The organism is Methylobacterium sp. E-025 (assembly GCF_022829705.1).
Classification (GTDB): Bacteria; Pseudomonadota; Alphaproteobacteria; order Rhizobiales; family Beijerinckiaceae; genus Methylobacterium.
This window is the reverse complement of record NZ_JAKSYR010000177.1, coordinates 1-44,511: the sequence shown is the minus strand read 5'-3', so window position 1 is coordinate 44,511 and position 44,511 is coordinate 1. Positions and strand designations below refer to the sequence as shown.

Here is a 44,511-nt window from a genome sequence, read left to right as displayed (position 1 = left end):
GCCACCTGGAGGTTCTTGACGTTGCCCGCGTTGATCTGGTCGAGCTTCGAATAGCGCGTGTTGGCGTAGTCGACCGTCTGCAGCACCTGCTCGGCCGGGTTCGCCAGATGCTTCATCAGATCGTCGTTCGCGATCGCCGGGGCGGCAACCGCAAGGCTCGCGCCAAGCGCGAGAAGATGAACCGCTCTCATGTGTGTTCCTCCGACAAGTCTTGATGCCTTCCGGACACGACGCAGACCGCGTCGAGAAGACCTGACCTGACTCTTTGCGACAGGGATCGATTTGCTTCGGTAGCGGGCAGGAAATCGACGACTTTGGGTCGCCGAGCCAGAGGCCGCCATCCCTGAGGCGGCCCCCTCGAAACCGAAGCTTGAACGAACTCTAAGAGATTTTTGAGCCTCGTCAACTCGGTTCGGGCGCCTCCGATAGGGTTGTGCGCAAGTCGCCGCACCTTCGCGGGAAGACCAGGGTCGTTGACGCGCCGCAAAAACTTATTGTGCATCGCACAAAAAGAGGTCGTGCCCAGGTGTTGTGCTTCGGCGTGAGCGGCAAACACATGCGCCGTTTGCAGCTTGAGCTTCGGCATTCGCGTTTTTCATGCGCTCGGTGCACGGTGCGCTGCCGCTTCGCGCGGCATGACACGGCATCGCCTTGGCAATGGGCAGATGCGCTGCAAAATGCGGTCGCGACAGCACCGCGGATGCTTCGCGGTCAAGCTTCGGTAATTTCCTGCCGCTTCTGCGCGCTCTGGTCGCATGAAACCGCCGTCGGCGACCCAGAACAGCATTTTCCTGCGCCGAGCGATGTCGAGAATCGCCGTCTCAACGGTGGTCATCCGGGAAGGAGGATTGCCTCGCAGGCCGGCCGCGACGATCTCAGGCGAGGGTCCCGACGGCGCCGGTGCTCTCGAACTCGGCGGCGTCGCCGACGAGGTCGGTGAGCGAGATCGCGAGGGGCCGGCCGGTCTTCAGGCGCAGGGTGGAGTCCGGGATCAGCCAGATCGGGCGCAGGCCGGCATGGCTTCCGTGAAGGCTGCCATGGGCCGTAACGACGGATGCCCGCCGTTCCACGATCACCCGGTAGCGGACCCGGACGGTTCCGCAGCCCTCCGCCGAGACGGTGCCCCGCCCGGTCAGCGTCTGGAGGACTTCGTTGGGTTCGTGCATCGGATGCGACGTGGGGCCCTGGGACGTTTCGGCAATCGCATTGCCATTTAGTCCCGGTCCGTCCCCGTGTCACGGGTTCGCCTGCGATGGTCTCGCGTCGATGACCGGATGCCGGCCGATCGCCGGTTCAGGCCAGCGACCGCACTACGATGCGCCCGCCCTCGGCGGAGAGCGCGAGGCGACCGTGCTTCAGATCGAGCGCCTTGCTGCCGAAGAGCTCGCGGCGCCAGCCCTGGAGAAGCGGCACGTCGGCCGCGTCGTCGTCGGCCACCGCTTCGAGATCGTCCACCGTGGCGATGATCTTCGGCGCGACGCCCTCGGTCTCGCACACCGCCTTCAGAAGCACCTTGAGCAACTCGACCAGCGCCCCGTTGCCGCCGCTGCGGCCGCGACCGCGCTCGGGCAGCGCGATCTCGCCGACGTCGCGGGCGAACCCGCGCTCGACGGCGGCGAGGATGTCGGTACCGGTGCGCGAGCGCTCGAAGCCCGCCGGGATCGAGCGCAAGCGGCCGAGCGCCTCGACGTTGCGCGGCGCCGAGGTCGCGACGTCGATCACCGCCTCGTCCTTCAGGATGCGCCCGCGCGGCACGTTGCGCGTCTGCGCCTCGCGCTCGCGCCAGGCCGCGACCTCCATCAGCACCGCGATCTCGCGCGGCTTGCGCATCCGCCCCGACAGGCGGCGCCAGGCCTGAGCCGGGTCGGCGCGATAGGTGTCGGGCGAGGTCAGCACCGCCATCTCCTCGTCGAGCCACTGCCCGCGGTCGTCGCGCACGAGGTCGGCGACCAGCTTCTCGTACACGGTCACCAGATGGGTGACGTCCGACAGGGCGTAGGAGAGCTGCGCGTCCGAGAGCGGGCGCCGCGACCAGTCGGTGAAGCGCGAGGACTTGTCGATCTTCGCCTTGGCCACGTCGTTGACCAGCTGCTCGTAGGACACGGAGTCGCCGTAGCCGCAGACCATCGCCGCGACCTGGGTGTCGAAGAACGGCTGCGGCAGCAGCCCGCCCATCAGCCAGATGATCTCGAGGTCCTGGCGGGCGGAATGGAACACCTTCACCACGCCCTCGTCCGCCATCAGGTCGACGAAGGGCTGGAGGTCGATGCCGTCCGCCAGCGGATCGACCAGCACGCCGGTCCCGTCCGGCGCCGCCATCTGGATCAGGCAGAGCTTGGGGTAATAGGTCGTCTCGCGCATGAACTCCGTGTCCACGGTGACGAAGCTCTGCGCGGCGAGGCGGTCGCAGGCGTCGCGGAGCGCCTGCGTCGTACTGATCAGATCCATGCCCCCGGCTATATCGGAGGTTTCTTGTAAAGGGGAGCCGGATGCGCCGGCATCCCCATCGATCCTCAGGTTCGACGTCCCCGAGGACCTGCGCCGTCTTCGCTGGGCCCGCGGTTCCGCCGGGCCTCCGCGACGGCGAGGCTCGGCACCCGGCCGCCCGGTCCCGCGGCGCGCCTTGACTTCGCCCCCCTCGCGTGAATGGTGCCGCGCTTCCATTCCAAGGTTTTGCGATGCACCGTTACCGGACCCATACCTGCGGGGCGCTGCGCCCATCCGATGTCGGCGCATCCGTCCGCCTCTCCGGCTGGTGCCACCGCATCCGCGACCATGGCGGCGTGCTCTTCATCGACCTGCGTGACCATTACGGGCTGACGCAGTGCGTGGTCGATTCGGATTCGCCGGCCTTCAAGGCGGCCAACACCGTGCGCTCGGAATGGGTCGTGCGCCTCGACGGGCGCGTCCGCACCCGGCCGGCCGGGACCGAGAACGCCGAGCTGCCGACCGGCGCGGTCGAGGTCTACATCGACGAGCTCGAGGTGCTGGGCGCGGCCGCCGAGCTGCCGCTGCCGGTCTTCGGCGACCTCGAGTACCCCGAGGAGACCCGCCTGCGGTACCGCTTCCTCGACCTGCGCCGCGAGAAGCTGCACGCTAACATCATGAAGCGCGGCGCGATCGTCGACTCGCTGCGTCGGCGTATGCGCGAGGGCGGGTTCTTCGAGTTTCAGACGCCGATCCTCACGGCATCGAGCCCCGAGGGCGCACGCGACTACCTCGTCCCCTCCCGCGTCCATCCCGGGAAATTCTACGCGCTGCCGCAGGCACCGCAGCAGTTCAAGCAGCTGACGATGATCGCCGGCTTCGACCGCTACTTCCAGATCGCGCCCTGCTTCCGCGACGAGGATGCGCGCGCCGACCGCTCGCCGGGCGAGTTCTACCAGCTCGACATCGAGATGAGCTTCGTCACCCAGGAGGACGTGTTCCAGGCGGTCGAGCCGGTTCTGCACGGGGTGTTCAAGGAGTTCGCCGGCGACAAGCGCGTCACCGACGTGTTTCCGCGCATCACCTACGCCGACGCGATGCTGAAGTACGGCGTCGACAAGCCCGACCTGCGCAACCCGCTGCTCATCGCCGACGTCACGGCCGAGTTCGCCGAAGACGCGGTCGAGTTCAAGGCGTTCAAGGGCGTGATCAAGTCCGGCGGCGTGGTCCGCGCGATCCCGGCGACGGGCGCGGCGACGCAGCCGCGCTCGTTCTTCGACAAGCTCAACGACTTCGCCCGCGCCGAGGGCGCGCCCGGGCTCGGCTACGTGGTGTTCGAGGAGGTCGACGGCGCCCTCACGGGCAAGGGCCCGATCGCCAAGTTCATCCCCGCGCCGATCCTGGCGCGGATCGCCGAGAAGACCGGGACGAAGGCGGGCGACGCGGTCTTCTTTTCCGCCGGCACCGAGGCGAAGGCCGCGGCGCTCGCCGGCAAGGCGCGCATCCGCATCGGCGACGACCTCGGCCTGTCCGACAAGGACCAGTTCGCGTTCTGCTGGATCACCGACTTCCCGATGTTCGAGTGGAACGAGGACGAGAAGCACATCGACTTCTCGCACAATCCGTTCTCGATGCCGAACTTCGACCACGACGCCTTCCTGGCCCTCGGCGAGGGCGACGACGCCAAGATCCTCGACATCAAGGCGTTCCAGTACGACATCGTCTGCAACGGCATCGAGCTGTCGTCGGGCGCGATCCGGAACCACAAGCCCGAGATCATGGAGAAGGCGTTCGCGATCGCGGGCTACGGGCGCGACGTGCTTGAAGCCAAGTTCGGCGGCATGCTCAACGCGCTGCGCCTCGGCGCCCCGCCGCACGGCGGCATCGCGCCGGGTGTCGACCGCATCGTGATGCTGCTCTGCGAGGAGCCGAACATCCGCGAGGTGGTGCTGTTCCCGATGAACCAGCGCGCCGAGGACCTGATGATGGGCGCGCCGTCCGAGGCGACCCCGAAGCAGCTTCGCGAGCTGCACATCCGCCTGAACCTGCCTGAGAAGAAGGCGTGACCCCACACGTCCTTCCCTCCCCCCGCAGAGGGGGGAGGGAAAAGCGGTCGCCCCGGGGAGTCGGTTAAGTGCCCAGCCTCGTCGCCGTCGTCGTCGCGCATGACAGCGCCGAAGCTCTGCCGGCCTGCCTGTCGGCGCTCGGGGCCGAGCATGTGCCGGCGATCGTCGTCGACAATGCGAGCCGCGACCGATCGGCGGAGATCGCGGAGGCGGCCGGCGCGCAGGTGGTCCGCAACGCTCGGAACGAGGGCTACGGCCGCGCCAACACCCTCGGCGTCCGCGTTGCCGCGCAGGCCCGCTACGTGCTGATCCTCAACCCCGACGTGATCCTGCGGCCGGGCGCGGCCGACGCCCTGCTCGCCGCCGCCGAGCGCTGGCCGGAGGCCGGATTGTTCGCGCCGCGCATCGTCGAGCCGGACGGCCGGTTCTTCTACCAGCCGCGCTCCCTGCTGGCGCCGTACCTCACCAACCCGCGCGGGCGCCGCGACCTGCCCGCGGGCGATGCCTGCGCGCCGTTCCTGTCCGGCGCGTGCGTGATGATCGAGCGGACGTTCTTCCTGGCGCTCGGCGGCTTCGACGAGCGGATCTTCCTGTTCTACGAGGACGACGACCTCTGTCGCCGCATCGCCGATGCGGGCCGCGCCCTCGTCCACGTGCACGGCGCCGAGGTCCTGCACGGGCGCGGGCGCTCCTCGGCGCCGGAGCGCGGCCGGATGTTCCGCACCCGCTGGCACCAGGCGTGGTCGCGCGCCTACGTCGCCCGCAAGTACGGGCTCGCCGACCCCATCCTGCCGGGGCTCGCGGCCAACGCGCTCAAGGCCTGCCTGTCCCTGCTGGTCCTGCGGCGTGTCGGCGTCGAGCGCTACGGCGGCTCGGCCGCGGGCGCCTGGGCCGCGCTGCGGGGCCGGTCCGCGCTGGCCCGCGAGGGCCTCGAATGACCCGCGCCGCGACGGTGGCGGACGCGCTGGCCCGCCCGCACAACGGCTTCTCCGGCCTTCGCCTGGCGCTCGCGCTGGCGGTGGTGGTCTCGCATGCCTTCAGCGTCACCAACGGCAACGCCCTCGACGAGCCGCTGGCGCGGGCGACCGGCTTCACTCTCGGCGAGCACGCGGTGAACGGCTTCTTCGCGGTGTCGGGCTTCCTCGTGACGATGAGCTTCGACCGGCGCGGCCTCGTCGACTACCTCATCGCCCGGACCCTGCGCATCCTGCCGGGGCTCGTCGCCGCGACGCTGCTGGTCGCCCTCGTCCTCGGCGCCGCGATGAGCACGCTGCCGCTCGGCGAGTATCTGCGCGAATGCGGCGTCTGGCGCTTCGTGCGTGGCACGCTGACCACCTTCAAGAGCAACGCGTCGCTGCCGGGCGTCTTTCCCGACAACCCGTATCGCAGCCCGCTCGGCACGGTCTGGACCCTGAAATACGAGACCCTGTGCTATCTGGGCGTCGTCGCTGCCGGCCTCGTCGGCGCGTTGCGGGCGCGCTGGACGGTGCCGCTGATCGCCGCCGGCTTTGCGATCGCGCTCCTGATCGCGGATGCGAAGCATCCCGACCTGCCGAAGGGCCTCGAGACGGCGTTGCGGCTGCCGCTGATCTTCGCGATCGGCGCGGCGCTCTACGCCGGAAGGGCATCCGTGCGCCTCTCGGCCGTCCCGCTCGCGATCCTGGCGCTGGCCTGCCTCCTGGCGCGCCACACCCCGCTCTACCGCACGCTGCTGTTCACGGCGGAAGGCTACGGCGCAATCTGGCTCGGGCTGTCGCCCTGGCTGGCGCGCAAGGCCTTCGACCCGGCCGCGGACCTCTCCTACGGGATCTATCTCTACGGCTGGCCGGTGCAGCAGAGCCTGCATGCTTCGTGGCCCGGTGCTTCCCCGGCGCTGCTGCTGATCCCGGCGCTCGCGCTCACGATCCCGGTGGCCGCGGCCTCGTGGTACGCCATCGAGCGGCCGGCGCTGCGGCTGAAGACGCGGACCCTGGGACGCCGCGCCCTCGGCACCATCGAGCCGGCCGGTCCGTGACCGGCTCGGGCGCACGCGCCCTGCCCCCGGCCGCGGCGCTCGCGCACGCGGCACGGCTTCTCGCCGAGCACGGTTTCCGGGTGACCGCGCGCAACGAGCGCGGTGACAGCCTGTACCTCCAACGCGCGGGATGCGGCTTCGCCCTACGGCTCTCGAACCACGCCCGGACGGCCAAGCAGCGGCAACGCCGCACCGACGTGCTGGCGAGCCTCGTGGTCCGGGATGCGCGCAGCCCGGAGCAGGTCGCGGCCCTGGTCGCGGGTACCCTGCGCGATTTCGACCTGGCTCGCGGCCGGCGCGAGGCTCAGGCCTCGGGTGCGGCGTCGCGGAAGTAGGGCTCGACCGTGCCCTTGAGCTTCACCGTCATCGGGTTGCCGGCGCGGTCCAGGGTCTTGCCGGCGCTGAGGCGGACCCAGCCCTCGCTGACGCAATATTCCTCGACGTTGGTCTTCTCGACCCCCTTGAAGCGGATGCCGATGCCGCGTTCCAGAATGGTTTCGTCGTAGAACGGGCTGTTCGGGTTCACGGCGAGGCGGTCGGGGGGCGTCTGGGACATCGGTCGGACCTTCGGGCGGGCGCTCAAGTGCGATCGGCCCGCGGGTAAGGGATTCAGGCAGGCGGTGCAACGGCGCGGGCGGCGGCGATCAGCTCGGGGATGCGCCCGCTCTGCAGCAGCGGCACCAGCGTCGACACCGCCGCATGCGGCAGGTCCCACCAGGCGCAGGCGACGAGGTCCGCCACCGTCGCCGCGTCGAAGCGGGTACGCACGACCCGGGCCGGGTTGCCGGCGACGATTGCGTAGGGCGGCACGTCGCGCGTGACCACGGCGTGCGCCGCCACCACCGCGCCGTGCCCGACCGTGACCCCGGACAGGATCAGGCAGCCCGAGCCGAGCCAGACGTCGTGCCCGATCGACACGTCCCCGCGCGAGGCGTGGTACCCGGCCGGCGCGTCCGCCTCCGGCCACAGCCCGCGCATCGCGGCGAAGGGATAGGTCGAGGCCCAGTCGAGGCGATGGTCGCCGCCGAGCAGGATCTCGACCTTGTCGGCGATGGAACAATAGCGGCCGATCGTCAGCCTCCGCCCGGATTCGGCGAATCGCACCTTCGGGCGGCCGTACGAATAGGCACCGATGGAGAATCCGTGGGCGCGCACCAGCTTTTCCAGGTGGATCCGCGTCTCGTTGTTCGGGTTGCGCCCGCTGCGCAGCCGGTGCAACAGGGCCTTCATGCGAGGGCGTTCGGCGCCACACGACGTACGCGCCTGATCGAGGGAGAATGGGCCATGGGCGACAACATGTCCGAGGATCTCAAGTCAGGGGCTCTCGTCTATCACCGCCTCCCGCGCCCCGGAAAGCTCGAGATCCAGGCGACCAAGCCGCTCGGCAACCAGCGCGACCTGGCGCTGGCCTACTCGCCCGGCGTCGCCGCCGCCTGCGAGGCGATCGCGGCCGACCCGCAGGAGGCCGCGACCCTCACCATCCGCCAGAACCTCGTCGCCGTGCTCACCAACGGTACCGCCGTGCTCGGCCTCGGCAACATCGGCCCGCTCGCCTCGAAGCCGGTGATGGAGGGCAAGGCGGTCCTGTTCAAGAAGTTCGCCGGCATCGACGTGTTCGACATCGAGGTCGACCAGCTCGACGTCGCCAAGCTCGTCGACGTGGTGTGCTCGCTGGAGCCGACCTTCGGCGGCATCAACCTGGAGGACATCAAGGCGCCGGAATGCTTCGAGGTCGAGGAGCAGTGCCGCGCCCGGATGAACATCCCGGTCTTCCACGACGACCAGCACGGCACCGCGATCATCGTGGCGGCGGCCGTGCTCAACGCGCTCGAGCTCGCCGGCAAGCAGCTGTCGGACGTCCGCATCGTCACCTCGGGCGCCGGGGCGGCGGCCCTGGCCTGCCTCAACCTGCTGGTCTCGCTCGGCGCGACCCGCGAGAACATCACGGTCACCGACATCAAGGGCGTGGTCTACAAGGGCCGCACCGAGCTGATGGACCGGTGGAAGGACGTCTACGCCCAGGAGACCGAGGCGCGGACGCTGGCCGAGGTCATCCCCGGCGCCGACGTGTTCATCGGCCTCTCGGCCGGCGGCGTGCTCAAGCCCGAATACCTCGAGAAGATGGCCGAGAAGCCGCTGATCATGGCGCTGGCCAACCCCTATCCCGAGATCATGCCCGACCTGGCGCAGGAGAAGCGCCCCGACGCGATGATCTGCACCGGGCGCTCGGACTTCCCGAACCAGGTCAACAACGTCCTGTGTTTCCCCTACATCTTCCGCGGCGCGCTCGACGTCGGCGCGCGCAGCATCAACGAGGAGATGAAGAAGGCGGCGGTGAAGGCCATCGCCGCGCTCGCCCGCGAGACCCCCTCCGACGTGGTGGCCCGCGCCTATGGCGGCGAGGCCCGACCGTTCGGGCCGCGCTCGCTGATCCCGAGCCCGTTCGACCCGCGGCTGATCCTGCGCATCGCGCCGGCCGTCGCCCAGGCAGCGATGGATTCCGGCGTCGCCGGCCGCCCGGTCGAGAACATCGCGGCCTACGCCGAATCCCTCGATCGGTTCGTCCACCGCTCCGGCTTCATCATGAAGCCGCTGTTCTCCAAGGCGAAGGAGAATCCCAAGCGCGTGATCTACGCCGAGGGCGAGGACGAGCGCGTGCTGCGCGCGGTCCAGGCCATCGTCGAGGACGGCGTCGCCAAGCCGATCCTCGTCGGCCGCCCGCGGGTGGTCGAGACCCGGCTCAAGCGCTTCGGCCTTTCGATCCAGGAGGGCCGGGACTTCGAGCTGATCGATCCCGAGGACGATCCGCGCTACCGCTCCTACGTCCAGACCTACCTCGACATCGCCGGGCGCCGCGGCATCACGCCGGATGCGGCCCGCACGCTGGTGCGCACCAACACCACGATCATCGGCGCCATCGCCGTGCGCCGCGGCGAGGCCGATGCGCTGATCTGCGGGCTCGAAGGCCGGTTCGAGACGCGCCTGCGCATCATCCGCGACATCATCGGGCTGTCGCCCGGCGTGACGCAATGCGCCGCGATGAGCCTGATCGTCACGAAGAAGGGCGCCTACTTCCTCGCCGACACGCATGTGCGCCAGGATCCGAGCGCGGAGGAGATCGCCGAGCTCGCCGTCGCCTGCGCCGGGCACGTCACGCGCTTCGGCATCACCCCGAAGATCGCGCTGCTCAGCCATTCCGACTTCGGCCAGTCCGACACGCCCTCGGCGATGAAGATGCGGGCGGCTCTGGGCCTCATCAACGACCGTGCGCCCGAGCTTCAGGTCGACGGCGAGATGCAGGCCGATTCCGCGCTCTCCGAGATCGTCCGCGACCGGGTGCTGCCGGGCTCGCGCCTGAAGGGCGCGGCCAACGTGCTGATCTTCCCGAACCTGGACGCGGCCAACATCGCCTACCAGTTCGCCAAGGTGCTCGCCGACGCCCTCCCGGTCGGCCCGCTGCTGATCGGCCCGGCCAAGCCCGCCCACATCCTGACGCCGTCGGTCACGGCGCGCGGCATCGTCAACGTGACGACCGCGGCGGTGGTCGAGGCCCAGGCGGGCGGCGGCCAGATGCTCGACTCGGCCGAGCCCGGCGCGGGCATGCTGTCGGAGTAGCGGCCCCGGACTCTGGCCGTGTCCTTGCATTTCCCGATCCGAGTGGGATGCCGGGGGTCGAGACGATGTGCCAGGGCGACGATCCGAACTGCGCGGCGTTCGCGGAGCACCGCCGCCGCTTCCTCGGCGATCTCGCGCCCGAGCGACGCGCCTTCCTGAAGAGTGGCTTCGTCGCCACAGGCGGCGCTGCCGCGCTCGCGGCCGGCGGCTTGTCCCTGGTCACGCCCGCCCTCGCCCAGACCAGCGCGGCGCGCGGACCGCGGCAGGCGACGCACCAGATGCTGCCAGCCAACGCCGACACGGTGCACTGGGGCTACTTCAGCAAGAACCTGAAGCCGCAGGTCGAGATCGCGTCGGGCGACTTCGTCACGATCGAGACCCTCACGCACCAGGCCAGCGACGATGCCGAGCGGATGATCCAGGGCGATCCGGGTGCCGAGAGCGTCTATCTGTGGACCAAGGACAAGAAGGGCGTCGCGCGGCGCGGGGCGGGCCCGGAGGATGCCAAGCTCGGGCCGGGCGGCGGTCTCGGCGTCCACATCTGCACCGGCCCGGTGGCGATCCGCGGAGCCGAGCCGGGCGACGTGCTGGAGGTCCGCATCCTCGACGTCGCGCCGCGGCCCTGTGCCAACCCGAAGTTCAAGGGCCTGGCGTTCGGAAGCAACGCCGCCGCCTGGTGGGGCTACCACTACAAGGACCTCATCACCGGCGACCGGCCGCGCGAGGTGGTGACGATCTACGAGGTCGACGCCACCGGCACGCGCGACTGGGCGAAGGCGGTCTACAGCTTCCGCTGGCCCGGCGTGACCGACCCGAACGGGATCGCGCACCCGACGATCGACTATCCGGGGCTGCTGGTCGATCACACCAAGACCGAGCGCAACTTCGACGTCCTGAAGGGCATCCGCGTGCCGATCCGCCCCCATTTCGGCACGATGGGCTTGGCGCCGGCCGAAGCCGACATGGTGAACTCGATCCCGCCGAGCTACACCGGCGGCAACATCGACAACTGGCGCATCGGCAAGGGGGCGACGATGTACTATCCGGTCGCCGTGCCGGGTGCGCTGTTCTCGGTCGGCGATCCGCATGCCAGCCAGGGCGATTCGGAACTCTGCGGCACCGCGATCGAGTGCTCGCTCACCGGCACGTTCCAGTTCGTGCTGCACAAGAAGCAGGACCTGCCCGGCACCGCGCTCGAGAGCCTCGACTTCCCGATGATCGAGACGCGCGACGAGTGGGTCCTCTCGGGCTTCAGCTATCCGAACTACCTCAAGGACCTCGGGCCGGCCGCGCAGGACGCGATCTTCCAGAAGTCCTCGATCGACCTCGCGATGCGCGACGCCTTCCGCAAGATGCGGCAGTTCCTGATGCACGCGAAGGGACTGACCGAGGACGAGGCGATCTCGCTGATGTCGATCGCGGTCGATTTCGGCATCACGCAGGTGGTCGACGGCAACTGGGGCGTCCACGCCATCGTGAAGAAGGCGATCTTCGCCGAGCGAGCGGCTTGAGCCCCGACCGGAGCGCCACGCTCCGGTCCCGTACCCGGATTGTCACCCGACGCGGACGCGCCCTTCCAGGCCGACGATGCGGGCGAGGCCGCGGACGCGGTTGAGCAGGCGGTCGCCGTTCAGCGCGTCCCATTCGGGCGGCAGGCTCAGGACGACGCGGCCGTCCTCGATGGTGAGCGGCATGCGGCGGAGCGCGCCTTCCATGCCGGCGGTCATCGGGAAGGTGACGCGCAGCAGCGCGCCGATGAGGCGGGCGCGCTCGAACAGGCGCGGGCCCGCGAGCGCCCGCAGCATCGGGTTCGCCTTCTCCGGGGCGACGCCCTCGTGGCGGAAGTAGATCGCCAGGGCGAGGAAGCCGCGGCCAGGATGGTCGATGCCGACGAAGGCCGCGTTCTGGATAATCGCGATGCTCTGCTCGCCGCGGTAGTCGGGATGCGCCCGCCAGCCGATGTCGGACAGGAGGCAGGCGGCGTGGCGAAGCCGGCGCTCGTCGGCGGTCTCCGGCCCGTCCAGCGCCGCCACGAACCGGTCGGTCCAGGCGATCAGCTCGTCGGCGTGGCGCGGCGAGCGCGCGCGCAGCTGGTTCAGCTCGGCGCAGGAGGCGAGCAGCGGGTCGAGCGCCCGGGTCTCGCGGTCGACCTGCTCGTAGAGCAGGCCCTCGCGCACGCCGGAGGCCGAGATCGCGACCTCCCGTGGGCGGCCGACGCGGATGATCTCCTCCAGCACCACCGCGCCGTAGGCCAGGAGCGGTCGACGCGCCTCGGAGATCGCCTCGACGTCCTGCAGCGTCGCGGCGTCGGATTGCTCGACGACCTGGAGGAAGCTCAGCTCGTCCGTCGGCTCGACGCTGTAGCCGTGCATCACGTGGACGGGATATTGCCGCGCGGCCTGGTGCAGGCGGGCGAGCGCCCGCCAGGTGCCGCCGACCGCGTAGAAGGTGCGGCCGCGCAGGGTCTCGAGCTGCGGCGCGGCCTTCTTCATGTGCTCGCGCACGATCTTGCCGGCCTTCTTCAGCGAGCCGCCGGAGAGGTCCTGCAGCGCGAGGCCGCCGAGCGGCATCGTCACGCCCTGCCCGACCACGGCGCCGCGCACGTCGACGAGCTCCAGCGAGCCGCCGCCGAGGTCGCCGACCACGCCGTCCGGCGCATGGAAGCCCGAGACCACGCCGAGCGCCGACAGCTCGGCCTCGCGCCGCCCCGACAGCAGCTCGATGCGCGTGCCGCAGGCCGCCTCGGCGGCCTCGAGGAAGGCGGGCCCGTTGGAGGCGTCGCGGGCGGCGGCGGTGGCGAGGACGAACAGCCGCGAAACCCGCATGGTCTCGCACAGCACCCGGAAGCGGGCGAGCGCGGCGAGCGCCCGCCGCACCGCCTCGTCGTTGAGGCGGCCGGTGGTGAGGACGTTGCGGCCGAGCCCGCACAGGACCTTCTCGTTGTAGAGCGGCGTCGGGGCCCGGCTCAGGCCGTCATAGGCGACGAGGCGGACCGAGTTCGAACCGATGTCGATGATCGCGACGGGCGCGTTGACCAAGGCCGGCTCCCGGTCGGCGGAATGAGCGAGCGTGAGGTTGGCGCGATGGGGACCCAAGCAACGACCTCGCTGTATGATACCGATCTGCTCGTCGAACGCACGTCTGGATGACCCGGCGGCGCGATCCGCACCGCCCGATCCGTGTATCCGGCCGGGGGCCGGACGATCAGCCCCGCTGCGCGCGACGGCTGAGAGCCCGCGGGCTCGACTTCTTCGACGACTTGCCGCGGCCGGACAGGCTCGGGTTCGTCATGAAGTACTTGTGCGCGTTGAACGGTTCCTCGCCCTCGGCGGGGTGGATGCGCTCGGCGCCGCCCGATGCCAGTACACGCCAGCTCTGGCGGTTGTCGAGAAGGTTGGCCAGCATGATCTGGTCGAGAACCTGTTGATGGACCGTCGGGTTGCTGATCGGCAGCAGCGACTCGACGCGGCGGTCCAGGTTGCGGCTCATCAGGTCGGCCGAGGAGATGTAGACCGTCGCCTTCGGGTGCGGCAGCCCGACGCCGTTGCCGAAGGCGTAGATGCGCCCGTGCTCGAGGAAGCGCCCGACGATCGACTTCACGCGGATCGTCTCGGACAGGCCCGGCACGCCCGGCCGCAGGCAGCAGATGCCGCGGACCACGCAGTCGATCTGCACGCCCTCCTGCGAGGCATCGTAGAGCGCGTCGATGATCTGCGCGTCGACCAGCGAGTTGCACTTGATCCAGATCGCGGCCGGCCGGCCCGCCCTGGCGTGGGCCGCCTCCGCCTCGATGTCGGCCAGCAGCCGCGCCTTGGCGGTCAGCGGCGAGACCGACATCCGCTCCAGCTGCGCCGGCTCGGCGTAGCCGGTGATGAAGTTGAAGATCCGCGAGACGTCGCGCGCCACCGCCGGGTCGGCGGTGAAGAACGAAAGGTCGGTGTAGATGCGGGCGGTGATCGGGTGATAGTTGCCGGTGCCGACGTGGCAGTAGGTCACAAGCTTGTCGCCCTCGCGCCGCACCACCATCGACAGCTTGGCGTGGGTCTTCAGCTCGACGAAGCCGAACACCACCTGCGCGCCGGCCTTCTCGAGGTTGCGCGCCCAGCGGATGTTGGCCTCCTCGTCGAAGCGCGCCTTCAGCTCGACCAGCGCGGTGACCGACTTGCCGAGCTCGGCGGCCTCGGCGAGCGCCGCGACGATCGGCGAGTTCGACGAGGTGCGGTAGAGCGTCTGCTTGATCGCGACGACGTTCGGGTCGCGCGCGGCCTGGGCCAGGAACTGCACCACCGAATCGAACGATTCGTAGGGGTGGTGGACGCAGAAATCCTTCTGGCGGATCGCCGCGAACACGTCGCCGCCGCTCTCGCGGATGCGCTCGGGGAAGCGCGGATTGTACGGCTTGAACTTGAGGTCGGGCCGGTCGATCCCGACGATCTGCGACAGCTCGTTGAGCGCCAGCATGCCCTCGACGATGAACACCGCGTCCGCGCCGATCTCGAGCTCGTCGCAGACGAAGCTGCGCAGGTCCTCCGGCATGCCGGACTCGACCTCGAGGCGGATGACGATGCCGCGGCGGCGCTGCTTCAGCGCGGTCTCGAAATGCAGGACGAGGTCCTCGGCCTCCTCCTCGATCTCGAGGTCCGAGTCCCGGATCACCCGGAAGGCGCCCTGCCCCTTCACCAGGTAGCCCGGGAACAGGCGCCCGGTGAACAGCACGATCACCTGCTCGATGGCGATGAAGCGCGCGACCGTGTCGTCCTCGATCGCCGGAAGCCGCACGAAGCGGTCGAGCACGCCCGGCATGCGGATCAACGCGCGCAGCACGCGGCCGTCGCGCGGACGCATCAGCATCAGCGCGATGGTGGTGCCGAGGTTCGGGATGAACGGGAACGGGTGGGCCGGGTCGATCGCCAGCGGCGTCAGCACCGGGAAGACGTGGTTGAGGAAGTACTCCTCCAGCCACGCGGCGTGCTCCGGGCGCAGGGCGTCGGGCTCGACCAGGGCGACGACGCCGTCGAGCTCCTCGCGCAGCTCGCGCCAGCGCGCCTGCTGGTCCTCCGCGAGCTTCGACACGCCGGTGCCGATGCGCGCGAGCTGCTCGGACGGCGACAGCCCGTCCTGCGACGGCAGCGTCAGCCCGGCGCGGACCTGATCGTGCAGGCCGGCGACGCGGACCATGAAGAACTCGTCGAGGTTGTTGGCCGAGATCGAGAGGAAGCGCAGCTTCTCCAGCAGCGGATGCGACGGGTTCGCGGCCTCTTCGAGGACGCGCCGGTTGAACTGCAGCCACGACAGCTCGCGGTTGACGAAGCGCTCCGGCGAAAGCCGCAGGGCGCGGCCGGCCTCGAGGATCGTCTCGCGCGCGGCCTTGTCGTCGTCGGCCGCCGGCGGCTCGGGGATCTCGGCGGTGGTCGGCCACTCGTCGCCGGCTGCCTCGGATGCTGAGGGACGGCGCGAGGTCCGTGCGGATGCCGGCGCCCGGCGCGGCGCGCGCTTCGGCGCCGCGTCGTCTCCGGCTTCGGTGACGTCGTCCGCACGATCGAGGGCGTCCACGTTCGATTCGATGTCCGACAACCCTGCCACTCCTCACCTGCCGCCTGTCGCGGCGTCCCTAACATGGGTGCTCTGCCGGAATGCGACACTGCCGTGACGGTCGGCGACGGGCGAGCCCGTTCCTCGGCGATGGCCGGCGGCGTCCGACCGATCGCGATCAGTCGTCCTCGTCGTCGCCGCCATCCGCGATCCCGAGGCGTTCGAGGACCGCGAGCGCCAGCGGCCGCGTGATGCGGCGGCCGCGGCCGAGGGCGTCGCGGTCGAGCTCGGTCACCACCTCGCGGGCGCGCCCGAGGGAGCGGTCGATGCGCAGGGCGACGGCGTCGATCACCCGGAGATCGACCACGAGCTGCCGATCGACGAACAGCTTGACGATGACCGCGCGCAGCAGCGCGTCGTCGGGCTCGCGGATCGCGACGCCCGGCGCCAGCCTCAGGCGCGAGCGCAGGTCGGCCACCGTCAGGCCGATCTGGTCGATCGCCGCGCCGCTGGTCAGCAGCACCGGGCATTTTCGCTCGCGGGCGAGGTTGAGCAGGTGGAACAGGGCGGCCTCGTCGCGGCCCGGGCGGTCGATGTCCTCGATCACCAGGGCGCCGTTCGAGATGCAGTGGGTCACGGTCTCCGCCGTGACCTCGGCCGCCGGCACGGTCCAGGCATGGGCCCGCGTCGCCCAGATCGAGGCGAGATGGCTCTTGCCGCTGCCCGGCGGGCCGGTGAGCACGAGCACGGTGTCCGGCCAATCGGGCCAGGCCTCGATCGACGCGTAGGCGGCCTCGTTGGCCGTGCCGACCAGGAAATCCTCGCGGCCGTAGCGCGGATCGAGCGGCAGGTCGAAGGCCAGTTGCTTCGGGGGGGCGTTCTCGCGCATGCGGCGCCCAGGGTGACCGTGCCGGCCCGACAGTCAAGCGCCAAGGCTCAAGGCCGCGGCACCTCGATCAGCACCGGCTGCTCGGCGTGGTAGAGCCGGCTCTGCAGGTAGCGCGACAGGGCGAAGCGCACGACGACGCCGATCGAGGCCGCAACCGGCACTGCGAGCAGCAGCCCGAGGAAGCCGAACAGCGAGCCGAAGGCGAGCAGCGCGAACATCAGCCAGACCGGATGCAGGCCGACGGATTCGCCGACGAGTTTGGGCGCGATTACGTTGCCCTCAAGGAACTGCCCGACGAGGAACACGCCCACCGTCAGCCCGAGATGCAGCCAGTCCGAGCCCGGCCAGAACTGCACCAGCGCGACGCCGACCGAGAGCAGGAAGCCGGTGAGTGTGCCGACATACGGGATGAAGGTGAGGAAGCCGGCGATCAGCCCGATCAGCACGCCGAAGTTCAGACCGACGAGCCAGAGGCCGACCGCGTAGAAGGTGCCGAGGATCAGGCAGACCAGCGTCTGGCCGCGGACGAAGCCGATGATCGCGCGATCGATCTGCGCGGCGAGCCGGCGCACCGTCGTGCGGTGGCGCGGCGGCACCCAGGTGTCGAGCGTCGCGATCATCCGGTCCCAGTCGACGAGGATGTAGAACGCGACCACCGGCGTCACCACCAGCAGCGAGATCACCGAGATCACGGCCTGCGAGCCGGACCAGATCGACTTGAGGAAGGCGAGCAGCCACGCGCCGCCCTGCGTCGCGAGGGTCCCGACGGAGGATTGCAGCTCGTTGACCACGTCGGCGCCGCCGAGCCGCTGCAGCACCGGGCCGGCCCGCTCGGCGATGATGCCCTGCAGCCGCCCGATCATGCCGGGCAGGCTGTTGATCAGCGCCGCCACCTGATTGGCGGCGAGCGGCACCAGGATCAGCAGCGACACGATCAGGCCGGCGACGAACATCGCCAGGATCAGCAGGCTCGCCGTCAGCCGACCGAGGCCGAGGCGCTCGAGCCGGTCGGCCAGCGGATCGAGCAGGTAGGCGAGCGCGATGCCGGCCACGAAGGGCAGCATCACCTCCCGCAGCAGGTAGACCACGATGCCGAGGGCGACGAGCGCCGCCAGACCGATCACAGCCCTGCCGCGCATCGACGCCCTCCCCTGCGAACTCGCGTGGGGACAGTGGGAAGGCGGTTCCGAACGGTCAAGGCGGCCGCCGGTGCCCGCCGTGCCACGGAGCGGCCGCAGCGCGTCATTTTCTTGTAGCCCGACGGGTTCGGTCGGCGCGAATCTCGGCTAAAGCAGCCCCGGACCACAGGAACGGAACGCCGATGACGGCCGAGATCACGAACGGGCTGACCTACGCGCATGCGGGCGTCGACATCGATGCCGGCAACGCGATGGTCGAGACCATCAAGCCGCTGGTGCGCGCCACGCGCCGGCCCGGGGCCGACGCGGAGATCGGCGGGTTCGGCGGCCTGTTCGACCTCAAGGCCGCGGGCTTCAAGGACGCGATCCTGGTGGCCGCCAACGACGGCGTCGGCACCAAGGTGAAGATCGCGATCGAGACCGGTCGGCACGACACGATCGGCATCGACCTCGTGGCGATGTGCGTTAACGACATCATCGTCCAGGGCGCCGAGCCGCTGTTCTTCCTCGACTACTACGCCACCGGCAAGCTCGTGCCGGGCGTCGGCGCCGACATCGTCCGCGGCATCGCCGAGGGCTGCCGCCAGGCCGGCTGCGCCCTGATCGGCGGCGAGACCGCCGAGATGCCGGGCCTCTACGACGGCGCAGACTACGACCTCGCCGGGTTCTCGGTCGGCGCGGCCGAGCGCGGCACCCTGCTGCCGAAGCCCGGCATCCGCGCCGGCGACGCGGTGCTCGGCCTGCCCTCTTCTGGCGTGCACTCGAACGGCTTCTCGCTGGTCCGCCGCATCGTCGCGCGCACCGGCCTGGCCTGGGACGCGGCCGCGCCGTTCGCCACCGGAAGGACGCTGGGCGAGGCGTTGCTGGAGCCGACGCGGATCTACGTGAAGCCGCTGCTCGCGGTGCTGAAGGCGACCGACGGGATCAAGGCGCTCGCCCACATCACCGGCGGCGGCTTCCCGGACAACCTGCCCCGCGTCCTGCCCGACGACGTCGGCATCACGATCGACCTCGACGCGGTCCGCCCGCCGCCGGTCTTCGGCTGGCTCGCGCGGGAGGGGGGCGTCGCCGAAGCCGAGATGCTGCGCACCTTCAACTGCGGCATCGGCATGGTGCTGGTGGTCGCCGAGGACCGCGCCGGGGCGGTGATTCGGGCCCTCGCCGAGGCCGGCGAGGCACCGGTGCGGCTCGGGGCGATCACCGCCCGCGGCCCGGAGCCCGTCGCGTTCACCGGCCGCCTCGCGCTCTGATGTCGGCGGGGCCCAGAACGCGCGTCGCGATCCTGATCTCGGGCCGCGGCTCGAACATGGTCTCGCTGATCGAGGCGGCGAAGGCGCCGGATTACCCGGCCGAGATCGTGCTGGTGCTCTCGAACCGGCCGGAGGCCGGCGGCCTCGCCCATGCGCGTTCCGTCGGCATCCCGGCGCACGCGATCGACCACACCACGTTCTCCGACCGCGCGACCTTCGACGCCGCGCTCGACGCCGAGCTGCGCGCGGCCGGCGTCGAGCTGGTGTGCCTCGCCGGCTTCATGCGGATCTTCTCGGCGGGCTTCGCCGAGGCCTGGGCCGGGCGGATGATCAACATCCACCCGTCCCTGCTGCCGCTGTTCAAGGGCACGCACACCCACGCGCAGGCGCTCGCCGCCGGCGTCCGCCTCCACGGCTGCACGGTGCATTACGTGGTGCCGGAACTCGATGCCGGCCCGATCGTGGCGCAGGCGGCGGTCCCGGTGCGTTCGGGCGACGATCCCGACAGCCTCGCCGCGCGGGTGATCGTGCAGGAGCACAGGCTCTACCCGGCAGCGCTCGCGCTGGTGGCGGGGGGGCGTGCCCGGTTGGAGGGCGAGCGCGTCGTGATCGACGACGATCGCGGCGCGGCCGACGCGGCCCTGCTGAGCCTGTAGCGTTCCGCGCCTTCCCTCCCCGCAGAGGGGAGAGGGAAGGCCTCGTACTTGTTTCTAGACCGGCCGCTGCAGCTTGCACGAATCCAGTGCGTTCAGCGCCTTGGCGCGGGCGGAATCGTTGAAGTAGCCGGTGGCGCGGTAGGCCTCGATCTCGGACTCGTCGAGCGAGCGCATGGTCTGCTTCGCGTAGCAGCCGCAGGGGCGCTCCAGCGAGGCTTCCGGCGCGTTGGTGATGCGGGCCTGGACCACGGCGCAGGCGTGGCGCACGCGGCCTTCGAGGTTGGCCTTCGGCACCGTGCGCAGCGCCGGGTCGGGCTGGTACTGATCGAACGGCGCGGAGGACCCGCTGGCGAGGGCGGCGGTCGCGGCGAGCGAGAGCAGGCCGGCGGCGATCAGGGACAGGCGGCGGGTCGTCATGGCAGGTCCATTGGCGAGATCTGGGAATCCGACGCCGTTGGACTCTCTGGCCGCACGCTTCGTCAATGACGGTGCGGCCACACCGCCCTCCATTCCGGGCGATGTGGCGTTCTACCGAGCCGAAGGCGTCCCCGGTGTGTTCCGGCGACCACCCTCGGGCACGCGGTTCCCGCGTTCCTCAGCCGACGATGTCGGAATCCTGGAAGAACTGCGCGATTTCCATCTTGGCGTTGTCGGCACTGTCCGAGCCGTGGACGGTGTTCTCGCCGACCGATTCCGAGAAGGTCTTGCGGATGGTGCCCTCGGCGGCCTGGGCCGGGTTCGTCGCGCCCATCACTTCACGGTACTTCGCGACGGCGTTCTCGCCCTCGAGCACCTGAACCACCACCGGGCCCGAGGTCATGAAGGTCACGAGCTCGCCGAAGAACGGGCGCTCCTTGTGGATCTCGTAGAACTTCTCGGCCTGGGCCTGGCTCATCTGGATGCGGCGCTGGCCGACGATCCGCAGGCCCGCCTTCTCGATGACCGCGTTGACGGCGCCGGTGAGGTTCCGCTTGGTCGCGTCGGGCTTGAGGATGGAGAAGGTGCGCTCGGTGGCCATGGTCAGTCCGCTTCGGATGAAAATAAAAAACGCCAGCAAGCGCGTCGCGAAAAACGCTTTGGCGCCGGGCTTATAGCGAGGGCGCCGGACACCCTCAACCCGAGCCTGCACGATGCTTGGCCATGGCAACGCTGCAACACTGCCGAAAAATCGCCCGAATGCGGGGGCTGAGTGATCTCACGAACTCCACCCGCCCCGCGCCGTCAGGCGCCAGCTTCGGAGCTACCTGCATGCGTCTCGCCCTCGCCGCCACCCTCCTCCTCGCCGGCATCGCCTCGGCGCACGCCCAGTCGAGCAAGGATCCCTCCGGCACCTGGCTGACCGAGGACGGCCGCGCGAAGATCCGCATCGACCGCTGCGGCGCCGGCCAGGCTCAGGTCTGCGGCAAGGTGGTGTGGCTCAAGGTCGCCACCACGGAAGCCGGCGCGCCGCGCACCGACATCAAGAACCCCGATCCGAAGAAGCGCTCGCGCCCCGTACTCGGCCTGCCGCTGATCGAGGGCCTGCAGCCGGACGAGGCGAAGTTCTCCGGCAGCATCTACAACATCGAGGAAGGCAAGATCTATCAGGTCAGCCTCGAGCGCGAGAACGCCTCGGAGCTGTCGGTCTCGGGCTGCCTGCTCAAGGTGCTGTGCGGCTCGCAGACCTGGACCAGGGTGCCGGACGTGAACCAGCAGGCCGCGAATGTCGGCGCCGAGCCGGCGCCGCAGAAGCCGGCCAAGCCCGCCGCCAAGTAGGCGGGACCGCTCCCCTGCGGACGCCGTCGATGGCGGCGTCCGATCAGCATGCCGGCGCACCCGATCAGATCGCGGAGAGGCCTCTCTGCACGGCGGGCCGTGCCAGGACCCGGTCGAGCCACGCCTTCACGTTCGGCAGCGCGCCGAGGTCGACGCCCTGCTTGCCGGTGAACTTCGCCCACGGCACCGTCGCCATGTCGGCGATGGAGTAGTCCCCGGCGAGGTACTCGCGATCCGCCAGCCGCCGGTCGAGCACGCCGTAGAGCCGGTTGGTCTCGGCGGTGAACCGCTCGATCGCGTAGGGGATCTTCTCCTTCGCGTAGATCTTGAAATGGTGGGTCTGGCCGAGCATCGGCCCGAAGCCGGCGCATTGCCAGAACAGCCACTCGTCGACCGCGACGCGCGCCCGCTCGTCGGCCGGATAGAAGCGGCCGGTCTTGCGCCCGAGGTATTGCAGGATCGCGCCGGATTCGAAGATCGAGACCGGCTGGCCGCCCGGCCCGTCGTGATCGACGATCGCCGGGATCTTGTTGTTCGGCGAGATTTCGAGGAACGCGGGCGCCATCTGCTCGCCCTTGGCGATATCGACCGGGACGACCCGATACGGCAGGCCGCACTCCTCCAGCATGATCGGGATCTTCCAGCCGTTCGGCGTGCTCCAGGTGTGGAGATCGATCGGTTTGCCGGTCACGGCCGCCATCGCTTGCCTTCGCTCTCAACGGATCGGCCGGCCGTCACGACGGGCCCCGTCTGCCGACGGTAGCTACCTCGGAACTCGGCGCGTACTCAAGGGCGCCCGATCACCGCTCACGTTTTCGAGAGATCACCGGGTCGCCTGTTGCCGCTCGGTCGTTCGGCCTTGTCCTCGGCCAAGCTTGGCGATGTGGTGGGGCGAGGTAGCGCACGTCGCGATTCGACGTGCCGCCCCGGAGGGTCCGCCGTCATGTTCGCCCGTTTCCTCTCGATCGCCGCCTTCGCCGTTCCGCTGGCCCTCGCACAGCCGGTCCTGGCCAAGGATCCGCCCCCGGCCAAGCCGACCGAGACGCCGATGGCCGCGCCGGCCGCGCCAGCGGCCAAGCCCGACGCCGCCCCGAGCGCGGGGCAGATGGCGGCGCGCCAGCGCCAGAAGACCTGCGGCGCGCAGTGGCGAGCGCTGGCCGACGCCGAGAAGGTGTCGCAGGGTCCGAAGTGGCCGCAATACTGGAGCAAGTGCAACAAGCGCCTGAAGGGCGAGAAGGCCTGACGGATCGTCCTGCGTTCCGGCGGGTTGTGCGTTCTGGTACCCAAGCGTAACCGAACGCGATGATGACGGAACGACAGGCGCTGCAGCGCACGGTGGCGGTGGCGGCGATCGTTCCGATCGCGGCCGGATTGTATGGCGTGGTCTTCGGCATGAACGGCCTGGAGGCCGGCCTGCCCGACATCTCGGCCGACAGCCATTTCCGCTACCTGTCCGGCCTGCTCACGGGCATCGGCATCCTGTTCCTGACCTGCGTCGCCGGGATCGAGGAGAAGGGCCGGCTCTTCCGGTTCCTCACCCTCGTCGTCGTGCTCGGCGGGCTCGCGCGCCTGCTCGGCCTGTGGCTCACCGGCGTCCCGTCGCTGACGATGCTCGCGGCGCTCGGCATGGAGCTCGGCGTCACGCCGCTGCTCTGCCTGTGGCAGGCGCGGATCGCTGGGCGGGCGCGGGACGCCGCCGCGACCGTGGAGACAGGGGCCGCCCCCGGCACGCCGGCGCGATGAGCGAGGCCGCCACCGAAACCACGCCCTGGCTCGGCCGGATGGTCGACCGGCTCGACGCGATCGTGCCGAAGCCGGCCGCCTGGGCCTTCGCCCTCCGGATCTGGCTGGCGATGATGCTGGCGCTCTACGCCGCGTTCTGGTTGCAGCTCGACAGCGCGTCGTCGGCCGCCACCGGCGTGGCGATCCTGGCGCAGCCGAAGCGCGGGCAGGCGATCTCGAAGGCCGCCTACCGCTTCCTCGGCACCGTGATCGGCGGCATCGTCGCGATCGTGTTCATGGCGCTGTTCGCGCAGGACCGGGTGACGCTGCTGGTCGCGTTCGCGGTTTGGATCGGGGTCTGCGTCTTCATCGCCCAGTACCTGCAGGACACCCGCGCCTACGGCGCGATGCTGTCCGGCTACACCGTGGCGATCATCGCGCTCGCGCATATCGATGCGCCGCAGACGACGTTCGACGCGGCAGTCGGGCGCCTGGCCGCGATCACGGTCGCGATCGTCACCATCACCTTCATCAACGACGCCCTCGCCTCGCCGAGCACGTGGCGAACGTTGCTGCCGACGCTGGCCTCGGCCTACGCGGGCACCAGGACCTTCGCCCGTGAAGCGTTCACGTCGGGCGATCCCGGGCCGCTTCGCACCGCCGCGCTGATCCGGACGATCGCGCCGATGCGGGCGGATGCCAGCGCGATCGCCGGCGAGCTCGACGACGGCCCCTACCGGGCGGCCGGCGCCCGCAGCGCCATCGCGGCGCTCTACGTGATGGCGGCGGCGAGCCGTGCCGCGGCGAACGCGGCCGCGTCCCTGCGCCATCCGAGCTCGGCGGTCGAGGAGGCGATCGGGCTGTGCCGCGAGGTCGCGTCCGGCGGGGTCGGCGAACCGGATGCCGGCCGCCTCGACCGGATCGATGCACGCCTGCGCGACCTCGTCGATGCGGCGGTCCGCGATGGGCGCCGGCCGCTGGACGAGCTGGTGGCGCTCCAGCGCTGCCTCGACTTCGTCAACGCCGCGACCTTCGCCGACGACGGCCTGCGCGCCCTCGCTGACGGCCACGTGCCGCTGCGCGACGTCAAGCTTCCGACCCACCGCGACTTCCCCGTGGCCCTGCGCGCCGCGTTGCGGGTGGCGATCGGCTTCGGGCTCACAGCCGCCTTCATGGTCCTCTCGGGCCTGCCGCAGACCTCGTTCGCGCTGGTCCAGGTCGCTTCGACCTGCGCGCTGTCCTCGACCGCGCCCGATCCGAAGAAGTTCGCCGTCGGCGTCCTCATCGGCATGCCGCTGGCCTCGCTGTTCGCCGGCATCGTGCTGTTCGGCTTCCTCAACGGGAACCAGGGTTTCGCGCTGCTCGCGATCGCGATGATCGTGCCGGTGTTCGTCGCCTGCTTCCTGTCGCTGAACCCGTCCACCTTCGGCATCGGCTTCATCGCGCTGGTGTTCACGCCCGTGCTGATCGCGCCCGAGAACCCGCAGAGCTACGACCCGCAGACCTTCCTGATGAACGCGGTGCTGGTGATGGCCTCCGCGGTCATCCTGTTTCTCGCCGTCCGGCTGGTACTGCCGATCTCGGCCTCGCAGCATCGCGCCTTTGCCCTCGATTCCGCCAAGCGCGCCCTGGCGGAAGCGCTGGCGGGCGAAGGCGGCGACGCGACCACGCGGACCAGCCTGAACGCCGACCGCTTGTTCCAGTTCGCGGGATACACCTCCGGCAGCCGCGCCGTGCGGCACATGGCGATGGTGCACGCCTTCGCCCTATCGCAGCTCGAATCCGCGGCGGCGCGCGCCCACGCCCAGATGCGGCTGCTGAGCGGCACCGAGGCGATGCGTGCCCCCGTCGCGAAGGGCCGCGAGGCTTTGGCGCGCGGCGATGCCTGGCGCCTGCAGGACGCGGCCCGCGACCTCCTCCGCGCCGCCGCCGATCACGAGCGCGGCACGCGCATGACGGTCGCGCGCGCGGCGACCGACCTGGTGGCCGCCGCACGCGTTATCGAGCGTCATCGGCGCTTCCTCGTGCGCCTCGACATGCCCGGTTTTTGAAACGAAGGGGTCCCGGAAGGCGACGATGCGTCACGAACTACAAATCGGCGGGATCCTGGTCTCGCCCTTCGTCGCCTATGCGCTCGGCGCCTTCGCGATCCTGATCGCGCTACGCTTCGTCTTCGCGCGCATCCGCTTCAGCCGCTACGTCGCCAACCCGCCGCTCGCCGAGGCCGGGATCTACGTCTGCGTGCTCGCCCTCCTGATCGTGTTGCTGTGATGGCCGACGAGGACGACCCCAAGGCCTCGAAGGCCGATCGCGCGGACGCGACGCGCGCCGACCCGCCGGCGCTCGCCGACGACCGCCCGGCCCGTGCCCGGCGCGGGCGCATCGGGAAGGTCTTTCGGCTCGCCGCGACCGGGGTGATCCTGCTGCTCGCCTTCCTCGCCGCGGCGGTGGTCTGGTCGTACTACGTCACCGCGCCGTGGACGCGCGACGGGCGGGTGCGGGTCCAGGTCGCCAGCATCGCGCCTCAGGTGTCGGGGCAGATCGTCGAGCTTCGCGTCGGCGACAACCAGACCGTGAAGCGCGGCGACGTTCTCTACGTGATCGATCCGTTCGACTTCGAGGTGAACGTCGCCTCGGCCGAGGCCGAGGTGAAGAACCGCGAGGCCGACCTTTCCGTCAAGAACGCCCAGTCGGCGCGGCGGCAGGCGCTGACCACGGTCTCGACCTCCGTCGAGGAGAAGCAGCAATACGCGGGCACCGCCAAGATCGCCGAGGCGGCCTTGGAGACCGCCAAGGCGCAGCTGTCGCAGGCCAAGACCAACCTCGCGCGCACCCAGGTGAAGTCCACCGTCAACGGCCGGGTGACCAACCTGCTGCTGCGCACCGGCGACTACGCCTCGACGGGCACCTCGAACATCTCGGTGATCGACACGGACTCGTTCTGGGTCGACGGGTATTTCGAGGAGACCAAGATGGAGAACATCCATGTCGGCGACCCGGCCGAGATGGCGCTAATGGGCTATTCCGGGCACCTGCGCGGCACGGTCGAAAGCATCACGCAGGGCATCTCCACCGCGAATGCGGCACCGAGTACGCAGGGCCTCCCCAACGTCGATCCGGTCTACACCTGGGTGCGGCTGGCGCAGCGGGTGCCGGTGCGGATCCGCATCGGCCACGTGCCGCCGGGCGTTCCCCTGGTCGCCGGCATGACCGCGACGGTCGTCGTCGGCGAGGGCGGCACGCCGCCGCCGGCCTGGTTCATGAATCTGCGCCGGCGCATCACCGGCGAGCCGGCGCCGACCCGGGAGGCGGAGGCCGAGAAGCGCTGAGGCCGGCGCCGTCCGAGCCCGCCGGGCCGTGTTGCAGAGAATGCGGCCTGCCGCGTCGTCCCTGTACCGGCGCGCCCGGATGCGCGGGCTCGCAAGGAACGCCATGACACGCCGCCCCCTGCACGCCCTGATCACCGTCGCCGGGCTGGCGCTGGCCGCGACCGGCGCCCGGGCCGCGCCTGCCAAGGCGGCGGTGTTCGACGTCCAGTTCGCGAACCTGTCGCCCGTCGCCCCCGACGCGGCCGAGCCGGGGCGCCTGAAGCGCATCGGCACCGAGTTTCGCGACCTTCTGCAGAACAGGGGCCTGTTCACGGTGGTCTCGGCCGAGCCGGACCACGAGGAGGTCGCCAGGAGAGCGGACCTGCGTCGCCGCAACAGCTGCGCCGTCACCGTCGCGAAAAGGCTTGGGGCCGACACCGCGATCACCGGCGAGGTCCAGAAGGTCTCGAACCTGATCCTCGACCTCGATGTCTACGTGAAGCCGGTCGCCGACGAGGCGCCGAAGCAGGCCTGCAGCGTCGACCTGCGCGGCAACACCGACGAATCGTTCGATCGCGCCGTGCCCCACATGGTCGAGAACAACATGAGCGACGGGCCGTAGGACCGGTCGATCCTAAGGATCTCGCAGAGCTTGCGACGCCGACCCGATCGATGTCGCGACGCATCGAGAGATCGCCCACTATCGTCCAGGCGATTTTTTGCGGTGCGATCGACTATTCGCACATGCGAAGACTGGAAAGAGCAGCCGAAATGCACGCTTGACGTCGTGGTCTGTCGGGATCAGTCTATCTCCGTGCTTCGCCGATGGCGAAGCCGAGGCCGACCGGTGGGGTGAGCCTTCCGCCGGAGCAGGCAGGAGGAGACGAGCATGACTCCACCGCAGCGCGACGCCGCCACGACGACTTCGTGACCCGTTCGGCCCGAGGTCCAGCGGCATCAGACGGACGACGGACGGAAGCGGCCTCAGGGGCGCAGAAGCGGCCGGCACGGCTCGCCTTCGAATGCGCGAAATGCCCCGGCTCGGCCGCTTCCGCCCGGTTCTCAGATTCTACTCGATCCCGAGCTTGCTCTTGAGCAGGGCGTTGACCGCCGCCGGGTTCGCCTTGCCGCCGGTGGCCTTCATGGTCTGGCCGACGAACCAGCCGAGCAGCGTCGGCTTCTCCTTCGCCTGCTGAACCTTGTCGGGGTTCTTGGCGATGATGTCGTCGACCGCCGCCTCGATCGCGCCGGTATCGGTGACCTGCTTCATGCCGCGGGCCTCGACGACCGCGCGCGGGTCTCCGCCTTCCGTCCAGACGATCTCGAACAGGTCCTTGGCGATCTTGCCCGAGATGACGCCCTCGCCGATCAGGTCGATGATCCGGCCGAGTTGGTCGGCGGAGACCGGCGTCGCGTCGATGCCGAGGCCTTCCTTGTTGAGGCGGCCGAACAGCTCGTTGATCACCCAGTTCGCGGCCGCCTTGCCGTCGCGCCCGCGCGCCACCGCCTCGTAGTAGTCGGCCGACGCCCGCTCGGCCACGAGCACGTTGGCGTCGTAGGCGCTGAGCCCGAAATCGGCGACGAAGCGCGCCTTCTTGGCGTCCGGCAGCTCGGGCAGGCCCTCGGCGAGGGCGTCGATGTAAGCCTGGTCGAACTCGAGCGGCAGCAGGTCCGGATCGGGGAAGTAGCGGTAGTCGTGCGCCTCCTCCTTGGAGCGCATCGAGCGGGTCTCGCCCTTGGCCGGGTCGTACAGGCGGGTCTCCTGGGAGATCGTGCCGCCATCCTCGATGAGCGCGATCTGGCGCCGCGCCTCCGACTCGATCGCCTGGCCGATGAAGCGGATCGAGTTGACGTTCTTGATCTCGCAGCGGGTGCCGAGCGGCTGGCCGGGACGGCGCACCGAGACGTTCACGTCGGCGCGCAAGCTGCCCTTCTCCATGTCGCCGTCGCAGGTGCCGAGGTAGCGCAGGATGGTGCGCAGCTTGGTCACGTAGGCGCGGGCCTCCTCGGAGGAGCGCAGGTCCGGCCGCGAGACGATCTCCATCAGCGCGACGCCGGACCGGTTGAGGTCGACGAAGCTCTGGGTCGGGTTCTGGTCGTGCAGCGACTTGCCGGCATCCTGCTCGAGGTGCAGCCGCTCGATCCCGACGGTGATCGACTCGCCGTCGAGCAGGTCGACGACGACCTCGCCCTCGCCGACGATCGGGTCCTTGTACTGCGAGATCTGGTAGCCCTGCGGCAGGTCCGGGTAGAAGTAGTTCTTCCGGTCGAACACCGAGCGGTGGTTGATCCGCGCCTTCAGGCCGAGGCCGGTGCGCACCGCCTGGGCCACGCATTCCTCGTTGATCACCGGCAGCATGCCGGGCATCGCCGCATCGACCAGCGAGACGTGGTCGTTCGGCTCGGCCCCGAACTCGGTGGAGGCGCCGGAGAATAGCTTCGAGCGGCTGGTGACCTGGGCGTGGATCTCCATGCCGATCACGACCTCCCAGTCGTGCTCGGCGCCCTTGATGAGCTTCTTCGGGTTCACGGGAGCCGTCATGCTCGGACTTTCATGCAACGGGGCGCCGGGGCGCCGCGGAGTGTCGTGGCGGTGCGGGGACCGGTCAAGGCGCGTGCGGCCGCAGGATCCGCCGGGCGGTGAAGCCGAGGATCGACCACAGGATGGCCGCGCCCACCCGCACCGGGAAGAAGGTCGGCCCGTCGTGGCTGACCGGCGCCGGCCACGGGATGCCGATCGCGGTGACCGCCCAGGAGAACAGCACCGCGGCGACGAAGCCGGCGATGACCGCGACGAACAGCTTGCCGAACTGATCGGCCGACCAGCCGAGATAGAGGCAGACCGCGATCAGGACCGGGTCGAACCCGGCCCAGATCCAGACCGTCCAGGGATAGTAGGGGACCGTCACCACCAGGCCTTCGGCAGGACCGTGCGTCCGGCGGCGCGCTCGATCACCTCGGCGGTGGCGAACAGGGTCTCCTCGTCGAAGGGGCGGCCGATGAGCTGGATCCCGAGCGGCAGGCCCTGGCCGTCGAGGCCGGCCGGCACCGCGATGCCGGGAAGACCGGCCATGTTCACCGTCACGGTGAAGACGTCGTTGAGGTACATCTCGACCGGGTCGGCCGAGGCCTTCTCGCCGATGCCGAAGGCGGCGGACGGCGTCGCCGGCGTCAGGATCGCGTCGACACCGGCCGCGTAGGCCTCCTCGAAGTCGCGCTTGATCAGCGTGCGGATCTTCTGGGCGCGGACGTAGTAGGCGTCGTAGTAGCCGGCCGAGAGCACGTAGGTGCCGATCATGATCCGGCGCTTGACCTCGCGGCCGAACCCCGCCGCGCGGGTGTTCTCGTACATCGCGGCGATGTCCTTGCCGGGCACCCGCAGGCCGTAGCGCACGCCGTCGTAGCGGGCGAGGTTCGAGGAGGCCTCGGCCGGCGCGACGATGTAGTAGGCCGGCAACGCCAGCTTGGTGTGGGGCAGCGAGATCTCGCGGATCGTCGCGCCGGCATCCTTCAGCCAGGCGGCGCCGTCGTCCCAGAGCTTCTGGATCTCGCTGGGCATGCCCTCGACCCGATACTCCTTCGGAATGCCGATGGTCAGGCCCTTCACCCCGCGCGAGACCGCGGCCTCGAAATCCGGCACCGGGAGGTCGACGCAGGTGGTGTCGCGCGCGTCCGGGCCGGCCATCGAGCCGAGCAGGATCGCGCAGTCGCGCACCGTGCGGGCGATCGGGCCGGCCTGGTCGAGGGAGGAGGCGAAGGCCACCGTGCCCCAGCGCGAGACGCGGCCGTAGGTCGGCTTGATGCCGACGGTGCCGGTGAAGGCGGCCGGCTGCCGGATCGAGCCGCCGGTGTCGGTCGCGGTGGCGCCGAGGCAGAGATGCGCGGCGACCGCCGCCGCCGAGCCGCCCGACGAGCCGCCCGGGACGATCTTGGCGTCGGAGAGGACGCCGTTTTCCTGCCGGCGCCACGGCGAGATCACGTCGCCGTAGGCGCTGGTCTCGTTCGAGGAGCCCATCGCGAACTCGTCGAGGTTGAGCTTGCCCAGCATCACCGCGCCGTCGCGCCAGAGGTTGGCCGAGACGGCAGATTCGTAGTGCGGCTCGAAGGTCTCGAGGATCCTGGAGCCCGCGGTCGTGACGACGCCCTCCGTGCAGAACAGGTCCTTGATGCCGAGCGGCAGCCCTTCGAGCGGGCCGGCATCGCCCTTGGCGATCCTCGCGTCGGAGGCGTTCGCCATCGTCAGGGCGCGGTCGGGCGTCTCCAGCAGGTAGGCGTTGAGGACCCGCGCCTTCTCCAGCGCGGCGATGTGCGCCTGCGCGATCTCGCGGGCGGAGAAGGTCTTGGCCTTCAGGCCGTCGCGCGCCTCGGCGAGGCTGAGTTCGTTGAGGTCTGTCACGCTGTTCGTCCTCGGCCGTTCGGCCGCGATGCGGGTCGGGGGCGTTCCGTCGGGCGGGGCCGGCGGGCGCGGCAGGCGTCCTTCGCGGAAGGGGCGCCTACTCGACGACTTTCGGGACCAGGAAGTAGTGGTCCTCCGTCTCGGGCGCGTTGGCGACCACATCGACCGCGCGGCCGCCGTCGGTGACCACGTCCTTGCGCTTCTTCATCGCCATCGGCGCCACCGAGGTCATCGCCTCGACGCCGGTCACGTCGACCGCGCCGAGCTGCTCGACGAAGGCGAGGATGGCGTTCAGCTCGCCCTGCAGTGGCGCGACCTCGTCTTCGGCGACCGCGATGCGGGCCAGATGCGCGATGCGCCGGACTGTCTTCTCGTCGACCGACATGCTGCCTGTTCGTCTCGGCTGTTCGTCCCGAAGGACCCGGCGCGCCGCGGCGGAGATGCGCCGCGTCGGCCCGGTCCCTCGACGGTCCGGGCGCTATAGCACCGGGCTTCGCGACGCCGCAACGCGCCGGGGCGTCAGGTGACGACGTGGTTCGGCGTCACCGTCGTCTCGACCACGATGCCGGCCGGGCGGATCGGGAAGCACGCGGCCAGGGTGAAGCCGAGCACCAGGACCTCGAAGGCGACGAGGAGCATTACCTTGTGCCGCCGCGGCAGCGGGCGGCGAGGAGGGGACGCGTGGGGGACGAAAGAACCGATGGCGCGCACGATTGCCTCCGCAGCGGGCTTAACGAAACCTTAACCATCGTTATGAGGGAAGCGCTGCGTTGTCGGCCACGGCAAACTCGCGACGCGGTTAACGGTTGTGGATGGAGCGTGAGCGCGATGTGGAACACGGTGTTCGAGCGGCTTCATCCGGGCGCACGCTCGAGCGACGCCGAGATCGCGCGGGCGGAGGCCGAGCTCGGCTTCGCGCTGCCCGAATCGTATCGCAGCTTCTGCCGCGACTGCGGCGCCGGCCTCGCCAACGGCCATTTCCGGATCGCCACGCCCCTGCCCTATCCGGCGGCCGACCTGGTGACGCGGGCGGAGATCATCGCCGACAGCATCAACGCGGCGATCGAGGCGCTCTCGGCCGCCGACGCGCCGCACCGGTTCGCGATCGAGGACGGCGACCTGTCGCGGCTCGCACGCGCCTGCTTCTTCGGCGAGGGCGAGGACGGCAGCTTCCTGTTCTGGGACGTCGCCGGCGCGGGCGAGTACTCGATCTGGGTGATGGCCGCGGATCTCGAAACCGTCCGCTTCGGCGGCGACAGCCTCGACGCGTTCTTCCGGCGCACGCAGGGCCTGACGATACTCGACGTGCTCGGCGACGGCACCCCGCCGCTGGCCTCGACCTTCGAGGGCATCGAGGCGGCGGTGCTGGCGCGGGCCGGCGAGGCGAGCCCGCCCGGCAAGCCGGCATAGGGCGCGAGCGGAACGGGATACGATGGACGAGGACACGTTACGCGCCTTCGCCGAGGCCTCGCGCGGCGGCCCCCGGCTGATCGGCATCGATCTCGGCACCAAGACGATCGGGCTCGCCCTGTCGGATCTCGGCCGCCAGATCGCGTCGCCCCTGGAGACGATCAAGCGGGTGAAGTTCACGCCCGACGTCGCGCGGCTGCGCTTCCTCTGCGAGCAGCACGCGGTCGGCGGGCTGGTGATCGGGCTGCCGCTCAACATGGACGGCAGCGAGGGCGTGCGGGTGCAATCGACGCGCTCGTTCGTGCGCAACCTCGGGCCGCTCCTCGACCTGCCGGTCCTGTTCTACGACGAGCGCCTTTCGACCGCCGTCGTCACGCGTGCGCTGATCGCGGCCGACACCTCGCGGGCCAAGCGCGGCGCGCTCGTCGACAAGCTCGCCGCCGCCTACATCCTGCAGGGCTGCCTCGACCGGATGCGGGGGCTGGTCGAGTCCGAGGACGACGACCCGTTCTGAGCGCTTGCGCGCGTCTCGCCGGCCGCGGCTCAGCCGATCAGCGACACCATCCCGCTGCCGTGCCGCTCGATCCGCCCGTCGAGCTCGAGCTCGAGCAGCGTGGTCTGGACGCGGCGCACGGAGAGCCCGGTGGCACGCGCAAGCTCGTCGGTGCCGACCGGCGTCGGGCTGAGCGCGGCGACGAGCGTCTTCCGGTCGCCCACCGGCTCTGCCGGTTCCGGCGCCTCGAACGGCGCAGCCGGCATCGGCGGGGCGCCGTCATCGAGGTCGATCTCGTCCCAGAAGTCCGGCTGGTCGGCGAGGTCCGGTCGCGGGAGCGCCGGCACCCGGTCGGGGGCGTCGCCGCGCTCGATCAGCGGTGCGATGGCGGCGAGGACGTGCTCGACCTCGGCGACGAGCGTCGCCCCCTGGCGGATCAGGTCGTTGGTGCCCTCCGCCCGCGGGTCGAGCGGAGAGCCCGGCACCGCGAAGACCTCGCGACCCTGCTCGAGGGCGAAGCGCGCGGTGATCAGCGAGCCCGAACGGCGTGCCGCCTCGACCACCACGGTGCCGTAGGCCAGCCCCGAAATGATGCGGTTGCGCCTCGGGAAGTCGCGCCCGCGCGGCACCCAGCCCATCGGCATCTCGGCGATCACCGCCCCGCCCGCCTCCAGGATCGCCTCGACGAGGCCGGCATGGTTGGCCGGATAGATCTTGTCGTGGCCGCCCGCGAGCACCGCGACGGTGCCGGTCGCGGCGGACGCCTTGTGCGCGCGGGCGTCGATCCCGCGGGCCAGGCCGGAGACGACGACGAGGCCGGCCTCGCCGAGACCGCGCGCCAGCCGCTCGGTGAAGGCGAGCCCGGCGGCCGAGGCGTTGCGCGAGCCGACGATCGCCACCGCCGGCCTTGAGAGCGCGTCGGCGGATCCGCGCACCGCGACGAGGGGCGGCGCGGAATCGGCCGCCTGAAGGATCTTCGGGTAGCCCGCCTCGCCCATCGCGACGATGCGGGCACCGAGGCGGCACGCTGCCGCGATTTCCGCCTCGGCCTCGGCGCGCGCCGGCGGCACGACGCGCCGTCCCCGGCGCGCGGTCAGGTCCGGCAGCGCCGCGAGGGCGCCGGCCGCGCCGCCGAAGCGGTTGATCAGGCTGCGGAAGGTGCGCGGCCCGACCCCTTCGGTTCGGATCAGGCGGAGCCAGTCGAGCCTTTGTGCGTCGGTGAGCTGCACGGGCCCTCCCCCGAAGGGGTCTCAGCCCTTCTGACCGATCCGTCCCTCGGTGCCGTCGACCAGCCGGCGGATGTTGGGCGCGTGCTTCCACCATAACAGCAGGCCGAGGACGAGGAAGAGGCCCGCGCGCGCCGGATCGTTCAAGGCCCACAGAATGATAGGGGTCGCGGCCGACGCTGCGAGCGCCGCGAGCGACGAGTAGCGCAGGGCGAAGGCGAGGCCGAGCCAGATCGCCGCGAAGGCGAGCAGCGCCGGCGGGCTCAGGGCGAGCAGCACCCCGAGGAAGGTCGCGACGCCCTTGCCGCCCCTGAAGCCGAGCCAGACCGGGAAGAGATGCCCGAGAAAGGCACCGAGCCCGGCCGCGAGCGCCGGCCACGCGCTGGTCCCTTCGCTGGTGCCTTGGCCGAACCGCTGCGCGATCAGCACCGCCGCGGTGCCTTTCAGGGCGTCGCCGAGCAGCGTCGCGGCGGCGAGCCCCTTGCGGCCGGTGCGGAGCACGTTGGTCGCGCCGATGTTGCCCGACCCGATCGCCCGCACGTCGCCGAGGCCGGCAAGCCGCGTGAAGACGAGCCCGAACGGGATCGAGCCGAGGGCGTAGCCGAGCGCCAGGCAGCCGAGGACGACCGGCCAGGCGATGTCCGACAGCGCGCTCATGCCGCCGCCGCGAGGTCGGCCGAGCGGTGGACGATCCGGCCGCCGACGAGCGTCAGCACCGCGGCGCCCTGCATCCGCGCCTCGTCGAACGGCGAGTTCTTCGAGCGCGACTTCAGGGTCCGCTTGTCGAGCACGTAGGGCACGTCCGGATCAATCAGCACGAGGTCGGCCGGGGCGCCGACCGCGAGCCGACCGGATTCGCGCCCGAGGATGCGGCCCGGATTCGCCGACAGTGCCGCGAGCAGGCGCGCGAGCGTGACGTCGCCGGCGCGCACGAGGCGGAGCGCGGCGCCGAGCAGGGTCTCGATCCCGAGCGCGCCGTCGGCGGCCTCGGCGAAGGGCAGGCGCTTGGTCTCGACGTCCTGCGGGTTGTGATCGGAGACGACGACGTCGATCACGCCCTCGTTCAGCGCCGCCGCCAGCGCCTGCCGGTCGGCCTCGCCGCGCAAGGGCGGCGAAAGCTTGCAGAAGGTGCGGTAGTGCCCGATGTCGCCCTCGTTCAGGACGAGGTTGTTGATCGAGGCACCGCAGGTCACCGGCAATCCGTCGTGCTTGGCCCGGCGCACGATCTCGACCGAGTCGGCGCAGGAGATCATCGCCGCGTGGTAGCGCGCGCCGGTGAGGCGGACGAGGCGGAGGTCGCGCTCCAGCATCATCGTCTCGGCCTCGCGCGGGATGCCCATCAGCCCGAGCCGCGAGGCCAGCTCGCCCTCGTTCATCACGCCCTCGCCGACGAGGTCGGGCTCCTCGACGTGCTGCATCAGCAGCGCGCCGAAGTCGCGGGCGTAGGTCATCGCCCGCCGCATCACCTGCGCGTGCGTGACGGCGCGGAGCCCGTCGGTGAAGGCGACGGCGCCGGCTTCCTGGAGCAGGCCGAACTCGGTCATCTCGTGGCCGGCAAGCCCCTTGGTGATCGCCGCCGCCGGCAGGACGTTGACGCAGGCCGTGTCGCGGGCGCGGCGCAGCACGAAGTCGACGATCGCCGGCCCGTCGATCACCGGGTTGGTGTCCGGCATGCAGACCAGCGTCGTGACCCCGCCGGCCGCCGCCGCGGCGCTGGCGCTCGCCAGGGTCTCGCGGTGCTCGGCGCCGGGCTCGCCGACGAAGGCGCGCATGTCGATCAGGCCCGGCGCCAGCATGTGGCCGGCGCAGTCGATCGTCCGCGCGCCCTCCGGCAGGCCGGGCGCCGCGCCCCAGGCGATGTCGGCGATGCGGCCGTCGCGGATCAGGACATGGCCCGGCCCTTCGCGGCCGTCGGCCGGGTCGAGGAGGGTGGCGTTGGTGAGGATCTGAGCTTGTTCGGTCATGGCCATCACGCGTTCGGCAGATGCGAGGCCAGCGCTTCCATCACCGCCATGCGCACGGCGACGCCCATCTCGACCTGCTCGCGAATCAGCGACTGCGCCCCGTCGGCGATGTCGGAGGCGATCTCGACGCCGCGGTTCATCGGGCCGGGATGCATCACCAGGGCGTCGGGAGCGGCGAGCGCGAGCTTGTCGGCGTCGAGGCCGAAATAGCGGAAATACTCCTTCACTGAGGGCACGAACGAGCCGTTCATGCGCTCGCGCTGCAGGCGCAGCATCATCACGATGTCGCAGCCGTCGAGGCCCTTGCGCATGTCGGTGAAGACCTCGACGCCGAAGCGCTCGATGCCGGCGGGCAGGAGCGACGACGGGGCGATCACGCGGACGCGCGCACCCATCGCCTGCAGCAGGATCAGGTTCGAGCGCGCGACGCGGCTGTGCAGCACGTCGCCGCAGATCGCGACGCGAAGCCCCTCGATCCGCCCCTTGTTGCGGCGGATGGTTAGCGCGTCGAGCAGCGCCTGCGTCGGGTGCTCGTGGGCGCCGTCGCCGGCATTGACCACCGAGCAGTCGACCTTCCGCGCGAGCAGGTGCACGGCGCCGGCCGAATGGTGGCGCACCACGATGATGTCGGGCCGCATGGCGTTCAGCGTCGCCGCGGTGTCGATCAGCGTCTCGCCCTTCTTCACCGAGGACGAGGCCACCGACATGTTCATCACGTCGGCGCCGAGGCGCTTGCCGGCGAGCTCGAACGAGGATTGCGTCCGGGTCGAGGGCTCGAAGAACAGGTTGATCTGAGTGCGGCCGCGTAGCGTCGCGCGCTTCTTCTCGACCTGTCGGGAGATCGCCACCGCCGCGTCCGCCCGGTCGAGCAGCCCCTCGATGTCGGGACGCGACAGGCCCTCTATCCCGAGGAGATGCCGGTGGGGATAGTTCGGGTGCGTCGGCTGGCTCATCGCCTCGCGTGATAGGTCGCGCCCGATGCGACGGCAAGCGCGCGGCGCGGGACCGGGCTGGCAACTTTCGGCGGCGGCGATACGTAACCAGCCGAGACGAGGCGGCGAAGTGGTCGCCACTCGGACAATCAGGTGACTCTCCCTTGGCAGCTTCCCCGGCGATTCCCTCCGGCACCGCGACGCCCCGCCGCGAGGCGATCTACCGGCATCCGCTGGTGATCCGCGTCGCGCACTGGCTCAACGCCGCCTCCCTGCTGATCCTGCTGATGAGCGGGCTGCAGATCTTCAACGCGCATCCGGCCCTGTACTGGGGTGCGAAGTCGACCTTCGACACCCCGGCGCTGGCGATCACCAGCGACACCGACGCCAAGGGCAACGCCCGCGGAATCGTGACGATCGGCGGCCGCACCTTCGACACCACCGGCGTGCTCGGGCTCTCGAAGGACCAGGGCCAGATGGCCGACCGGGCCTTCCCGTCGTGGAGCACGATCCCCTCGGGGCAGGATCTCGCCACTGCGCGGCGCTGGCACTTCCTGTTCGCCTGGGCGCTGGTGATCAACGGGGCGATCTACCTGTTCTACGGGCTGGTGTCGGGGCAGCTTCGCCGGCGGGTGATCCCGGACGGCGACCAGATCCGTGACTTCGGCGGCTCGGTGCGCGAGCATCTCACCCTGCACTTCCCCAAGGGCGAGGAGGCCAAGCGCTACAACGTGCTGCAGAAGCTGACCTACCTCGCCGTGATCGCCGGCCTTCTGCCGGTGATGGTGCTGGCCGGCCTCGCGATGTCGCCGGGCATGGATGCCGCCTGGCCCTGGCTGGTCGACGTGTTCGGCGGCCGGCAGTCGGCGCGCACGATCCACTTCATCGTGGCCAACCTCCTGGTGCTGTTCGTGATCGTGCACGTGGTGCTGGTGCTGGTCTCGGGCTTCTGGAACAACATGCGCGGCATGGTCACCGGCTGGTTCGCGATCGAGAAGGACGGAGCGACCCCGCGATGAGCAACCTCGACCGCCGCCGCTTCCTCACCACCGTCGCCGCGCTCGGCGGCACCGCGATGCTCGCCGGCTGCGACCGCTTCGCCGGGTCCGCCTACGGCCCGCGGACGCTGAAGGCCGGCGAGGACGCCAACCTGTTCGTGCAGCGCTTGCTGCTCTCGAACGCCTCGCTGGCGAAGGAATTCCCGGATTCCGAGATCTCGGCGGTGTTCAAGCCGAACGGCACGATCGACCCGCCGGACAAGGCCTACAAGGCGCTTGCGGCCTCGAACTTCTCGACCTTCAAGCTCGAGGTCGGGGGCCTCGTCGAGCATCCGCAGAGCTTCGGCCTCGCTGACCTCCGCGCGCTGCCGTCGCGGACGCAGACGACCCGGCACGATTGCGTCGAGGGCTGGAGCTGCATCGGAAAATGGTCCGGCGTGCCGCTGGCCGAGGTGCTGAACCGCGCCGGGCTGAAGCCGCAGGCGCGCTACGTCGTGTTCCACTGCGCCGACACGCTCGAATATGCCGGCGGCGGCCTCGAAGCCGGCAAGGACGGCGCGTTCCTGCAGCCGGAGAACCCGAGCGCGGTGCGCCACGTCCAGGTGGCGGCCGCGGGCAACGATGCCGACGCCTGGGGCGGTGCCCCGGCCGAGGAGCCCGAGGAGACGCGCACGCCGATCCGCTACTACGAGAGCATCGACCTCACCGACGCCTTCCACCCGCAGACGATCCTCGCCTACGACCTCAACGGAAAGCCGCTCCCGGTCTCGAACGGCGCGCCCCTGCGCCTGCGGCTCGAGCGGCAGCTCGGCTACAAGCAGGCCAAGTACGTGATGCGGATCGAGGTGGTCGAATCGCTGGCCAGGATCGGCGACGGCCAGGGCGGCTACTGGGAGGACCGCGGCTACGAATGGTACGCCGGCATCTGAGACCGGCCCCCTCCCCCCGCAGAGGGGGGGAGAATGCCCACCCGTACGCGCCTCCCGGCAGGCGCCCCGAACAGCCCCCCATTTGACAACCCGCGGGGCATGAACCACTTCATGCCCCGCGCAGGTCCGGCCCGGCCGCGGCGCGAAACCCAACAATTGGTGCGTTCCTGCCGCTGCTCGGGCTTTGACGAGAGGCTGTTTCGTCCATGAAAGTCGTCGTCGTCGAGTCGCCGGCCAAAGCCAAGACCATCAATAAGTATCTTGGCCGCGACTATGAAGTCATCGCCTCGTTCGGGCACATCCGCGACCTTCCGGCCAAGGACGGGTCGGTCGATCCCGAAGCCGATTTCAACATGATCTGGGAGCTCGACGCCCGCGGCTCGAAGCAGGTGTCCGAGATCGCCCGCGCCGTGAAGGGCGCGGACAAGCTGATCCTGGCGACCGACCCGGATCGCGAGGGCGAGGCGATCTCCTGGCACGTGCTGGAGGCGCTGACCGCCCGCAAGGTGCTGAAGGGCATCCCGGTCGAGCGCGTCACCTTCAATGCGATCACCAAGGCGTCGGTCGAGACGGCGATGCGGCAGCCGCGCCAGATCGACCAGGCGCTAGTCGACGCCTACCTGGCGCGCCGGGCGCTCGACTACCTCGTCGGCTTCAACCTGTCGCCGGTGCTGTGGCGCAAGCTCCCCGGCGCCCGCTCGGCCGGCCGCGTGCAGTCGGTGGCCTTGCGGCTCGTCTGCGAGCGCGAGGTCGAGATCGAGCGCTTCAAGCCGCGCGAGTACTGGTCGCTGGTCGCGACCCTCTCGACCGCCGACGGCGGCGTGTTCGAGGCTCGCCTCGTCGGGGCCGACGGCAAGCGCATCCAGCGCCTCGACGTCGGCAACGGCGAGGATGCGGCCGCGTTCAAGCGCGACCTCGAGCTCGCGACGTTCCAGGTCGCCTCGGTCGAGGCGAAGCCCGCCAAGCGCCATCCGCAGCCGCCCTTCACGACGTCGACGCTGCAGCAGGAGGCGTCGCGAAAGCTCGGGATGGCGCCGGCGCAGACCATGCGCGTCGCCCAGAAGCTCTACGAGGGCGTCGACATCGGCGGTGAGACGGTGGGCTTGATCACCTACATGCGGACCGACGGCGTCGACATGGCGCCCGAGGCCATCGCCGACGCGCGCCGGGTCATCGGCCGCGAGTTCGGCGATAAGTACGTCCCGGGCGTGCCGCGCCGCTACAGCGCCAAGGCCAAGAACGCGCAGGAGGCCCACGAGGCCGTGCGCCCAACCGACATGGGCCGGCTGCCGAAGCAGGTCGCGCGGATGCTCGATCCCGAGCAGGCCAAGCTCTACGACCTGATCTGGACGCGGACCGTCGCCAGCCAGATGGAATCGGCCGAGCTGGAGCGCACCACCGTCGACGTGACCGCCAGCGTCGGCCCGCGCCGGATCGACCTGCGCGCCACCGGTCAGGTCGTGAAGTTCGACGGCTTCCTCACCCTTTACCAGGAGGGCAAGGACGACGAGGAGGACGAGGACGGCAAGCGCCTGCCGCCGATGAAGGCCGGCGAGGCGCTGAAGCGCGAGCGCATCGCCTCGACCCAGCACTTCACCGAGCCGCCGCCGCGCTTCTCCGAGGCCAGCCTCGTCAAGCGCATGGAGGAGCTCGGCATCGGCCGGCCCTCGACCTACGCCGCGGTGCTCCAGACCCTGCGCGACCGCGAATACGTCAAGATCGAGAAGAAGCGCCTGCAGCCCGAGGACAAGGGCCGGCTCGTGACCGGCTTCCTCGAGAGCTTCTTCAAGCGCTACGTCGAGTACGACTTCACCGCCGACCTCGAAGGCCAGCTCGACCGGGTCTCGAACGCCGAGATCGACTGGCGCGACGTGCTGCGCGACTTCTGGCGCGACTTCTCCGCCGCCGTCGGCGGCACCAAGGAGCTGCGCGTCACCGAGGTGCTGGAGGCGCTGAACACGCTTCTCGGCGACCACATCTTCCCCGAGAAGGCCGACGGCTCGAACCCGCGCACCTGCCCGACCTGCGGCTCGGGCCAGCTCTCGCTGAAGCTCGGCAAGTTCGGCTCCTTCGTCGGTTGCTCGAACTACCCGGAATGCAAGTTCACCCGGCAGCTTTCGGCCGCGGGCATCGAGGGCGAGGGCGACGGCTCATCGCCGGACGGCAGCCCGCCCGGCACGCGGGTGCTCGGCAACGATCCGGTGAGCGGATTGCCGGTGACGATCCGCGACGGCCGGTTCGGCCCGTTCGTCCAGCTCGGCGAGGCCTCGACCGAGAAGGACGCGGCCAAGCCCAAGCGCTCGTCGCTGCCGAAGGGTGTGACGCCGTCGATGGTCGACCTGGAGAAGGCGCTGCGGCTGCTGTCGCTGCCGCGCGAGGTCGCCCGGCACCCGGAGACCGGCGAACCGATCCTGGCCAATCTCGGCCGGTTCGGGCCCTACGTCCAGCACGGCAAGACCTACGCGAACCTGGGCAAGGACGACGACGTGCTCGAGGTCGGCGCCAACCGGGCGATCGACCTGATCGTCGCCAAGGAACAGGGCGGCGGCCGCGGCCGCCCGTCCTCGGATCCCGGCCGCCCGATCGGCAAGGACGAGGCGACGGGTCGCGAGCTGGTGGTCAAGGCCGGCAAGTACGGCGCCTACGTCACCGACGGCGAGGTCAACGCGACCCTGCCGAAATCGATGGCCGCCGAGGCGCTGACGCTCGCCGAGGGCATCGACCTCGTCAACGCCAAGCGCGCGGCCGGCGGGGGCAAGCCGAGCCGCGGCCGCAAGGCCGCGCCGGCGCGGGGTGCGAAGGCCACGGCGCGCAAGCCGGCAAAGGCGGCCAAGGACGGCGAGGTCGGGACGGTGAAGACCGCTTCCAAAACCTCCGCCAAACCCGCCGCGAAGAAGCCCGCCACGCCGAAGGCCGCTGCGGGCAAGGCCGCTGCGAAGCCGGCGGCGAGCAAGAAGGCCAGCGGCTGAACCGCCGGCGGCGCGGCTTGCCGGCGGTCCGCGTCAGGCGCGTCGCGGGTCTCAGACGAGGTAGCTGATCGTCGCGGCGAAGGCCGTCGCGAAGGTCGCCAGGGCGATCGTCGTCGGATTGACGAAGGCCGCGCGAGAGACGGGCGCAGCGTCCTGCTCGCATCCGAAGGCTTGCCCGGCGGCGCGCTCGAGGCGGGCGAGGATCAGGGTTCGGGCTTCGATCGAAGCAGTCGTCATCGTCGGCGTCCCAGCCCTCGTTACGGCAAAGATCATGTGATATAATGCATGATCATGCCGCCGGTTCCGCGCGAAATTGCAGCGTGAGGCGATCTTAACCGGATCTGCGCATCACCCCGATGACGGTTGCATCGCAGCGTTTGGAGGGTTCGCGCTGCACATGCGAAGCTGCATAGCGGATTCGGCCTGCGATCGCCTTTGATGTTTCCGTTTTGTTCCGGTATCGTGAGCGGATGAAAGCCCATGCGAGACGTGACCCGAAGCCTGGAGCCCGTCGGTTGAGCGACGCCCCCATCGACCTGTTCGGGCCGGGCGCGAAGGCCGCAGCCCATTCTTCGCCGGCCAAGCCTTCGGCCACGGATCCCTCGCCCGCCGCGCCCCTGCCCTCGTCCGAGCGCCGGCGCAAGCCGACGGCGCCGATGGCGGCGCTCGAGCCGCTCGCCGGTCCGGAGGCCGGCTACACCGCATCCGACATCGAGGTGCTGGAAGGGCTGGAGCCGGTGCGGCGCCGGCCCGGCATGTATATTGGCGGCACCGATGAGCGGGCGCTGCACCACCTGTTCTCGGAGGTGATCGACAATTCGATGGACGAGGCGGTGGCGGGCCACGCCAGCTTCATCGAGGTCGAGCTGGAGGAGACGGGCGCGCTCGTCGTCACCGACAACGGCCGCGGCATCCCGATCGACCCGCACCCGAAGTTTCCCGGCAAGTCCGCGCTCGAAGTCATCATGACGACGCTGCATGCGGGCGGGAAGTTCGACTCGAAGGTCTACGAGACCAGCGGCGGCCTGCACGGCGTCGGCATCTCGGTGGTGAACGCGCTGTCCGACCTCCTGGAGGTCGAGGTCGCGCGCAACCAGACGCTCTACCGCCAGAGTTTTTCGCGCGGTCATGCGCAGGGCGGGTTGGAAACCGTCGGGCGGGTGCAGAACCGGCGCGGCACGCGCATCCGCTTCCATCCCGACGCGCAGATCTTCGGCTCGCTGGCGTTCGACCCGCGCCGCCTGTTCAAGATGGCGCGCTCGAAGGCCTACCTGTTCGGCGGCGTCGAGATCCGGTGGCGGTGTGCGCCGGCGCTGATCGAGGGCACCGAGATCCCGGCCGAGGCGGTGCACCGCTTCCCCGGCGGCCTGCGCGACTACCTCGCCCGCGACATCGAGGGCAAGGAGCTCGTCACCGACGCGATCTTCTCCGGCAAGATCACAAAGCCCGGCTCGCACGGCTCGCTCGAATGGGCCGTGGCCTGGATGGTCCACGACGACGGCGTCTCCGCCTCGTACTGCAACACCATCCCGACGCCCGAGGGCGGCACCCACGAATCCGGCCTGCGCGTCGCGCTGCTGCGGGCGCTGCGCGAGCACGCCGAGCGGGTGAACCAGGCCAAGCGCATGACGGCGGTGACCACCGACGACGTGATGGCGACCTGCGCCTCCATGCTGTCGGTCTTCATCCGCGAGCCGGAGTTCCAGGGCCAGACCAAGGACAAGCTCGCCACCGTCGAGGCGTCGCGCATCGTCGAGACCGCGATCCGCGACGCCTTTGACCATTGGCTCGCCGCGTCGCCGGCCCAGGCCAACAAGGTGCTAGACTGGGTGATCGACCGGGCCGAGGAGCGCCTGCGCCGACGCCAGGAGAAGGAGGTTGCGCGCAAGACCGCGACGCGCAAGCTGCGGCTCCCCGGCAAGCTCGCCGATTGCTCGGCCGCCGGCACCGCGGGCTCGGAGATCTTCATCGTCGAGGGCGACTCGGCCGGCGGCTCAGCCAAGCAGGCGCGCGACCGGGCCACGCAGGCGATCCTGCCGCTGCGCGGCAAGATCCTGAACGTCGCCTCGGCCAGCCGCGACAAGCTCGGTGCGAACCAGCTTATCGGCGACCTCACCCTCGCGCTCGGCTGCGGCACCGGCGGTCAGTACCGCGACGAGGAGCTGCGCTACGACAAGGTGATCATCATGACGGACGCCGACGTCGACGGCGCCCATATCGCCTCGCTGCTGATCACCTTCTTCTACCGGCAGATGCCGAAGCTCATCGACAAGGGCCACCTCTACCTCGCGATGCCGCCGCTCTACCGGCTGCAGCAGGGCACCAAGACGGCCTACGCCCGCGACGACTCGCATAAGGAGCAGCTGATCAAGACGGTGTTCAAGAACGGCAAGGTCGAGATCAGCCGCTTCAAGGGGCTGGGCGAGATGATGCCGGCGCAGCTGAAGGAGACGACGATGGACCCGAAGAAGCGCATCCTGATGCGCGTCGCCGTCCTCGACGAGGCGCGCGAATCGACCGGCGACGCGGTCGAGCGCCTGATGGGCAACAAGCCGGAAGCCCGCTTCACCTTCATCTCCGAGCGAGCCGCCTTCGCCGAGAAGACCGACCTCGACATCTGAGCGGCCCGGCACGGCGGTCCGATCGGAGCCCGGCCGCGAGGCCGGGCTTTTTCATGCCCGCGATCCGACGACGAAAAAAGCCCGGCCTTTCGGCCGGGCTTCTCGGGTCGGGTCGAACCGCGGCTCTGGGCGAGCCGCGGCGGATCCGGCAGGTCCTAGTACGAGCCGAACTTGTAGTTCAGGCCGGCGCGCACGACAGC

At 70.3% G+C, this 44,511-nt stretch carries 41 protein-coding genes and 1 pseudogene; 21 read left to right on the top strand and 21 right to left on the bottom strand.

Annotation, left to right across the window (positions count from 1 at the left end; genetic code table 11):
• From MKK64_RS25575 to rnd, 3 genes and pseudogenes are all read right to left on the bottom strand, one after another.
• Positions 1-191: pseudogene (locus MKK64_RS25575) on the bottom strand (PQQ-dependent dehydrogenase, methanol/ethanol family); the annotation flags it as partial.
• Between the two features lie 684 nt (positions 192-875).
• Positions 876-1,166: a hypothetical protein gene (locus tag MKK64_RS25570; RefSeq protein ID WP_243938419.1), complete on the bottom strand. Its 291-nt coding sequence runs from the start codon at positions 1,164-1,166 to the stop codon at positions 876-878.
• Between the two features lie 127 nt (positions 1,167-1,293).
• On the bottom strand, positions 1,294-2,448 hold the full coding sequence (gene rnd / locus MKK64_RS25565) for a ribonuclease D (RefSeq protein ID WP_243938418.1): 1,155 nt from the start codon (positions 2,446-2,448) through the stop codon (positions 1,294-1,296).
• Positions 2,449-2,678: 230 nt separating this feature from the next.
• On the opposite strand from rnd, the gene aspS reads away from it, so the two are divergent.
• The 4 genes from aspS (at position 2,679) to MKK64_RS25545 (ending at position 6,842) form a co-directional block, all read left to right on the top strand.
• The gene (gene aspS / locus MKK64_RS25560) at positions 2,679-4,493 is read left to right on the top strand and encodes an aspartate--tRNA ligase (RefSeq protein WP_147728091.1); all 1,815 of its coding nucleotides are present in this window, start codon (positions 2,679-2,681) and stop codon (positions 4,491-4,493) included.
• A gap of 68 nt (positions 4,494-4,561) precedes the next feature.
• Entirely contained in the window at positions 4,562-5,431 is an 870-nt protein-coding gene (locus MKK64_RS25555) for a glycosyltransferase family 2 protein (protein WP_243938417.1), read from the top strand.
• Positions 5,428-6,507 (top strand): acyltransferase family protein, encoded by a 1,080-nt coding sequence (locus MKK64_RS25550; RefSeq protein WP_243938416.1) that lies wholly within the window; start codon positions 5,428-5,430, stop codon positions 6,505-6,507. Before MKK64_RS25555 ends, MKK64_RS25550 begins: the two co-directional genes overlap by 4 nt.
• The gene (locus MKK64_RS25545) at positions 6,504-6,842 is read left to right on the top strand and encodes a hypothetical protein (protein WP_147859283.1); all 339 of its coding nucleotides are present in this window, start codon (positions 6,504-6,506) and stop codon (positions 6,840-6,842) included. Before MKK64_RS25550 ends, MKK64_RS25545 begins: the two co-directional genes overlap by 4 nt.
• Here MKK64_RS25545 and MKK64_RS25540 read toward each other — a convergent pair.
• Together MKK64_RS25540 and MKK64_RS25535 are read right to left on the bottom strand one after the other, a co-directional pair.
• A complete protein-coding gene (locus MKK64_RS25540; RefSeq protein WP_147726094.1) occupies positions 6,812-7,063 on the bottom strand; it encodes a DUF3297 family protein in 252 nt (83 codons plus the stop codon). The two genes, MKK64_RS25545 and MKK64_RS25540, sit on opposite strands and share 31 nt — an antisense overlap.
• 53 nt (positions 7,064-7,116) lie before the next feature.
• Positions 7,117-7,737 (bottom strand): CatB-related O-acetyltransferase, encoded by a 621-nt coding sequence (locus MKK64_RS25535; RefSeq protein WP_187275407.1) that lies wholly within the window; start codon positions 7,735-7,737, stop codon positions 7,117-7,119.
• A gap of 54 nt (positions 7,738-7,791) precedes the next feature.
• On the opposite strand from MKK64_RS25535, the gene MKK64_RS25530 reads away from it, so the two are divergent.
• Both MKK64_RS25530 and MKK64_RS25525 read left to right on the top strand, forming a co-directional pair.
• Positions 7,792-10,122 carry an NADP-dependent malic enzyme gene (locus MKK64_RS25530; RefSeq protein WP_147726093.1) on the top strand — a complete coding sequence of 777 codons (2,331 nt, stop codon included), beginning with the start codon at positions 7,792-7,794 and terminating at the stop codon, positions 10,120-10,122.
• A gap of 65 nt (positions 10,123-10,187) precedes the next feature.
• Positions 10,188-11,633, top strand: coding sequence for an acetamidase/formamidase family protein (locus MKK64_RS25525; RefSeq protein ID WP_243938423.1), 1,446 nt, complete (start codon positions 10,188-10,190; stop codon positions 11,631-11,633).
• Between the two features lie 42 nt (positions 11,634-11,675).
• On the opposite strand, the gene ppx is transcribed toward MKK64_RS25525, so the two are convergent.
• From ppx to MKK64_RS25505, 4 genes are all read right to left on the bottom strand, one after another.
• Positions 11,676-13,217 (bottom strand): exopolyphosphatase, encoded by a 1,542-nt coding sequence (gene ppx, locus MKK64_RS25520; RefSeq protein ID WP_147841665.1) that lies wholly within the window; start codon positions 13,215-13,217, stop codon positions 11,676-11,678.
• Positions 13,218-13,326: 109 nt separating this feature from the next.
• Positions 13,327-15,687, bottom strand: a complete 2,361-nt coding sequence (locus MKK64_RS25515; protein ID WP_243938422.1) for an RNA degradosome polyphosphate kinase — start codon at positions 15,685-15,687, stop codon at positions 13,327-13,329.
• A 145-nt stretch (positions 15,688-15,832) separates the two neighbouring features.
• Positions 15,833-16,543 carry a hypothetical protein gene (locus MKK64_RS25510; RefSeq protein WP_243938414.1) on the bottom strand — a complete coding sequence of 237 codons (711 nt, stop codon included), beginning with the start codon at positions 16,541-16,543 and terminating at the stop codon, positions 15,833-15,835.
• A 47-nt stretch (positions 16,544-16,590) separates the two neighbouring features.
• Positions 16,591-17,682 carry an AI-2E family transporter gene (locus MKK64_RS25505; RefSeq protein ID WP_243938412.1) on the bottom strand — a complete coding sequence of 364 codons (1,092 nt, stop codon included), beginning with the start codon at positions 17,680-17,682 and terminating at the stop codon, positions 16,591-16,593.
• A 182-nt stretch (positions 17,683-17,864) separates the two neighbouring features.
• Here MKK64_RS25505 and purM point away from each other — a divergent pair, with 182 nt between their 5' ends.
• Entirely contained in the window at positions 17,865-18,932 is a 1,068-nt protein-coding gene (purM, locus tag MKK64_RS25500; protein ID WP_243938411.1) for a phosphoribosylformylglycinamidine cyclo-ligase, read from the top strand.
• Positions 18,932-19,588 carry a phosphoribosylglycinamide formyltransferase gene (gene purN / locus MKK64_RS25495; RefSeq protein WP_147859279.1) on the top strand — a complete coding sequence of 219 codons (657 nt, stop codon included), beginning with the start codon at positions 18,932-18,934 and terminating at the stop codon, positions 19,586-19,588. The genes purM and purN overlap by 1 nt, the downstream gene beginning before the upstream one ends.
• Before the next feature lie 54 nt (positions 19,589-19,642).
• On the opposite strand, the gene MKK64_RS25490 is transcribed toward purN, so the two are convergent.
• Both MKK64_RS25490 and ndk read right to left on the bottom strand, forming a co-directional pair.
• Positions 19,643-20,005: a hypothetical protein gene (locus MKK64_RS25490; RefSeq protein ID WP_147726087.1), complete on the bottom strand. Its 363-nt coding sequence runs from the start codon at positions 20,003-20,005 to the stop codon at positions 19,643-19,645.
• Between the two features lie 178 nt (positions 20,006-20,183).
• Positions 20,184-20,606, bottom strand: a complete 423-nt coding sequence (gene ndk / locus MKK64_RS25485) for a nucleoside-diphosphate kinase (RefSeq protein ID WP_147726086.1) — start codon at positions 20,604-20,606, stop codon at positions 20,184-20,186.
• 230 nt (positions 20,607-20,836) lie between these two features.
• On the opposite strand from ndk, the gene MKK64_RS25480 reads away from it, so the two are divergent.
• A complete protein-coding gene (locus MKK64_RS25480; RefSeq protein WP_243938410.1) occupies positions 20,837-21,343 on the top strand; it encodes a DUF2147 domain-containing protein in 507 nt (168 codons plus the stop codon).
• Between the two features lie 64 nt (positions 21,344-21,407).
• Here MKK64_RS25480 and MKK64_RS25475 read toward each other — a convergent pair whose 3' ends face one another.
• Positions 21,408-22,043, bottom strand: coding sequence for a glutathione S-transferase N-terminal domain-containing protein (locus MKK64_RS25475; RefSeq protein ID WP_243938408.1), 636 nt, complete (start codon positions 22,041-22,043; stop codon positions 21,408-21,410).
• A gap of 243 nt (positions 22,044-22,286) precedes the next feature.
• On the opposite strand from MKK64_RS25475, the gene MKK64_RS25470 reads away from it, so the two are divergent.
• The 6 genes from MKK64_RS25470 (at position 22,287) to MKK64_RS25445 (ending at position 26,995) form a co-directional block, all read left to right on the top strand.
• Positions 22,287-22,586: a hypothetical protein gene (locus MKK64_RS25470; protein ID WP_243938406.1), complete on the top strand. Its 300-nt coding sequence runs from the start codon at positions 22,287-22,289 to the stop codon at positions 22,584-22,586.
• A 59-nt stretch (positions 22,587-22,645) separates the two neighbouring features.
• Positions 22,646-23,086: a DUF4345 domain-containing protein gene (locus tag MKK64_RS25465; protein ID WP_243938404.1), complete on the top strand. Its 441-nt coding sequence runs from the start codon at positions 22,646-22,648 to the stop codon at positions 23,084-23,086.
• Positions 23,083-25,116 carry an FUSC family protein gene (locus tag MKK64_RS25460; RefSeq protein ID WP_243938402.1) on the top strand — a complete coding sequence of 678 codons (2,034 nt, stop codon included), beginning with the start codon at positions 23,083-23,085 and terminating at the stop codon, positions 25,114-25,116. The genes MKK64_RS25465 and MKK64_RS25460 overlap by 4 nt, the downstream gene beginning before the upstream one ends.
• A 25-nt stretch (positions 25,117-25,141) precedes the next feature.
• Entirely contained in the window at positions 25,142-25,336 is a 195-nt protein-coding gene (locus MKK64_RS25455; protein ID WP_147729829.1) for a DUF1656 domain-containing protein, read from the top strand.
• On the top strand, positions 25,336-26,394 hold the full coding sequence (locus tag MKK64_RS25450) for an HlyD family secretion protein (protein WP_243938400.1): 1,059 nt from the start codon (positions 25,336-25,338) through the stop codon (positions 26,392-26,394). The genes MKK64_RS25455 and MKK64_RS25450 overlap by 1 nt, the downstream gene beginning before the upstream one ends.
• 103 nt (positions 26,395-26,497) lie before the next feature.
• Entirely contained in the window at positions 26,498-26,995 is a 498-nt protein-coding gene (locus tag MKK64_RS25445; protein ID WP_243938398.1) for a DUF3280 domain-containing protein, read from the top strand.
• A 447-nt stretch (positions 26,996-27,442) separates the two neighbouring features.
• Here MKK64_RS25445 and gatB read toward each other — a convergent pair whose 3' ends face one another.
• The 4 genes from gatB to gatC form a co-directional block, all read right to left on the bottom strand.
• Positions 27,443-28,915, bottom strand: coding sequence for an Asp-tRNA(Asn)/Glu-tRNA(Gln) amidotransferase subunit GatB (gene gatB, locus MKK64_RS25440; RefSeq protein ID WP_243938396.1), 1,473 nt, complete (start codon positions 28,913-28,915; stop codon positions 27,443-27,445).
• A gap of 64 nt (positions 28,916-28,979) precedes the next feature.
• Positions 28,980-29,282 carry a hypothetical protein gene (locus MKK64_RS25435; protein ID WP_147727685.1) on the bottom strand — a complete coding sequence of 101 codons (303 nt, stop codon included), beginning with the start codon at positions 29,280-29,282 and terminating at the stop codon, positions 28,980-28,982.
• The gene (gene gatA, locus MKK64_RS25430) at positions 29,279-30,769 is read right to left on the bottom strand and encodes an Asp-tRNA(Asn)/Glu-tRNA(Gln) amidotransferase subunit GatA (RefSeq protein ID WP_243938394.1); all 1,491 of its coding nucleotides are present in this window, start codon (positions 30,767-30,769) and stop codon (positions 29,279-29,281) included. Before gatA ends, MKK64_RS25435 begins: the two co-directional genes overlap by 4 nt.
• Positions 30,770-30,866: 97 nt before the next feature.
• Positions 30,867-31,154 (bottom strand): Asp-tRNA(Asn)/Glu-tRNA(Gln) amidotransferase subunit GatC, encoded by a 288-nt coding sequence (gatC, locus tag MKK64_RS25425; RefSeq protein ID WP_243938393.1) that lies wholly within the window; start codon positions 31,152-31,154, stop codon positions 30,867-30,869.
• Positions 31,155-31,597: 443 nt separating this feature from the next.
• Here gatC and MKK64_RS25420 point away from each other — a divergent pair, with 443 nt between their 5' ends.
• Positions 31,598-32,179: an SMI1/KNR4 family protein gene (locus MKK64_RS25420; protein WP_243938421.1), complete on the top strand. Its 582-nt coding sequence runs from the start codon at positions 31,598-31,600 to the stop codon at positions 32,177-32,179.
• Positions 32,180-32,201: 22 nt separating this feature from the next.
• Positions 32,202-32,693: a Holliday junction resolvase RuvX gene (gene ruvX, locus MKK64_RS25415; protein WP_243938391.1), complete on the top strand. Its 492-nt coding sequence runs from the start codon at positions 32,202-32,204 to the stop codon at positions 32,691-32,693.
• A 29-nt stretch (positions 32,694-32,722) separates the two neighbouring features.
• Here the strand turns inward: ruvX and dprA are convergent, their stop codons facing one another.
• Genes dprA through MKK64_RS25395 form a run of 4 tightly spaced genes read right to left on the bottom strand, consistent with a single transcriptional unit; the run spans position 32,723 to position 36,815 of the window.
• The gene (gene dprA, locus MKK64_RS25410) at positions 32,723-33,901 is read right to left on the bottom strand and encodes a DNA-processing protein DprA (RefSeq protein ID WP_243938389.1); all 1,179 of its coding nucleotides are present in this window, start codon (positions 33,899-33,901) and stop codon (positions 32,723-32,725) included.
• A 21-nt stretch (positions 33,902-33,922) separates the two neighbouring features.
• Positions 33,923-34,555 carry a glycerol-3-phosphate 1-O-acyltransferase PlsY gene (gene plsY, locus MKK64_RS25405; RefSeq protein ID WP_243938387.1) on the bottom strand — a complete coding sequence of 211 codons (633 nt, stop codon included), beginning with the start codon at positions 34,553-34,555 and terminating at the stop codon, positions 33,923-33,925.
• Positions 34,552-35,862 (bottom strand): dihydroorotase, encoded by a 1,311-nt coding sequence (locus MKK64_RS25400; RefSeq protein ID WP_243938420.1) that lies wholly within the window; start codon positions 35,860-35,862, stop codon positions 34,552-34,554. Before MKK64_RS25400 ends, plsY begins: the two co-directional genes overlap by 4 nt.
• 5 nt (positions 35,863-35,867) lie before the next feature.
• Positions 35,868-36,815: an aspartate carbamoyltransferase catalytic subunit gene (locus MKK64_RS25395; protein ID WP_147859268.1), complete on the bottom strand. Its 948-nt coding sequence runs from the start codon at positions 36,813-36,815 to the stop codon at positions 35,868-35,870.
• 143 nt (positions 36,816-36,958) lie between these two features.
• On the opposite strand from MKK64_RS25395, the gene MKK64_RS25390 reads away from it, so the two are divergent.
• The 3 genes from MKK64_RS25390 (at position 36,959) to topA (ending at position 41,690) form a co-directional block, all read left to right on the top strand.
• Complete coding sequence (locus MKK64_RS25390) at positions 36,959-37,813, top strand: cytochrome b/b6 domain-containing protein (RefSeq protein WP_243938385.1); 855 nt, start codon at positions 36,959-36,961, stop codon at positions 37,811-37,813.
• Positions 37,810-38,721: a molybdopterin-binding protein gene (locus tag MKK64_RS25385; protein ID WP_243938383.1), complete on the top strand. Its 912-nt coding sequence runs from the start codon at positions 37,810-37,812 to the stop codon at positions 38,719-38,721. Before MKK64_RS25390 ends, MKK64_RS25385 begins: the two co-directional genes overlap by 4 nt.
• A gap of 206 nt (positions 38,722-38,927) precedes the next feature.
• Positions 38,928-41,690: a type I DNA topoisomerase gene (gene topA / locus MKK64_RS25380; RefSeq protein ID WP_243938381.1), complete on the top strand. Its 2,763-nt coding sequence runs from the start codon at positions 38,928-38,930 to the stop codon at positions 41,688-41,690.
• A gap of 51 nt (positions 41,691-41,741) precedes the next feature.
• On the opposite strand, the gene MKK64_RS25375 is transcribed toward topA, so the two are convergent.
• Entirely contained in the window at positions 41,742-41,927 is a 186-nt protein-coding gene (locus tag MKK64_RS25375) for a hypothetical protein (protein ID WP_147843597.1), read from the bottom strand.
• Between the two features lie 278 nt (positions 41,928-42,205).
• On the opposite strand from MKK64_RS25375, the gene parE reads away from it, so the two are divergent.
• Positions 42,206-44,311: a DNA topoisomerase IV subunit B gene (parE, locus tag MKK64_RS25370; RefSeq protein WP_243938379.1), complete on the top strand. Its 2,106-nt coding sequence runs from the start codon at positions 42,206-42,208 to the stop codon at positions 44,309-44,311.
• Positions 44,312-44,511 lie beyond the last annotated feature (200 nt).

Bases quoted from the DNA above. Each gene is read 5' to 3' on its own strand.
- MKK64_RS25570 (WP_243938419.1), bottom strand. From the start codon at position 1,166: ATGCACGAACCCAACGAAGTCCTCCAGACGCTGACCGGGCGGGGCACC.
- rnd (WP_243938418.1), bottom strand. From the start codon at position 2,448: ATGGATCTGATCAGTACGACGCAGGCGCTCCGCGACGCCTGCGACCGC.
- aspS (WP_147728091.1), top strand. From the start codon at position 2,679: ATGCACCGTTACCGGACCCATACCTGCGGGGCGCTGCGCCCATCCGAT.
- MKK64_RS25550 (WP_243938416.1), top strand. From the start codon at position 5,428: ATGACCCGCGCCGCGACGGTGGCGGACGCGCTGGCCCGCCCGCACAAC.
- MKK64_RS25540 (WP_147726094.1), bottom strand. From the start codon at position 7,063: ATGTCCCAGACGCCCCCCGACCGCCTCGCCGTGAACCCGAACAGCCCG.
- MKK64_RS25535 (WP_187275407.1), bottom strand. From the start codon at position 7,737: ATGAAGGCCCTGTTGCACCGGCTGCGCAGCGGGCGCAACCCGAACAAC.
- MKK64_RS25530 (WP_147726093.1), top strand. From the start codon at position 7,792: ATGGGCGACAACATGTCCGAGGATCTCAAGTCAGGGGCTCTCGTCTAT.
- MKK64_RS25525 (WP_243938423.1), top strand. From the start codon at position 10,188: ATGTGCCAGGGCGACGATCCGAACTGCGCGGCGTTCGCGGAGCACCGC.
- MKK64_RS25510 (WP_243938414.1), bottom strand. From the start codon at position 16,543: ATGCGCGAGAACGCCCCCCCGAAGCAACTGGCCTTCGACCTGCCGCTC.
- MKK64_RS25505 (WP_243938412.1), bottom strand. From the start codon at position 17,682: ATGCGCGGCAGGGCTGTGATCGGTCTGGCGGCGCTCGTCGCCCTCGGC.
- purM (WP_243938411.1), top strand. From the start codon at position 17,865: ATGACGGCCGAGATCACGAACGGGCTGACCTACGCGCATGCGGGCGTC.
- purN (WP_147859279.1), top strand. From the start codon at position 18,932: ATGTCGGCGGGGCCCAGAACGCGCGTCGCGATCCTGATCTCGGGCCGC.
- MKK64_RS25490 (WP_147726087.1), bottom strand. From the start codon at position 20,005: ATGACGACCCGCCGCCTGTCCCTGATCGCCGCCGGCCTGCTCTCGCTC.
- ndk (WP_147726086.1), bottom strand. From the start codon at position 20,606: ATGGCCACCGAGCGCACCTTCTCCATCCTCAAGCCCGACGCGACCAAG.
- MKK64_RS25480 (WP_243938410.1), top strand. From the start codon at position 20,837: ATGCGTCTCGCCCTCGCCGCCACCCTCCTCCTCGCCGGCATCGCCTCG.
- MKK64_RS25475 (WP_243938408.1), bottom strand. From the start codon at position 22,043: ATGGCGGCCGTGACCGGCAAACCGATCGATCTCCACACCTGGAGCACG.
- MKK64_RS25470 (WP_243938406.1), top strand. From the start codon at position 22,287: ATGTTCGCCCGTTTCCTCTCGATCGCCGCCTTCGCCGTTCCGCTGGCC.
- MKK64_RS25465 (WP_243938404.1), top strand. From the start codon at position 22,646: ATGATGACGGAACGACAGGCGCTGCAGCGCACGGTGGCGGTGGCGGCG.
- MKK64_RS25460 (WP_243938402.1), top strand. From the start codon at position 23,083: ATGAGCGAGGCCGCCACCGAAACCACGCCCTGGCTCGGCCGGATGGTC.
- MKK64_RS25455 (WP_147729829.1), top strand. From the start codon at position 25,142: ATGCGTCACGAACTACAAATCGGCGGGATCCTGGTCTCGCCCTTCGTC.
- MKK64_RS25450 (WP_243938400.1), top strand. From the start codon at position 25,336: ATGGCCGACGAGGACGACCCCAAGGCCTCGAAGGCCGATCGCGCGGAC.
- MKK64_RS25445 (WP_243938398.1), top strand. From the start codon at position 26,498: ATGACACGCCGCCCCCTGCACGCCCTGATCACCGTCGCCGGGCTGGCG.
- gatB (WP_243938396.1), bottom strand. From the start codon at position 28,915: ATGACGGCTCCCGTGAACCCGAAGAAGCTCATCAAGGGCGCCGAGCAC.
- gatC (WP_243938393.1), bottom strand. From the start codon at position 31,154: ATGTCGGTCGACGAGAAGACAGTCCGGCGCATCGCGCATCTGGCCCGC.
- MKK64_RS25420 (WP_243938421.1), top strand. From the start codon at position 31,598: ATGTGGAACACGGTGTTCGAGCGGCTTCATCCGGGCGCACGCTCGAGC.
- ruvX (WP_243938391.1), top strand. From the start codon at position 32,202: ATGGACGAGGACACGTTACGCGCCTTCGCCGAGGCCTCGCGCGGCGGC.
- plsY (WP_243938387.1), bottom strand. From the start codon at position 34,555: ATGAGCGCGCTGTCGGACATCGCCTGGCCGGTCGTCCTCGGCTGCCTG.
- MKK64_RS25400 (WP_243938420.1), bottom strand. From the start codon at position 35,862: ATGACCGAACAAGCTCAGATCCTCACCAACGCCACCCTCCTCGACCCG.
- MKK64_RS25395 (WP_147859268.1), bottom strand. From the start codon at position 36,815: ATGAGCCAGCCGACGCACCCGAACTATCCCCACCGGCATCTCCTCGGG.
- MKK64_RS25385 (WP_243938383.1), top strand. From the start codon at position 37,810: ATGAGCAACCTCGACCGCCGCCGCTTCCTCACCACCGTCGCCGCGCTC.
- topA (WP_243938381.1), top strand. From the start codon at position 38,928: ATGAAAGTCGTCGTCGTCGAGTCGCCGGCCAAAGCCAAGACCATCAAT.
- MKK64_RS25375 (WP_147843597.1), bottom strand. From the start codon at position 41,927: ATGACGACTGCTTCGATCGAAGCCCGAACCCTGATCCTCGCCCGCCTC.